We start from the raw sequence: 55,140 nt of genomic DNA, 5'->3' as shown, positions 1-55,140 counted from the left end.
CCCCGCGTCGGTCAGGGCGAAGAACGCGTCGCGCTCGGCGGGGGACACGTGGGTGGACCGGCCGACCACGATGTCGGGATCGCCGTTGTCATGGTCGAACGGGATGATGTTGAAGTCGCCGACGAGGGCGAGCGGGAGGTCGGGGTTCGCCGACAGCTCGGCCGCGGTGGACCGCTTGAGCTGCTCGAGCCAGTGCAGCTTGTAGGCGTAGTGCGGGTCGTCGAGCGAGCGGCCGTTGGGCACGTACAGGCTCCAGACGCGCACGCCGTCGACCATGACGCCCAGGGCGCGCGCCTCCTGCGGGGCGTCGGGGCCCTCGTGGCCCTTCGCGAACCCGGGCATGCCGTCGAACGCGGTGCGCACGTCGGTGACGGGCAGTCGGCTCGCGATCGCGACGCCGTTCCACTGATTCAGGCCGTGCACCTCGACGTGGTAGCCGGCCTCCTCGAACGGTGCATACGGGAACTGCTCCGGCTTGCACTTCACCTCCTGCATCGCGAGCACGTCGATGTCTTCACGGACGGCGAACTCGACGGTGCGGGTGACGCGGGTGCGGATGGAGTTGACGTTCCAGGTGGCCAAGCGCATGCGTCCAGCCTAGGGTGTGCCTCCTACACTGGATGCCGTGACCGCACTCGACGCAGACCGCCGGACCCTCCTCGCCCTCATCACGGACGAGGCGGTGTTCCACGGCGATTTCACCCTCTCCAGCGGCAAGAAGGCGACGTACTACGTCGACATGCGCAAGCTCACCCTCGACCACCGCGCCGCCCCGGCGATCGGCCGCATCATGCTCGACCTGATCGCCGATCTCGACGTCGTCGCCGTCGGCGGTCTGACGCTCGGCGCCGACCCGATCGCGAACGCCGTCCTGCATGCCTCGGTCGGCACAGACCGTCCGCTCGACGCGTTCGTCGTGCGGAAGGAGCCGAAGGACCATGGCCGCGGTCGCCAGATCGAGGGCGCCGACGTGAAGGGCAAGCGCGTGGTCGTGCTGGAGGACACCTCGACCACCGGGCAGTCCGCGCTCAAGGCGGTCGAGGCGCTCCGCAAGGAAGGCGCGGAGGTCGTCGCCGTCGCGGTGATCGTCGACCGCAAGACCGGCGCGCAGGCCGCCATCGAGGCCGAGGGTCTGGAGTGGCGCGCGGCGTTCGACCTCGACGACCTCGGGCTCGACCCGCAGTGACCCGCTACGCGCTGGCCGTCGATGTGGGCGGCACGAAGATGGAGGCCGCCCTCGTCGCCGACGACGGCGCGCTCGTCCCCGGCAGCCGCAGCCGGCAGCCCACCGGCCGTGAGGCGACGTCGGCGTCGTTGACGGCGGCGGTCGACGCGATCGTGCGGCATGCGCTCGCGGCCCTTCCCGCCGACGCGGAGCTCGTCGGCGCCGGGATCGGCAGCGCGGGTCCCGTGGATCGGACCCGCGGTGAGATCCTGCCGGTGAACATGCCCCTCGCGCGGGGTTTCGGCCTCGTCGACGCGGTCGCCCGTGCGGCCTCGACCGCACTCGGCCGGGAGGTCCCGGCGGTCCTGGGCCACGACGGCGGCGCGCTCGCGCTCGCGGAGTCGTGGCTGGGGGCGACGCAGCAGGCGGGAGCCTCGTTGTCGATCGTCGTGTCCACCGGCGTCGGCGGCGGTTTCGTCGTGGGCGGTGCGTATGTGCCCGGGGCGAGCGGCAACGCCGGGCACCTCGGCCAGGTGCGCCGCGAGGGCGGGCTCACTCTCGAGGAGATCGCCTCCGGACCTGCCAGTGCCGCCTGGGCGCGGGAGCAGGGCTGGTCCGGCGCGACCGGGGAGGACCTGGCTCGGGATGCCGCGGCCGGTGTCGCCGTCGCCCGTGCGGCGATCGAGCGCTCGGCCCGCGCCGTCGGGGAGGCGCTGGCCGATGCCGCCACCCTCGTCGACCTCGATGTCGTCGCCATCGGCGGGGGCTTCTCGCAGGTGTCGGCGGACTACATCGATCTCGTCCAGCAGGCTCTCACCGCCAGCGCCGTGCACGAATACTCGCGTCGCACCCGCGTCGTCCGCTCGGGCCTGGGCGACGAGGGGCCGTTGATCGGCGCCGCCGCCCTCGTCCTGCGCTGACGGGAGGCTCAGCTTCCGGACACGAGCAGGCGTCGCGGGGGCCCTTCGAGCCGGGCGACGGCGATCTTCAGGTCCGTGACGTCCGCCGCCACCGCATCGATGCGGGCGCCGAGCTTCTCTTCGACGGTGTCGATGCGGGCGCCGAGCTTCTCTTCGACGGTGTCGATGCGGGCGCCGAGCTTCTCTTCGACGGAGCCGATGCGCGCGGAGAGCCGGTGGTCGACGGTGCCGAGACGCTCGTCGATGCGACGGATCATCCACGCCCCTGCCGCGAACAGGCTCGCGCCGAGGGTGAGCACGATGCCGATCGCGCTGACGATGATCGTGACGGTGTCCGCGGACACGGGGCTCCCTTCCTCGGTGCGGGTGTGGCTTCGACGATACGTGGTCGGCGTGCGGGCGCCGGTCGGAATTCCGGCATCTGTGAAGAGGTCGCGTGCGGACCCGATGGGGGAGGAAGAGTGCGTCACCGCAGCGCCGGGACGGGGCGTCCGGAGCGCGACGTCATGAGCATCAGCACGGGGATGGCCGCGCACACCACGGCGGACACGAGGAAGGTGACGCTCGACGCCGGGTCGCGCCCGATCAGCAGGACGAGCGTGGGCACGAACGTGCCGCCGACCGCGCCGCAGGCCACGAGCGCCCCGGTGACCGCGGCGCTGCGGACCGGATCGAGACGGTCGAGCGCGAGTCCGAGGATGAGTCCGTAGCTCGGGGCCAGCAGGACCACCACGACGGCGAGGATGATCAGCGCTGCGACCGGCTCATCGCCGAGGAGCACGCCGGCGAGCACCAGGAGGACGGCGGCAGCCCCCGTCGCGGTCGCCAGCAGCGCGAGCGGCGGAACCGCCGCGCGCCGGAGCGCGGCGGCGCCGAAGCGGCCGACGGCCATCAGTGCCCAGAAGGCGGAGGTGCCGAGGGCGGCGGCGGCGGGCTCGATAGCGAGCACCCGCTCCGGGATCACGGCCGACCAGCCGGACAGGACGGTCTCCACGCCGACGTAGAGCGGCAGAGCCAGCGCGAAGGGGAGGAGGACGAGCAGGGAGCGGGCGTCCCGTCGCGCCGGGGGCTCGGTCGAACGGGCGAGAGTGGTGGCACCGGCGAGCACCGCCACAGTCGCCAGGGGTACGGTCGCGAGCAGCGCCAGAGCCGGACGGGAACCGGCCCCGAGCGCCACCACGAGCGGTGTGACGGCGGCGCACACGGCGACCGTGCCCATCAGGGCGCTCAGCACCCCGGTCGCGCTTTCGGTGCTGGCGGCCTTGGCGGCCACGGAGCCCGCTGCCTCGACGAGACCGAACCCGAGCCCCGCGAGCGCGGCGGCCGCGATGAAGACGCCCGGATCCGTCGCGAGGGCGACACCGACGATGGCGGCCGCCTGCAGGAGGCTGCCCAGCACGAGCGTCGTCCGGGGTGGGCGGCGCACGAGGAGCGGACCCGACAGCAGTACCCCCACGAGGAGGCCTGCGAAGAGGACGGGCACGGCGGCACTCAGGTCCGCGTCCGTCGTGCGCTCCGCGGAGGGGAGGACGGCAGGGACGAACGCCGCGGTCACGCCGAGGCCGCCGAACGCCGTGAACAGCCCGACGCGGAGTCGGCTCGCGCTCATCTCAGGCACCGCCCGCGCGCACGTGATGCACGGCGGCGAAGGTGTCGCGGAGGGCCTCCATCGAGCGGTCGTAGTTGGACTGCGCGACCCCGATGAAGATGCAGTCGACGACCATGAGCTGGGCGATCCGGCTGCCCAGGGCCCCGGAGCGGAAGCCCGTCTCGCGCGCCGCGGTGGTCAGCACGATGTCGGCCTGACCGGCGAGCGGGGAGCCGGCGTGGTTGGTGATGGCGATGGTCGTCGCGCCCGCCTGCCGGGCGAGCAGGAGGAACTCGATGGTGTCGGTCGTGGCGCCCGTGTGCGAGACGGCGATCGCGACGTTCCCCGGCCCGAGGGTGGCGGCCGAGGTCCACGCGGCGTGCGGGTCGGACCACTCCAACGCCGTCCGCCCGATCCGGGTGAGCTTGCGCTGGAGGTCGAGCCCGACGATGGAGCTCGCGCCCACGCCGAAGATGTCCACCCGGGTCGAGGAGGTGATCGCCTCGACCGTGGCGCGGAGCGCCTCGGTGTCGAGCACCTTGGCGGTGTCGGCGAGGGAGAGCGTCTCGGCGAGCGACACCTTCGCGACGATGTCGGCGAGGGTGTCGTTGCGGTCGATGTCGCCGGACACGGCGGGGAGTGCGGCGGTGTCGAACGTCTCGCGCTCGACCTCCCGCAGCACGTGGTTGCGCAACTCGCGCACATGCTCGTACCCGAGTCGTTTGCAGAACCGCACGACGGACGTGGTCGAGGTGTCGCAGCGGTGCGCGAGCTCCGCGACGGAGAGCCCGGCGGTTCCGGCGGGGTCGGCGAGGAACAGGTCGGCGATGCGCTGTTCGCTCGGACGGAGTTCGGGGCGGAGGGCGCGCATCCGCACGAGCACGAGGTGGGTGCCGGCATCGTCGCGGGCGGCATCGTGGGGCATGGGGTCTCCGATCGGTGTTCATAACACTAGAGGAACTTCTGTTACACGCGTAGGTACTTTCCTGTACTTTTGGTACTTACCCAGACCGACGATGTTCGCGGGGTATCAGGCAGCACCGCCTGATCCGAGCCAGGGCGACGCGGTCCCAGCCAGGAGGAAACAGCATGAGCACAGCACGGTGGGCGTCCCTCGGCGCCCTCACCGCCACGGGCCTCGCCGCGGCGCTCGTCATCACCGGGTGTTCCGCGCCCGCATCCAACCCGTCCGACGGTGGATCGGGCGCCGCCGGCGGCGACCTCGTCATCGGCGTCACGAGCGATCCCGACACGCTCTTCCCATGGAAGGCCACCCAGTTCCAGGCGGTCAACGTCCTGCAGAACCTGTACGGCACGCTGACCGAGTTCGACGAGGAGCTCAACGTCGTCCCCGGTCTCGCCGAGTCGTGGGACGTCTCCGAGGACGGCCTGACGGTCACCCTCCACCTCCGCGAGGGCGTCACGTTCGCGGACGGCAGCGCGTTCGACTCCGCTGACGTGAAGTACTCGCTCGACGCCATCGCCGACGAGGCGACCGCCGCGGTGGCCGCGAGCTCGCTCGCCTCGGTGGCCGCGGTCGAGGCCACCGACGAGAGCACCGTCACCCTCACCCTCAGCGCCCCCGACGCCGCGCTGCCGGCGAACCTCGCCGTGATCAACATGGCGATGCTCTCGTCGGACGACACCGAGGAGGCGCTCAACACCACTCCGAACGGCACCGGCCCGTTCGTGCTGGAGGACAGGAAGGCGAGCCAGTCGCTCACCCTGGCCAAGAACGACGACTACTGGGGCGACACCGCGCTGCTCGACACCGTCGAGTTCCGCGTGATCCCCGACGAGTCGTCCATCGTGTCGGCGATGCAGTCCGGCAACGTGCAGCTGGCCGTGTTCGACGACCCGCTCGTCGCGCAGACGGCCGAGGGTGCGAACGTCGAGGTCGCCACCACCCCGCAGCTCAGCTACCACGCCCTGCAGCTGAACGCACAGCGCGGCGACCTCGCCGACGTGAACGTGCGCCTCGCGATGCAGTGCGCGATCGACCGCCAGGAGGTGCTCGACACCGCCGCGCTCGGGGAGGGCGAGGTCACCGGTCCGATCACCTCTCCCGCCTTCAAGTCCGACCCCGACGCGCGCCCGTGCCCGGAGCGCGACCTCGACAAGGCGGCCGAGTACCTGAAGAAGGCCGGCAAGGAGGACGGCGTCACCGTCAAGACGATCGTGTCGCAGGGCGAGTACGCCACCTCCGTCAACGAGGCGCAGAACCTCAAGGCCCAGCTCGCCGATGCGAACATCACGCTCGACCTGGAGGTGCTGGAGTCCGGCGCGTTCGTGGACCGCTGGATCGCGGCCGACTTCGACGCCGCGGTCGCCCTCAACGGCGGACGCCCGGACCCGGACGGCATGTACGGCCGTTACTTCACCAGCACCGGCAACCTGAACCAGGTCGCAGGGTACTCCTCGCCTGAGCTCGACGCCCTGTTCGCCGAGGGACGCGAGACGGCCGACCCGGAGAAGCGCAAGGACATCTACGCGCAGGTCTCCGAGAACCTCGAGGACAACGCCGCCTGGATCTGGCTGTTCACCAGCTACACCTACACCGCGACGGCCTCGACCGTCGACGGCTTCACCCCGATGGCGAACGGTTCGCTGCAGTACCTGCGGACCACCTCCATCCAGTAGTGGAACGAGGGGGCGCGGACACCCGCGCCCCCTCGCCTCCCCGACGACAGGCACCCCACCCACGCGCATGTTCAGACAGCTCCTCCGCAACAGCGTGCTGCGACGCATCCTCGCAGCCCTCGGCACCCTCTTCGGCGTCGCCGTCTTCGTCTTCCTGATGCTGCGCGCCATCCCCGGCGATCAGATCAGCTCCGGCCTCGGCACCGAGGCGGCGGCCCTCACCCCGGCGCAGCGCGCCGCGCTCGAGGCGTACTACGGGCTCGACCAGCCGCTCATCGTGCAGTTCTTCTCCTGGCTCGGCAACATCTTCACCGGCAACCTCGGCTTCTCCTCCCGGGCCCAGACCAGCGTGCTCGAGCTCACCGCCGCCGCGCTGCCGGTCACCTTCGAGCTCGCGATCTTCTCGATCGTCATCGCGCTCGCCATCGGCATCCCGCTCGGCATGCTGTCCGCCTCGAAGCCCGACTCGCTGCGTGACGGCGTCGGCCAGGTCGTCGGTCTCGCCGGCCTCTCCATCCCCGCGTTCCTGCTCGGCACGGCGCTGCTCGCGATCCTCGCGCAGTCGCTCGGCTTCAACCCGAACGGCCAGGGCTACGCGCGGCTCTTCGACGATCCGGCCCTGAACCTCCAGCAGATGCTCCTGCCGTCGATCGTGCTCGGCTTCGGCATCGCCGCGCCCATCATGCGCACCACCCGCACCGCGGTCCTGGAGATCCGCGCCAACGACTTCATCCGCACCGCCAGGGCGAAGGGCGTGCCCCCGCGTCGGCTGCAGGTGCGTCACGTGCTCGGCAACGCCCTGGTCCCGATCGTCACGATGACCGGTCTGCAGTTCGGCTACCTGCTGGGCGGGGCGGTCGTGGTGGAGCAGATCTTCTCGCTCCCCGGCATCGGGCGCCAGGTGCTGCTCGGCATCCAGCAGAAGGAGTACGCGCTCGTGCAGAGCACCGTCCTGGTGATCGCGCTCGCCTTCGTCATCGTCAACCTGCTCACCGACCTGCTCTACCGGGTCATCGATCCCCGGGTGCGTGCCGCATGACCGACATCTCTCAGACCCCGGCCCTCGCTCCCGGCGGCGGGCGCACGATGGAGCGCGTGCGTCTCCTGCTGCGCAGCCGCAGCGGTCTCGCCGGCCTCATCATCGTCGTGCTGCTCGTGGTGCTGAGCCTCGTCTCGGCGTTCGGCCTGCTGCCGTTCGACCCGCTCGCGCAGGACCCGCCGTCCCGGCTGCAGCCACCGTCCGCGGTGCACTGGTTCGGGACCGACCAGTTCGGCCGCGACGTGTTCTCCCGGGTGGCTGCCGGCGTCGCCAACTCGGCCCTCATCTCCGTGGTCGCCGTGGCGTTCGCGACCGTGGTCGGCACGGTGTGCGGACTCATCGCCGGCTTCTACCGCGGCTTCTCCGACGGGGCGATCACCGCGGTCACCAATGTGCTGTTCGCGTTCCCGCCGCTGCTGCTCGCCCTGTCGCTCGCGTCGGTGTTCGACCGCAACTGGTTCACGATCGCCGTGGCCATCGCCATCGTCTACGTGCCGATCTTCATCCGCGTCACTCGCGGCCCCGTGCTGTCGCTGCGCGAGGTGGAGTACGTCAAGGCGGCCAAGAGCACCGGTCAGGCGCGGATGGCGACCATGTTCCGCCACGTGCTGCCGAACATCACCTCGATCATCATCGTGCAGGTCACGCTGTCGCTCTCGTGGGCGGTGCTGACGGAGGCATCGCTGAGCTTCCTCGGACTCGGCACCCCGCCGCCCGCGCCGTCGCTGGGGTCCATGATCTTCGAGGCGCGCACCCTCGTGACCATCGCCCCGTGGACCATGATCGCCCCCGGCGTGATCGTCGTGCTCCTCGTCGTCGGCCTGAACCTGCTGGGCGACGGGCTGCGCGACAGCCTCGATCCGCGGAACCGGGGCAAGCGATGATCGCGGAAGACCTCGGCGCCCTCGCCACCGAGGCGAGCGACCCCCGGTACGCCCGCCTCGACCAGATGAGCGTGGCCGAGCTCGCGCAGACCATGAACGAGGCCGACGCCACCGTGCCCGCGGCCGTGCAGCGCGCTCTCCCGCAGATCGTCCCGGCGATCGAGCAGACGGCCGCGCGCATGGCGCAGGGCGGGCGACTGGTGTACGTGGGCGCCGGCACCCCCGGGCGCATCGGGGTTCTCGACGCCTCCGAATGCCCGCCCACGTTCAGCACGCCGCCGGAGCTCGTGTTCGCGATCATGGCGGGCGGTCCCGGCGCGATCGTGAACCCCGTCGAGGGCGCGGAGGACGACGCCGACGCCGGCGCCGCCGCGATCGACGAGGCCGGCATCGGCCCGCTCGACACCGTGATCGGCATCGCGTCCAGCGGTCGCACGCCTTATGTCGTCGCGGCCGTCCGGCGGGCGCGTGAGCGCGGGGCGCTCAGCATCGGTCTGTCGTGCAATACCGGCACCGTGCTGAGCGCGACCGCGGAGCACGGCATCGAGGTCGAGGTCGGCCCCGAGGTACTCTCCGGCTCCACGCGACTGAAGTCCGGCACGGCGCAGAAGCTCGTGCTGAACATGTTCTCGACCATCGCGATGGTCCGGAACGGCAAGGCCTACGGCAACCTGATGGTCGACGTGAAGGCCACGAACCACAAGCTCCGCGAGCGGGCGATCCGCATGGTGCGGACGATCGCCGCTGTCGATCGCGACACGGCGGCCGCCGCGCTGGAGAGCTCCGGGTGGGATGTGAAGCTCGCCTCGATCATGATCCGCCGCGGGGAGGACCTCGCCGCGGCCACCGACCGACTCGCGGCAGCAGGCGGCCGTCTGCGCACCGCACTGGAGGAGAACTGATGCGCGTCCTGGGACTGATCTCCGGCACTTCGCACGACGGGATCGATGCCGCCGTCGTCGACTTCGCCACCAACGGGGGCTTCACGGCGCACGGCGTCGACCTCCGGGGCACGGTGCTCGCCTCCACGAGCATCCCCTACGATCCCGAGCTGCGGGCACGCCTCATCGCCGCGCTGCCCCCGGCGCAGACCACCCTGGCCGAGGTGGCCGAACTCGACACCCTCATCGGGCAGGCGTTCGCCGACGTGGCGGCCGAGATCGCGGCGGAGGTCGGCGGCGTTGACGCGGTATGCTCGCACGGCCAGACCGTGTACCACTGGGTCGACGGCGCGCACGCGCTCGGCACCCTGCAGATCGGGCAGCCCGCCTGGATCGCCGAGAAGACCGGTGCGCCCGTCGTCTCCGACATCCGTATCCGCGACATCACCGCGGGCGGCCACGGCGCGCCGCTCGTGTCGTTCCTCGACGAGCTGCTGCTCCGCGGCCGCGCCGGCGTCTCGGCGGCGCTGAACCTCGGTGGCATCTCGAACATGACCGTCGTCCGCCCGGACGGCCTCGTCGCCTACGACATCGGCCCCGCGAACGCGCTGGTCGACGCGGTCATCGTCGCGCACGATCTCAACCCGCTCGGCTATGACGACGATGCGGCGATCGCTCGGACCGGACGGGTCGACGAGGCGCTGCTGGACGCCATGCTCGCGGACCCCTACTACGCCCTCACTCCGCCCAAGAGCACCGGCAAGGAGCACTTCCACCTCGCCTACGTGCACGAGCACCTCGCGGCGCAGGGACGCGAGATCGCGGTCCCCGACGTCGTGCGCACGCTCACCGAGCTCACGGTCCGCACGGTCGCCCGCGACGTCGAGGCCGCTGGGATCGGGTTCCTCGCGGTGTCCGGCGGCGGCTGCCGCAACCCGCTGCTCCTGGAGGGGCTGCGGACCGCGCTGCCGCAGACCGAGGTCGTGCTGGCCGACGAGCTCGGCGCCCCCGCCGACAGCAAGGAGGCCATCCTCCTCGCGCTCATCGGCTGGTCGACCCTGCACGGCGTCCCCGCGATCGTCCCCGGCGGGACGGGGGCGCGCGAGCCGCGCATCCTCGGCGCGATCACGCCCGGCGCCGGTCCGCTGCAGATGCCCGAGCCGGTGGCGGCCATCGACTCCCTCACCCTCACGGAGGCGGCGGGATCGTGACCGTCGTCGAACGGATACGCGTGCTGCGGGTGCCTTCGCCGCTGGCCCGCCCCTTCGTCACGGCCGTCCGTCGCACGGCCCACCTCGACGTCGTGCTCGTGGAGGTGACCGACGCCGACGGCCGCCGCGGATACGGGGAGGCCGCGACGAGCTGGCGCGTCACCGGGGAGAGCCCCGAGAGCGTGGCGGCTGTGGTCGCCGGTCCCCTCGCCGACGCCGTGCTCGGGCGCTCGGTCGACGATCCCGGGCTGCCGGACGCCCTCGCCGCGGCCGCCTGGGGCAACGCCGCCGCACGCAGCGCGGTGGCGTGCGCGCTCGCCGACCTCACCGCGCAGCACCGAGACGAGCCGCTCGCACAGACGCTCGCCCCGGACGGAGACGCGTCCGCGCGCATCCGCACCGACATGACGCTGTCGGTGGCGGAGCCGGCCGCGGTGGCCGCGACCGCCGTCGAACATGCGGCGGCGGGATTCCGCTGCCTCAAGGTCAAGGCGTCCCAGGACCACGACACGGTCTCGGGGCTCCAGGCCGTCCGTGCCGCCGTCGGCGGCGACATCGCCCTGCGCGTGGACGCGAACCAGGCGTGGGACGCCGGGACGGCGATCCGCGTCATCCGGGCGGCGGAGGACGCCGGCGTGGGTCTCGAGCTCGTCGAGCAGCCCGTCGCCGCGCGCGACCTCGACGCGCTGGCGGTGGTGACCGCCGCCGTCGACACCCCGATCATGGCGGACGAGTCCGTCCGCACCGCGCAGGATGTCCGCGACATCGCCGCGCGCGGGGCTGCCGGGCTCGTGAACGTCAAGCTCGCCAAGACCGGCGGGCTCAGCGAGGCGCTCGCCTGCGTGCAGGCCGCCCGTTCCGCCGGCCTCGGCGTCGTCGTGGGCTGCATGATGGAGTCGCACGTGGGTGTGGCCGCCGCGGCGCATCTCGCCGCCGCCGTCGCTCCGGACGTCGTGCACGACCTCGACGCGGCATCGTGGCTGCGCCGCTCCCCGGTGACCGGAGGGCTCACCGCCGACGCGGAGTGGCTCACCCTCGCCCCGGCAGCAGGACTGGGGATCACCGGGATCGCCCCCGATGCCGAGGTGCTGCTCGACCGCTCCCGGACAGGGGTTCTCGTATGAGCGCTGCCGAGGCGATCGCCGCCGTCCTCGCCGGGCCGACCGCGCCGCGGGGAGCCGTCGCCGGTGTCGCCACCCGCACGAGCCGGGACACGGCCACCGGCGGTTTCGCCGACCTCCCGGGGACGCCGGTCACGACGGACACCGCGTTCGACCTCGCCTCGGTCACCAAGGTCGCCGGGACCACCACCGCCATCCTCCGGCTGGCCTCCCGGGGCGACCTCCGACTCGACGATCCGGTCGACCGCTTCATCCCCGGCACCGCCTGCGCACCAGGGACCACCGTGCGCCATCTGCTGCTGCACCGGGCGGGACTGTGGGAATGGCAGCCGCTGTACCTCGACGGCACGCACGCCGACGGCGCGGCCGCCGCAGATGCCCTCCCGCTCCGCTACGGCGTGGGCGACGGACGGCACTACTCCGACCTGGGCTTCCTGATCCTCGGCCGCATCGTCGCCGCCGCGACCGGCCTCTCCCTCGACGCCGCCGTGCGCGAGCTCGTGACCGAGCCCCTCGGCCTCACACGCACGGGCTACGGGCCCGTCTCCGGTCCGGTCGCGTCATCCGCGGGCGACGGGGATGCCGCCGAGCGACGCATGGTCGCCACCGGCACGCCCTACCCGATCCTCACCTCTCGTCGGCACTTCCCCTGGCGTGAGGGGGAGATCACCGGCGTCGTCAACGACGGCAACTGCTTCCACGCCCTGCGCGGCGTCTCCGGGCACGCCGGCCTCTTCGGCACGGTCGACGACCTGCTCACTCTCGGCGTCGCGCTCGCCGATGCCGAGGCGCACCCGGACCTCTGGGACCCGGCACTCGTGGCCGAGCTGTTCCGCGACGGCCCCGACCCCGGTCAGGCGCTCGGCTGGCGCAGTGACACCGTCACCGCGGGCGGACGACCGCTCCGGATGCTCTGGCACCCCGGATACACCGGCTGCGCCCTGGGCGTGGTCCCCGCCACCGGAACCGCCGTCGTCCTGCTTGCGAACCGGCTGTTCGCGAGCGAGGTCGCCCCCACCGAGACCCTCTGGCGCGCAGCGCTGCCCGCACTCCTGGACCCCGAAGGAACGAGTACCCCATGAGCACCACTCCGCCCGTGCTGAGCATCGACGGCCTCGCGGTCGCCTTCCGGACCGGCTCCGAGCTGGTCACCGCCATCAGCGACATCTCGATCGACATCGCCGCCGGGGAGACGGTCGCCGTGGTCGGCGAGTCCGGCTCCGGGAAATCCACCACGGCGGCTGCGGTCAACCGTCTGCTGCCCGAGAACGGCGTCATCACCGCGGGCAGCATCCGGTTCGACGGCCGCGAGCTCACCGACCTCCCCGAGAACGCGATGGTGTCCCTCCGCGGGGCCGGCATCGGCCTCGTGCCGCAGGACCCGATGTCGAACCTCAATCCCCTCATGCGCGTCGGCGAGCAGATCGGGGAGGCGCTCGAAGTCCACGGGCATACCAGCGGCGACGCGACGAAGGCCCGCGTGGTCGAGCTTCTGGAGATGGTCGGGATCCCCGATGCCGCCCGCCGGGCGGCCCAGTATCCCCACGAGTTCTCCGGCGGCATGCGGCAGCGCGTGCTCATCGCGATGGGACTCGCCTGCAAACCGCGGCTGCTCATCGCCGACGAGCCCACCTCGGCGCTCGACGTCACCGTGCAGCGGCGGATCCTCGACCAGCTCGATCAGCTGACCGACGAGCTGGGCACCGCGGTGTTCCTCATCACCCACGACCTCGCTCTCGCCGCCGAGCGCGCCGACCGGATCGTCGTGATGTTCCGCGGCCGTGTCGTCGAGGAGGGGACCTCGGCGCAGGTCCTGGGGAACCCGCAGCACGAGTACACCCGGCAGCTGCTCGCGGCCGCGCCGAGCCTGGCGTCCCGCCGCGACGCCCTGCCCTCACGCGAGATCGCCGCCGACGCCGTGCCCTTCGTCGAGATCCGCGACCTGCACAAGGAGTTCGCGCTCCGGAACGCGAAGGCCGGGGAGCCGCAGACCTTCACGGCGGTCGACGGCGTGAGCTTCTCGATCCGCCGCGGCACGACCGTCTCCATCGTGGGCGAGTCGGGCTCCGGGAAGTCCACCACGGCGAACATGGTGCTGGGGCTGGAGGACGCGACCTCCGGGTCCATCCTCTTCGACGGCACCGACCTGACGACCCTCCGCCGCAAGGCGCTCTTCGCGCTGCGCCGCCGCGTCCAGCCCGTCTTCCAGAACCCCTACGCCTCGCTCGACCCGCGGTACACCGTGGAGCAGTCGATCGCCGAGCCGCTGCGCGTGCACCGGATCGGCACCGCGGCCTCCCGGCACGCCCGCGTCCTGGAGCTCCTGGAGCAGGTCGCCCTGCCCGCGGCCATGGCCGAGCGGCTGCCGCACGAGCTCTCCGGCGGACAGCGGCAGCGGGTCGCGATCGCCCGCGCCCTGGCCCTGGAGCCCGAGCTCGTCGTGCTGGACGAGGCGGTCTCCGCGCTCGACGTGCTGGTGCAGGCGCAGATCCTCGACCTCCTCGCCGACCTGCAGAAGCGCCTCGGGCTCAGCTACCTCTTCATCAGCCACGACCTCGCCGTCGTGCGCATGATCTCCGACGAGGTGCACGTCATGCAGCGCGGCGTCGTGGTCGAGAGCGGCACCCCGGAGAGCATCTTCGACACGCCGCAGCACCCGTACACCCGGGAGCTGCTCGCCGCGATCCCCGGGGCGTCGCTCGCCTCCTGAGACGTCCAGGCGGCCGTCGGCTCAGCGCCGGCGGTCGTCGTCGTCCCAGGGGCCTTCCCACCAGCCGGCGCGGCCGTCATCCTCGCCGCCGCGGCGGCGGGAGCGCACGAACTGCACCACGAACACGACCAGCGACGTGAGCGTGATGAGGATCAGGACGAGGAACAGCAGGTCGCTCTGGTTCATGGGCGCTTCCCCTCCGCGGCATCCGCCACGATCTTCGCGATGCGGGCGGCCTTGGTCTCCGCGCGCTTGGCCATCGCGATGTGCGTGAGGCCGAACTTCTTCACCGACTTCGGGAACGCATCCCAGGTGGCCCTCGCCGCCGGCACCGCGTCGAGGGCGGCGGTGAGCTCCGGGGGCTCGATGCCGGACTCCGGGCCGTCGAGCACGGTCCACGAGCCGTTCGCCTTCGCCGTCTCCAGCGCGCGGATTCCGGCAGGGGCGAGCAGCCCCGCGGCCTCCAGCTCCGCGATGCGCGCCTTGTTCGTCGCCGCCCAGCCGCTCCCCGGCCGTCGAGGGGAGAACCACTGGCCGCCGGTCTCGTCGTCGAACGTGCGCACCGGGCCGTCGATCCACCCGAAGCAGAGGGCCTGCCGGACCGCGTCCTCGTAGCCGACGCCGGTGGCGGATCGCCCGCGGACGCTCAGCAGCCACACCCCGGCCGTGCGTTCGTGGTTCGCCTCGAGCCAGGCGCGCCAGGCCGCGGCGTCCGCCGCCGTGACCCGCTCGCCGTCGTCGAGGGCGCCCACGTCAGTCCTCGTCGAGGGTGGGGATCGAGTCGGTGATGGTCGGCAGCAGGTCGGCGACCGAGTCGACGATCTCATCCGGCCGGAAGGGGTACTGCTCGATGATCCGCTGATCGCTGATGCCCGTGAGCACGAGCACCGTGTGCAGACCCGCCTCGATGCCGGCGACGATGTCCGTGTCCATCCGGTCGCCGATCATGCCGGTCTTCTTCGAGTGCGCGCCGATCTTGTTGAGGGCCGAGCGGAACATCATCGGGTTGGGCTTGCCGACGACGTAGGGCTCCTTGCCGGTGGCCTTGGTGATGAGGGCGGCGATCGCTCCCGTGGCCGGCAGCACCCCGTCGGCGCTGGGGCCGGTGGCGTCCGGGTTGGTCACGATGAAGCGCGAGCCGTTGATGATGTGGCGGATGGCCTTCGTGATGGCCTCGAACGAGTAGTTGCGGGTCTCGCCGACGACGACGAAGTCGGGGTTCGTCTCGGTCATGATGAAGCCGGCCTCGTGCAGCGCGGTGAGGATGCCGGCCTCGCCGATAACGAACGCGGAACCGCCGGGGAGCTGCTGCGCGAGGAAGTCGGCGGTCGCGAGCGCCGAGGTCCAGATGCGCTCCTCCGGCACGATCAGGCCGCTCGCGCGCAGGCGGGCGGAGAGGTCGCGGGCGGTGAAGATCGAGTTGTTCGTGAGCACGAGGTAGGGGATCTCGTTGCGCTCCCATCCGGCGAGGAGTTCGGAGGCCCCGGGGATGGCGTCGTTCTCATGGACGAGCACGCCGTCCATGTCGGTGAGCCAGCATTCGATGTCGTCACGGTGTGCCATGTGCTCAGCCTAGAGGCCCCACCTTTCCTTTCGAATCGCCTGATTGGCCCCATCCCCGGCCGATTTGCCGCAAAGTGCGCGATTCGAAGCGGGGGTCAGGCCGACAACCACACCACGTCGCGGGCGGCGGCGGGCAACGGCGGCTCGGTGCCGTCGAGGGCGATGCCGAACGGGGTCACCGTCACGGTCGTGCCGACGGTGAGGCCCTGGGCCTCCAGGGTCCGCAGGAGCTCCGGGTCGCGGTCGTCGACGCGGAGCACGCGGCCGGTGTGTCCTTCCGGGGCATCGGCGAGCAGGACGAAGGGCACCCGTTCGATGCGGCCCTCCGCGTCCGGGATGGCGTCTCCGTGCGGGTCGAAGCGCGGCCGCCCCAGGCGCTCGTCGATGCCCTCGAGCAGCCGGTCGCTGATGGTGTGCTCCAGCACCTCGGCCTCGTCGTGCACCTCGTCCCACCCGTACCCGAACTCCTGCACGAGCCAGGTCTCGATGAGGCGGTGGCGGCGGACCATCGCGAGGGCGCGGGTGGTCCCGGCCTCCGTCAGCCGGACCGCTCCGTACGGCACGTGCGACACGAGCCCCGCCGCGGCGAGCTTCTTCACCATCTCCGTGACCGACGACGGCGCGATGCCGAGCTTTGCGGCCAGGACCGAGGGGGTGATCGGCGCATCCTGCCACTCCGTGTGTGCGTAGACGGTCTTCAGGTAGTCGTCAGCTGCCGGGGATGCCACCCGTCAACCTTACGCGTTCGGGTCGGGCTGCCTCGCGGCCTGGGTCAGGCGCTCGCGGAGCCGAGCAGGATCACGGCCGCCTGCCCCGCGAAGAACAGGACGAGGAACCCCAGGAGGGCGGCGGCGAGCGACAGGCGCCCGTCGAAGCCCTCCACCTCGGCGATGCCCACCTTGCGGGCACGGAAGGCGAAGACCAGGGTCGCGACCCCGAGTGCGAGCTGGACCCAGGGGCTGGCGGGGCCGATGACCTTCGGGAACGCGATGAGCAGACCGCCGATGACGCCGGTCGCGAAGCCGCTCCAGGTGAGGAGGCGGACGGTGCGACGGGCGGAGGCGGCAGACATGGTGTCGAGCCTATCCGCCGTCATGCCCCCGTCAGCACCAGCCAGAGCAGAGCGCCGTTCAGGGCGATGAGGAGCACCGAGGCCACGACGCCGGCGACCGTCGTCCACACCCGGTTGACCCACGCGCCCAGTGTCCGGCGCTGCGCGGTGAGGGCGACGAGAGGGATGAGCGCGAACGGGATGCCGAACGACAGCACGACCTGGCTGAGGACGAGGGCGAGCGTCGGATCCACCCCGATGCCGAGGATCACCAGCGCGGGGATGAGCGTCACCAGGCGGCGCGCCAGCAGGGGGATGCGCACGTGCAGCAGGCCGTGCATGATCTCGGCGCCCGCGTATGCGCCGACGGAGGTCGAGGCGAGACCCGAGGCGAGCAGCCCCACGGCGAAGAAGGTCGCCACGACCGGGCCGAGGCCTGCGGCGAGGGCGGCGTGCGCACCCTCCAGCGAGTCGGTCCCCGCGACCCCCGCGAGGTTCGCCGCCGCGAGCAGGAGGATGCCGAGGTTCACGGAGCCCGCGATGACCATGGCGATCGTCACATCCCAGCGTGTCGCCGTGAGGAGGCGGCGGATCCGCGAGGTCTCGACCCGGGCGGCCTCCTCGGTCGTCTCGGCGCTCGTCGCACCGAACCGGTCGCGGGCCAGGGAGGAGTGCGCGTAGATCGCGTGCGGCATGATCGTCGCGCCGAGGATCGAGGCGGCGAGGAGCACGGACCCCGTGTCCTCGAAGCGCGGCACGAGGCCGCTCACCACGCCGGCCGGATCCGGCGGCGCGAGGAAGAGACCGGCCATGAAGCCGATCGTGATCACGAACATGAGGCCGATGATCACGAACTCGAAGGGCCGGGCGCCGCGACGGCTCTGCACGGCGAGCAGGACCATCGACACCGCGCCGGTGATGAGGCCGCCCCATAGCAGGGGGACGCCGAACAGCAGGTTCAGGGCGACGGCGCCGCCGATGACCTCGGCGAGGTCCGTCGCCATCGCGACCAGCTCGGCCTGCAGCCAGTAGGCACGGCGGGCCCAGGGGCGGCGCAGCCGCTGGCCCAGCACCTCCGGAAGGCTCTGGCCGGTGACGACGCCGAGCTTCGCGGACAGGTACTGGATCAGCCAGGCCATCACATTGCCGGCGACGACCACCCACACGAGCAGGTAGCCGTACTGCGCCCCCGCGGTCATATTGCTGGCGACGTTGCCGGGGTCGAGGTAGGCGACACCCGCCACGAGCGCCGGTCCCAGCAGCCACAGCAGGCGCGGCGAAGCGGTGCGAGCGGGGGTCAGCGAGGCGTCGGAACTTTTAGGCACACCGAAACCGTAGCGTATTTTTCGGTGTGCCTAAATATCTGCGAGATGATTCTGGCGACCTCTTCGCCGACGGGGAGACGGCCGACACGGCGATAGCCTGGCGGGATGGATGCGCAGCGCCCCGAGAGCTCGGACCCGACCGCCCCCGGTGGGTCTCCGGCGCAGCCCGGATACGGCGTCGGACCCTGGCCGGGAGGACCGTCGGCCTGGCCGCGGGGAGACCAGTACGATCCGGAACTCCTCGCGGAGGGCGACACGCGGAACGTGATCGACCGCTACCGCTACTGGCGCGTGGAGGCGATCGTCGCCGACCTCGACACGCGGCGTCATCCGTTCCACGTCGCGATCGAGAACTGGCAGCACGACATGAACATCGGTTCCATCGTGCGCAGCGCCAACGCGTTCCTCGCCGACACGGTGCACATCATCGGTCGCCGTCGCTGGAACAAGCGGGGCGCCATGGTGACCGACCGCTATCAGCATGTCGTGCACCACGAGGACATCGCCGCGTTCGCCGCCTGGGCCGCGGCGGAAGGGCTGCCCGTCATCGCGATCGACAACGTCGACGGGGCCGTGCCGGTCGATCGTGCCGACCTGCCGCGCTCCTGTGTCCTCCTCTTCGGTCAGGAGGGGCCCGGGCTGTCCCCGGAGGCATTGGCGGCCGCCTCGGGTCACATCGAGATCACGCAGTACGGCTCGACCCGCTCGATCAACGCGAGTGCCGCCGCCGCTGTCATCATGTACGAGTGGTGCCGTCGCCACGCGGCGTGACCAGCGCGGCCGGTCGGCTCCGTCAGGCCGGATCGATACCGAACAGGTGTCGCGAGATCGCGCTGACGTCGCGGTCGAGGCCGTCCATGCGCCGGCTCAGGCCGTGCACCTCCTTCCGGAGATCCCCGATCTCGGCTTTCACGCCGACGATCTCGCCCTTGATCCCGCCGATCTCGCCCTTGATCCCGACGATCTCGCCCTTGATCCCGCCGATCTCGGTGCGAACCGTGCCGATCTCCGTCTTGATGATCCTCACGAACATGGTCGCCATGAGAGTGATCGTGGCGTACATGCCCGTGGCAAGGACTCCGATCGTCGTCCATACCTGTGCGTCGTTCATCCCCAGCATCCCTTCAGTGTCGCTCCATGTTCGTCGGAAGCGCGAGGGGTGCGGGGTGCTGTATTCCGCTCTGCCCGGCGGCGGGGGATAAGTCGTCCTCTCCGTCGGTTGTGGAGGACTTATGCGGACGCGGCGAGCCATCGCCCGGAGCGCACTCGCCACCCCAGCGTCGCCAGCCGTGCGAGCAGGTACACCCCGAAGAACGCGACGGCCAGCCACACGAGGCCGGCGGTGCCGTCGATCCCCGTCGCGGCGATGATGCCCAGGGCGGGCAGGAACGGCACGAGGTTCAGACCGCCCGCGATCGCCAGGTACCGGGCGTCGTCGGCCCCCATGAGCACGCCGTCGAGCACGAACACCACGCCCGCGATCGGCTGCGCCATCGCGAGCACGAGCAGGGCCGGCTGCACCACCTCCGCCACGGCCCGGTCGCCGGTGAAGACGATGCCGAGCACCCCGGAGAGGGCGGCGATGACGGCGCCGACCACGACCCCGAACCAGGCCCCCCATGCGACCGTCCGCGCCAGCACGCGGCGCACCTGCTCCTCGTCCCCGGCGCCCAGCTCCTTGCCGATCAGCGCCTGCGCGGCGATCGCGAGCGCGTCGAGCGCGAACGCCGCCGCCGAGAAGATGGTGAACACGATCTGCCAGCCGGCGAGCTCCTCGGTGCCGATCCCCGTCGCCACGGCCACGGTCGCGAGCAGGGCGACGCGCAGGCTCACGGTGCGGAGGAACAGCCACCCGCCCGACGTCGCGGTGTGGCGCAGACCGTCCCGCTGGGCACGCAACGAGGCGCTGTGCCGGGTCGCGAGACGCCGGACCACGAGCGCGTACGCCGCGACCATGCCCCACTGCGCCGTCACGGTGCCCGCCGCGGAGCCGGCGATGCCCCAGCCGAGTCCGTAGATGAAGAGCCAGTTCAGCAGGGCGTTCGCCGCGAAGCCGAGTCCCGCGATCCACAGCGGCGTCATGGTGTCCTGCATTCCCCGCAGCAGCCCCGTGGCGGCGAACACGATGAGCATCGCGGGGAGACCCCACATCGAGATCACGAGGTACTCGTTCGCCTGGGCCGCGACCTCGGGGCTCGCCCCGAACAGCGAGACGAGCCAGGGGGAGGAGACAGCGCCGACGACGGCGAGCACGGCACCCAGGCCGAGCGCCAGCCACATGCCGTTGATCCCGACCGAGACCGCCTCTCCCGGACGCCCGGCCCCGAACCGACGCGCGACCGCGGGGGTGGTGGAGTACGCGAGGAACACCATGAGGCCGACGATCGTCTGCAGCACGGCTCCGGCGATGCCGAGTCCGGCGAGGGGGACGGTGCCGAGGTGGCCGACGAGGGCGGCGTCGACGATGAGGAAGGCCGGCTCCGCGATGAGGGCGCCGAGCGCGGGGACGGCCAGGCGCAGGATCTCGCGGTTCAGGGAGGTGCGGGCGGCCATCCTCCGAGCCTATGACCTGTCGTCGACCCCCGAGACCTCCGGCCTCGACCGGACGTAGGGTGAAGGAGGAGCTCCGAGCGGACGGAGGCGCATCATGACGGATCCCCGGGAGGCGGCCGCGCGTTATCGGGCCCGACGGCAGCAGGGTGGTGGTGGTGCTGAGGACGACGGCGAGACCGGTGCCCCGTCCGCGGCGGCGGTCGATCGAGCCGCCTTCGTCGAGTCCGCCATCCAGGTCGCCATCCGTCGCGGCGACTTCGACGACCTGCCGGGCGCCGGGAAGCCGCTCGAAGGGCTCGGAGACCACCACGACCCGGACTGGTGGATCCGTCGGAAGATCGAGACGGAGGGGCTGACCGGGCTCGGCCCTCCCGCGATCCTGCTGCGCACCGAGGACCGGGAGCTCGACGGCCAGCTCGACCTCCTCGGCAGGGAATCCGACGTCCGTGAGGTGCTCGAGGACTTCAACCGCCGCGTGCGCGAGGCGCGCAGGCAGCTGCAGGGCGGGCCACCCGTCGTGACACCGCTGCGCGATGTCGACGCCGAGGTCGTCGCATGGGCGGAGCGCCGGGCGACGCGTGCCGCCCCTCCCGAGGCGCCATCCCGGCGCCGACGTTTCGGTCGTCGGCGCCGGGGATGACTCAGCCCTCCGTTCCCTCCACCGTGCGCGCCCGCCGCGCCTGCATCCAGCCGTCCACCCCGAATCGTCCGGCGGTGACGATCAGCAGCACCGTCGCGGACAGCACCAGCATCACCGGGTACTGCGCGATCAACTGATCCGCGCTCCAGTAGAGCGCCAGGGTCCCGGCCGAGATGAAGGCGACCGTTCGGGTGAGCGCACCCGCGACGAGGAGGATGCCGAGGCCCACCTCCAGCGCCGGGATCACCGCCCCGAAGAACGGAGACGCCGAGGCCATCGCCGCGCCGAGCGGATCGAAGAACGCCGGCACCCTCGTGTTCCCCTGCGCGCTCTGCGCCACGAGCTCGATGTCAGCGGCCCCGAAGCCCGCCCGGTACTTGAGGACACCCTCGATGAGCCACAGGACCCCGACCGCGATCCGGGCGGCCGCCCCCAGCAGCGAGCCGATCACGAGGCGAGCGGATCGTGGCGCGGTCATGACAGCTCGGCTGCCCCGAAGACGGCCTTCGCCTTGTCGCAGTAGATGACGACGTGCGAGTACTCCCCGGCCTTCACCCCGTCCAGAGCGAAGGCCTGCGTGGCGGTGTCGTACGAGACCGCGTCGACGAGCATGCCGGCGGCGATCGCGGCTTCATCGGTGCCGTCCGCGAGGTACACGTGCAGATCGGGTCCCTCGTCCGAGGAGAACTCCGTCAGCATCACTTCGCCGTCGGAGACCGAGACGGTGCCGGCCACCTTCTTGCCGTTCAGGCCGGCGAACTCCCCGGTCCTGGCGGCGGTGTCCGTGCTCGCCGAGCTCTTGGTGGTGCTCTGGGAGGAGGAGGACGACGGCGCGGAGGAAGCGCCGGAGTCCTGGGGACTGCAGGCGGCGAGGGCGAGGGCGAGCCCGAGGGCGGCGGTCGTGGCGAGAAGGGTCTTGCGCATGAGGATCTCCTGTCCGGTGCGGGAAGAGTCCGTCCGGCGAGTGCCGGACGGACGTGCTGCACAGCACGCTAGGAAGCACCGGAGCAGGACGGGGAAGACATTTCGGAACTGTAAGGATCCGCCGACCGCCGTGGCTGCGGCGGCTACCCTCGACCGCATGGAAGGCGTCGTCAGAGTCGCGGTCGTGGAGGACGACCCCACGGTGCGCGAGGCCGTGGGGGAGTATCTGCGCACGCACGGCTATGCGGTCTCGAGCTTCGGCGACGGTGTCTCGGCACGAACGGCGCTGCGGGAGACCGTGCCCGATGTCGTGATCGTCGACCGCATGCTGCCGGGCATCAGCGGCGATGAGCTCTGTCGTGAGCTGCGCGCCGCGTCCGATGTCCCGATCATGATGCTCACCGCCCTCGGGGAGGTGGAGGACCGTATCGACGGCTTCGCGTTCGGTGTCGACGACTACCTGGCCAAGCCGTTCTCGATGCGGGAGCTGTCCCTGCGGATCGCGGCCCTCGTCCGCCGCTCGCACGCCGCGCAGGCCGCGTCCGGGGAGCTCAGGGCCGGCGCCTTCGCGATCGATCTGCTCCGGCGGCGCGCGTGGGTGCGCGGAGACGAGGTCGCCCTGACGAGCAGGGAGTACGAACTGCTGGTCTTCCTCGTGCGCAATGACGACCGTGCGCTGGGGCGCGACGAGATCCTCCGCGAGGTCTGGGGATGGACCGTCGGCGATCTGTCGACGGTGACGGTCCACGTCAGGCGCCTGCGGGAGAAGGTCGAGGAGGATCCGCAGGACCCGCGCCATCTGCTCACCGAATGGGGCGTCGGCTACCGTTTCGTGGCGAGAGGGGACGGCTGATGACGATGCCCTCCGGTGCGGTCGTCCTGCAGATCGTCGTCACGAGCCTGCTGGTGGCGATCGTCGTCGCCCTCACCGCCGTACTTCTCCTGCGAGCCCTTCGGCGTCGCGGACTCCGCGCACAGCTGATGGTCGTGGCGAGTGCGGGCACGGTCGCGATGGCGGGGGCCGTGGTGGCGATCGCACTCGAGATGTACCTCTCCGCCCACGACCTGACGATCCTCCTCACCGTGATCGCGGTCTCGCTCGTGCTCGGTCTGGGCATGGCGTGGTGCATGGCGCGGACGGTGCGCGCCTGGGTCGAGGGGTTCTCGGTGTCGCTGGGCAGGATCGGTCGGACGGACGACGCGGTGGTGGACGCGGCGGCCTCTCGGGAGCTCGCCGGCCTCTCGACACAGCTCGCGGTGGTCTCGGCCGAGGTGGATGCGGCGAGGGCCGAGCTGGTGCGGCTGGACTCCGCCCGTCGGCGCTTCTTCGCCTGGATCTCGCACGACCTGCGTACCCCACTCACCGCGGTCCGTGTGCTCGCCGAGGCGGTGGAGGACGGCGTTGCGGTCGCTCCGGAGCGTTTCGCCGGTCAGGTGCGGGGACAGGTGGAGACGATGAGCCGGATGGTCGACGACCTCTTCGAGCTGTCCCGCCTCACGTCCGGCGCGGTGCAACTGCAGACCGAGCAGGTGGTCCTGTGGGATGTCGTCTCCGATGCGGTGGCCGACGTCGCGGCCGCCGCGGCGAAGCGCGACGTCCGCATCGTCGAGCGCGGGATCGCCGGTCCGGTGCTCTGGGCCGATCCGCATCAGCTCGGCAGGATCGTGGTGAACCTGCTCACGAACGCCGTCCGGCACGCCCCTCCGGGCACGGAGATCGTGCTGTCCGCGACGATGGTCGACCGGGACCGACTCGTCCTGGGGGTGCTGGATCAAGGGGCCGGTGTGGCGGTGGAGGACCTGGATCGGATGTTCGACGTCGGCTGGCGCGAGGACACGGCGCGAGCGACGGCCGGCGACGAGGACGGGGTCGCGTCGGGTGCCGGGCTCGGGCTGTCCATCGCCAGAGGCCTCGCGCGTGCGCACGGCGGTGACGTCTTCGCCGAGCGCACCGCCGCCGGGTTCCGCATGAACGTCTCGCTCCCCGTGGGGGCCCCTGGGCATCCGTGACGCCGTCTGGACACCGTGGGGGACCCCGGCCATAGGCTGGAGCGCATGACCGATGTGCTTCCCGCGGGCCTCGCGCTCGACGACCTCAGCCCCGACATCCGCCCGCAGGACGATCTCTATCGTCACGTGAACGGCGCCTGGATCGCTCGCACCGAGATCCCCGGAGACAAGGCGCGCTGGGGCTCCTTCCATCTGCTGGCCGAGCAGGCCGAGAAGGATGTGCGCGCGATCGTCGAGGAGTCGCAGGAGGCGGAGGAGGGGACTCTCGCCCGCAAGATCGGCGACCTCTTCGCGAGCTTCATGGACACCGATCGCATCGCCGCCGCCGGTGTGACCCCGCTGGCCGAGACGTTCGCCGAGATCGACGCGATCGACGGCATCCCGGCCTTCCTGCGCACCGTGGGGACCTACGACCGGGAGGGCCGGGCGGCGGTGATCGGCCTCTACGTCGACGGCGACCCCGGGAACCCGGAGCGCTACCTCCCGGTGCTCGTGCAGGCCGGACTCTCGCTGCCGGACGAGAGCTACTTCCGTCTCGACACCTTCGCAGAGACCCGCGCGGCGTACCGGGAGCACCTCGAGCGCCTGCTCGCTCTCGCCGGTGTCGCCGATGCCGCCGCGCAGGCCGAGCGCTCCATCGCCCTGGAGACCGAGCTCGCCGGGCACCACTGGGACAACGTGCGCAGCCGTGACGCGGTGGCGACCTACAACCTCAAGACGTGGGACGAGCTCCAGGCCCTCGCCGGCGTCGACCTCACCCCGTGGCGCGAGGCCGTGACGCCGACGAACCCGCGGGCGTTCGACGAGGTCGTCGTCGCGCAGCCGAGCTTCTTCGAAGGGCTGGGCGGCCTGCTCACTCCCGAGCGGCTGGACGACTGGAAGGCCTGGCTGCGTGCGAAGGTCGTGCACGCGGCGGCGCCCTACCTCACCGACGAGCTCGTGCAGGAGAACTTCTCGTTCTACGGCACCCAGCTCACCGGCGTCCCCACGATCCGCGAGCGCTGGAAGCGGGGCGTGTCGGTCACCGAGGGGGCGCTCGGCGAGGCGATCGGCAAGGTCTACGTCGAGCGGCACTACCCGCCGACGGCGAAGGCCGCCATGGACGAGCTCGTCGCGAACCTCGTCGAGGCGTACCGACAGAGCATCGAGACGCTGGAGTGGATGACCGCCGAGACCCGGCAGCGTGCGCTCGCGAAGCTGGACGCCTTTACGCCGAAGATCGGGCACCCGGAGGTGTGGCGGGACTACTCGGCCCTCGTGATCGACCCGGCCGACCTCCTCGGCAACGTGCGCCGCGCGGCGATCTTCGAGCACGACCGCAACATCGACAAGGTCGGGAAGCCGATCGACCGCACCGAGTGGCACATGCCGCCGCAGATGGTGAACGCCTCCTACAACCCCTCGATGAACGAGATCGTGTTCCCCGCGGCCATCCTCCAGTACCCCTTCTTCGACGCGGGGCGCGACGCGGCGGCGAACTACGGCGGGATCGGTGCGGTCATCGGGCATGAGATCGGCCATGGCTTCGACGACCAGGGCAGCCGGTACGACGGCGAGGGGCGCCTGCAGGACTGGTGGACCGATGCCGACCGCGCCGCCTTCGAGGAGCGCACGAAAGAGCTCATCGCCCAGTACGACGCCCTCGTGCCGGAGGGGCTGGACGCCGAGCATCACGTGAACGGCGCCCTCACCATCGGCGAGAACATCGGCGATCTGGGCGGGCTCGGCATCGCGCTGAAGGCGTATGAGCTGTCCCTGCGCGCCGATCCCGCGGTCCCTGAGCCCGTCGAAGGCCCGGTCATCGACGGCTACACCGGTGTGCAGCGGCTGCTCCTGTCGTGGGCACAGGTCTGGCAGCAGAAGAGCCGGGACGCCGAGACGCTGCGTCTGCTGACCATCGACCCGCACTCGCCCAACGAGTTCCGGTGCAACCAGATCGTCCGCAACATCGACGCGTTCTACGAGGCCTTCGGGGTCACCGAGAAGGACGCCCTGTGGCTTCCGGAGTCTTCCCGGGTGACCATCTGGTGACGAACCTCCGCACTCTGTGAGACGCGCCCCGGCGGTGGGGTTACGATAGCCCTGCCGCCGGGGCGCCCCTTCCCGGAAGCGCAGTATCCCTCCCCCTCCTGAAGGACCACGCGTGGGTGCGACCGACCCTGGTGACGCGTTCCGGAACGCCTCGGCTCCCGGAGCGTCCGGGAGCGCGCCCGAGTCGGCCAGCGGTCGCCGTTCGCAGCGGCCGGGAGCCCGCCGGCTGCCGCGTCGCGTGGCCGTCGGTCGGCGGTCGTTCACGTCGACGCTGAAGGCTCTCGAAGGCCTGGCGAACGCCGGGGCACAGGTGTCGGTGCACGTGGTCGACCTCGACTCCCATGTGCACGTGCTGGCGGGGGACGACCACGTCACGATGCCCGTCGCGGGGCTCGGTGTGGTCCCCCTGCTCATCGAGGTGGCGGCGGCGTTCGAGTCCGGCGCCCTCGACCCTCTCGAGATCGTCGAGCGCTCGAGCGTCGAAGCCGTGGAGAGCTCCGGCCTGTGGCGGCATCTGCGGGCACCGGCGCTGCCGCTGGAGGATCTCGCCGTGCTGGCCGCCACCGCCGGAGATCCGATCGCCGTGAACATCCTGCTGCAGAAGGTGGGGCATGACCGGGTGCGGGAGCGCATCGAGGAACTGGGTCTGCGGCGCACCGCCTTGCTCGACCGGTTCCGCGACCGCCGCGGTCCGGACGACGCCCCGCAGGTCGCCGTGGGGTCGGCACGCGAGCTCGCGGGTCTGTTCTCCGCGCTCGTCAACTCCCAGGTGGTAGATGCCGCGGTCAGCGCCCAGGTGTCGGAGTGGCTCAGCCTCAACCAGGACCTCAGTCTCGTGGCCGCCTCGACGGGGCTCGACCCCTTCGCACACGAGCACGATGCCCACGGCCTGCTGTTCGTGAACAAGACCGGCCGCGATCGGGGGGTGCGCGCCGAGGCCGGTGTGCTCGCGGGGCCGCGGGCCGGTGTCGCCTACTCGATGATCGTGTGCTTCGACGACCTCTCGATCAGCCACCGCCTCCGTGCGCACGACGCCTTCCGCGTGCTCGGGGTCGAGCTCATGGAGTACACGCACTGACTCCGCACGCCTGTCCCCGCGCGTCAACGCAGGCATCCGCGCGGCATCAGGCTTCTGGAACGGCAATGAGCCTGGTCTCGCGCGAGCGCCTGATCGAGGGCAGGGGCGGCTAGCATCGGGGGATGCCTCACGCCTGGACTCCGCACCGCCGCGACGACGGGGAGCTGCTCGGCTGGATCCATCCGGAGGGCGCGGACTGGGTCGCCGTCGACGTGCTCGGACGCAGGGTCTCCACCCCCGGCGAGTGGCTGGACGCGGAGGCCGCGCTGGAGGAGCACGGCATCGCGTGGGTCGCCGATCCGTGGATGCTCGAGGGCGAGGGGGACCGCCCGCTCCGGGTGCGCATCCTCGAAGTGACACCAAACGAAGAAGGGGTTCCGGGGCGCATCGTCGTGAAGGTCGACGACTTCGGAGACATGACCCGACCCGCGACCGCACGGTTCACCCTGCCGTGGCCGCTGCCCGCCCGCCTCCGGCCACCGCGTGCCGACGACCCGGATCCGCGAACGATCTCCCGCTGAGACCCGGCGCCGCGTCGCAGATCCGCCGCACGTCGCACGTTCTGCGGCAATCCCTGCGACCCCGACGCGAATCTGCGACGGGCCGAGTCAGCCGGGGAGCGAGGGGTGCTGCTCCGTGGCACGGCGCCGCGGAATGAACAGCGAGAGGATCACGGCCACGATGCCGGCGGCGATCGCGAGCCAGAAGCACACCTCGAACGCCGTCCGCGTCGGCACGGCCACGCCTCCGACGTCGACGCTCATCGCCGCGAGCACCCCGCCCATCACGGCCGAGGCCGTCGAGGTGCCCACGGAGCGGAACAGCGCGTTGAGCCCGTTCGACGCCCCGGTCTCGTTCGCGGGCACGGAGCGCATGATGATCATGGGCATCGCGGCGAAGGTGAACCCGATGCCGACGCCGATGAAGATGTTGGCGACGAAGATGTGCCACACCTCGGTCGACCACAGCAGCACGAAGACGTAGGCGAGCACGATCGCGATGGCGCCGACGGTGAAGAGCGGACGCGGCCCCACGGTGCGCTCCAGCCATCCGGACAGCGGCGAGATCACCATCATGACCAGACCCGCCGGCATGATGACGAGCGAGGCGGCCACCATGTCGAGCCCGAACCCGGCGCCGCCCACCGCCGGCATCTCCAGCATCTGCGGGAAGGTGACGTTGGAGGCGAACAGGGCGAAGCCCATGCCGATCGCGGCGATGTTCGTGAAGAGGACGGCGGGCCGAGCGGCGACCCGCAGGTCGAGCAGCGGATCCTTCGCGCGGAGCTGATACCAGCCCCACAGCAGCAGGACCGCGACGCCGCCGATCACGCAGACGAGGGTGAGCGGTGCCGTCCAGCCCCACTCGGCGCCGCGCGACACGAACAGCAGCAGGCCCGTGAGGCCGATCGCGAGTCCGATGGCCCCGAGCACGTCGAGGCGGCCGGGGGAGCGGAGCACGTCCTCCGGCACCACGGCGAGCACGAGGAGCAGCCCGAGGACTCCGAGGGCGGCGGCGAGCCAGAACAGCATGTGCCAGTCGGCGTTCTCGGCGAGCAGTGCGGCGACGGGCATGCCGATCGCCCCGCCGACGCCCATGGTCGCGCTCATCAGGGCCACCGCGGTGCCGAGGCGCTCAGGCGGCAGCACGTCGCGCATGATGGCGATGCCGAGGGGGACGACGCCGGTCACGGCCCCCTGGAGGGCGCGGCCGATGATCACGCCGACGATCGATCCGGAGAGCGCGGCGATGACCGAGCCCACGATGAGGATCGCGAGGAGCACGATGACGACGCGGCGCTTGCCGTACATGTCGCCGAGACGGCCGGAGATGGGGGTCGCGACGGCGGCCACGAGCAGGGTGATCGTGACCACCCAGGTGGTGTCCTCGCGGGAGGAGTTCAGCAGCTGCGGCAGCTCGGCCTGCAGCGGCACGACGAGGGTGAACATGAACGACGAGCACAGGCCCGCGAACGCGAGCACGGCGATGACCGCCCACCGCGGAGGGGTACGGGAGAGGCGTTTCCTGGCTCTGTCGTCGTTCGCACCCACCGGCTCAGGCTATCGGCGTTCCCGGAGGGGAGGGCCGATGTGGTTGCATGGCCGGATGACCGACGACTCCGCGCCCGTGCAGCACCCCGCCGACTCCGCGTACCACCGACGGCTCCCGATCGGGGAGGTGCTCGACGCCTCGGCGCTCGCGGAAGGCCTGCCCTGGGCGTTCGAGAGCATCACGATGCGACCGCTGGAGCCGATGCTCGTGCCGGAGGAACCCCGAGCCGGCGAGCGGGACCCGGCCGAGTGCGGCCACTGCGGTCCGAGCGTGCACACCGTCTGGCACGACGACCTCTGGCAGGTGCGTGCCGGGTGGGACGTCGGCGGCCTGCCGTTCATCGGCGGGGTCGCGCCGCGTGAGCACTGGCTCCTCGAGAACGCCCCGCAGGAGGTGCTCGCCGCTCTCGGACCGCTGATGCAGCGCGTGTCGGAGGCGGTCAAGAGCATCCCCGGCGTCGCCCGCTGTCACTTCGGCCGCTGGAATGACGGCTCCGCGCACATGCACATGTGGGCGCTGGGCCGTCCGGCCGGCATGATGCAGGGACGCGGCGCGGTGCTCGCGTTCTGGGACGGGATCCTGCCGCCGCTGCCGGCGGAGATGGCCGAGGACCACCTCCGCATCGTCGCGGAGGCGCTCGCCGCGGGCGGGGGACAGGCCTTTCCGCACCGGTGACCCGGGGTCGGTTTCCGCGAACGGGCGGAGGAGGGGCAGACTGGGATCGTGCGAACCATCCGCGATCTCGACACCGTTGAACTCATCCTCGACGCCCAGAGCCTGCTCGACTCCATCCGGGGTCCGCAGCGCGTGGTGGACGCCGGGACCCTGCGCGCCCTGCAGCAGTCGGGCAACTACGTCGTCGGCTTCTTCGACGGCGAGGGCGACGAGGAGCGCATGGTCGGCGCCTCGATCGCCTTCTTCGGCGAACCGGCCCGCCGTGCCATGCACTCGCACATCACGGCCCTACTGCCCGAGTACCGAGGGCGCGGATGGGGGCGGGAGCTCAAGGAGCACCAGCGGCAGTGGGCCTTCTCCCGCGAGGTCGGCCGCATCACGTGGACCTTCGACCCGCTGGTCGCCCGCAACGCGCACTTCTTCCTCACCGTCCTCGGCGCCCGCGCCACGGGCTACTCGGTGAACCGCTACGGCATCTTCGGCGGCGGCGATGCGGGCGACGAGAGCGACCGCCTCGACGTCGAGTGGGCCCTCGCGGACATCGCCAAGCCCCCGGCGGACGATGCGGTCGTCGAGACGCTGGAGATCCCGGACGACATCGAGGGCATGCGGGAGTCCGACCCCGCGGCCGCGCACGAGTGGCGGCTGCGCCTGCGCGCGCAGATGGAGGGCCTGCTCGGCAGCGGTCTCACGATCGGCGGCTTCGAGGCCGGTCGAGGCTACCTCTTCACCGCGTGATCGGCGGCGCGGCCGTCACCGCACGCCGCGCATGAGCCGCAGCACCGGCTTCACGCTCAGCAGCAGTCCGATGCCGACGAGGATCGCGATGCCGCCGAGGATCGAGAAGTACGGCACCTCGTTCCCCGGATCGTAGAACTTCACGAGCTCGCCCGAGATGGCGGTGCCGAGGGCGATGGACAGGAAGAACAGCGCGACCATCTGCGTGTGGAAGACGGCCGGGGCGAGCTTCGTCGTCACCGACAGCCCGACCGGCGAGAGCAGCAGCTCGGCGACGGTGAACACGAACAGGATGCCGACGATCGCGAGCAGCGGCGTCGAGTTCGCACCGCCGCCGGAGAACGGCAGGAACAGCAGGAACGCGGAGCCCATGATGATGGCGGCCAGTCCGAACTTGACCGGGGTCGACGGCTGACGCTTCCCCAGCTTCGTCCAGATCGCCGCGAAGACCCCGGACAGGATGATGATGAACACCGGGTTGATGGACTGCACCCACGACACCGGCATCTCCCACCCGAACAGGTCGCGGTCGAGCCGCTTGTCGGAGTAGATCGTCAGCACCGTGAACTGCTGCTGGTACAGCGACCAGAACGCGACGCTCGTGAGGAACAGCGGCAGGAACCCCCAGACCCGCGAGCGCTCGGTGGCGTCGATGCGGCGACTGCCGAGGATCACCGCGAAGTAGGCGACCGCGGCGACCACGGTGACCCCGATCACGATCGTGGCGAGGTTGTCGGCCTGGATGACTCCGGTCAGCACGAGCACCGCGATCACGACGACCGCACCGACCGCGATGCCGGCGACCAGCGGGTAGCGCGTGCGGGGGAGCGGGTTCGGCACCTCGCGCGAGGAGGCGGGCAGGCCGCGGCGGCCGAACGAGTACTGCACGAGACCCAGCGTCATGCCGAGGGCGGCGAGGCCGAACCCCCAGTGGAAGCCGAGGGTCGACTGGAGCAGCCCGGTGAGGATCGGTCCGAGGAAGGCGCCGAGGTTGATGCCGAGGTAGAACAGCGAGAACCCGGCGTCGCGTCGTTCGTCGTCCGGACGGTACAGCGTCCCGACGACCGACGTGGCGTTCGCCTTCAGGCCTCCCGAGCCCAGGGCCACGAGCACGAGTCCGACCCCGACGCCGACGAACCCCGGCAGGAGCGCGAGGGCGAGGTGGCCCGAGACGATGACGATGGCGCTGACGAACAGCACCCGCTCGGAGCCGAACAGCCGATCGGCGAGCCAGGCCCCGAGGATGGTGGACAGGTACACGGAGCCGCCGTACGCGCCGACGATCCCGCCCGCCACCGCCTCCGGAAGCCCGAGGCCGCCGTCGGTCACCGAGAAGTACAGGTAGATGAGCAGGATGCCCTGCATGCCGTAGAAGCTGAACCGCTCCCACATCTCCACGCCGAAGATGTGCACGAGCGACCACGGCTGCCCGAAGAAGCGGGTGTCCTCGTCGCGGGAGGCGGGCGGGTGCGCGGTGGTGCTCGTGCGTGGGACGGTACTCCTCCCGCGGGTCCCGCGGCCAGGGGTTGCGCTCCGGCCCCGGATAGACTGGGGGTGCCCGTGCTCACGGGCATTCTCCGCATCCGACCATTGGAGCCACCGTGGCCGAACAGTCCCGTCTTGACAAGGTCATCGCCCTCGCCCGCCACCGCGGGTTCGTGTTCCAGGCGGGTGAGATCTACGGCGGTTCCCGGTCGGCCTGGGACTACGGCCCCCTCGGCACGGAGCTGAAGGAGAACATCCGGCGGCAGTGGTGGCAGACCTTCGTGCGCGGTCGCGGCGACATGGTCGGCCTCGACTCCAGCATCATCCTGCCGAAGCGCGTGTGGGAGGCCTCCGGCCACGTCGCGACCTTCACCGACCCGCTCGTCGAGTGCCTGCAGTGCCACAAGCGCTTCCGTGCCGACAACCTCATCGAGGACTTCGAGGCGCGCAAGGGGCGGAAGGCCGAGAACGGTCTCGCCGACATCCCCTGCCCGAACTGCGGCACCAAGGGGCAGTACACCGAGCCGAAGGCCTTCTCCGGTCTGGTGAAGACGTACCTCGGTGTGGTCGACGACGAGTCCGGCCTCTACTACCTGCGTCCGGAGACCGCGCAGGGCATCTTCGTGAACTTCGCGAACGTGCTCACCGCGAGCCGCAAGAAGCCGCCGTTCGGCATCGGCCAGGTCGGCAAGGCGTTCCGCAACGAGATCACCCCCGGCAACTTCATCTTCCGCACCCGCGAGTTCGAGCAGATGGAGATCGAGTTCTTCACGCCGCCCGCCGAGGCGCCGCAGTGGTTCGACCACTGGGTCGAGGCGTGCTGGAACTGGTTCATCGACCTCGGCATCGACCCGGAGAACATGCGGCAGTTCGACGTGCCGGAGGAGGACCGCGCGCACTACTCGGCCGGCACCATCGACGTCGAGTACCGCTTCGGCTTCGCCGGCAAGGAGTGGGGCGAGCTCATGGGCGTCGCCAACCGCACCGACTACGACCTCTCCAGCCACAGCGAGGCCTCCGGCCAGAGCCTGACGTACTTCGACCAGGCCACGGGCGAGCGCTACACCCCGTACGTGATCGAGCCCTCCTTCGGACTCACCCGCGCGATGATGGCCTTCCTCGTCGACGCGTACGTCGAGGAGCAGGTGCCCAACGCCAAGGGCGGCACCGACACGCGCACCGTGCTCAAGCTCGACCCGCGCCTGGCTCCGGTCAAGGCCGCCGTGCTCCCGCTGTCGCGCAACGAGAAGCTGTCGCCGCTCGCCCGCGAGGTGGCCGACACGCTGCGCGGCTCGTGGGCCGTGGACTTCGACGACGCCGGTGCGATCGGCCGGCGCTACCGCCGCCAGGACGAGATCGGCACGCCGTTCTGCGTCACGGTCGACTTCGACTCACTCGACGACCGCGCCGTGACGGTGCGCGACCGGGACACGATGGCACAGGAGCGCGTCCCGATCGACGAGCTGCATGCCTACCTGGCGGAGCGCCTCCGCGGCGCCTGACATGACGGCACCGGGGGGAGCCGACGCGCGGGTGGAATCCTCGCCCGTGCGTCCGGTCGCGGCCATCGTGCTCGGCGCGCTCGCCGTGTCGTGGATGATCCTCACGGTGCTCGACCTGCGCGAGAACGACGGCGCAGGCCCGATCATCGCGATGTTCGGCATCCCGGCGCTCGCGGCGGCGGTCATCATCCAGATCGTGATGGCGCGGCTGGGGGAGCGCAAGCGGGTGCCGAAGGCCGTGTTCTGGTGGGTGCTCGCGGTGCTGCCGCTGGGGACCCTTGCGGGCTTCGTCGTCGCGATCCTCCGCGACCCGGACTACTTCATCGCGGACGAAGGCCCCTGGATGCTGATCTGGGTGCCGATCTTCATCGTCGTGGGGCTGCTGCTCGGCGCCCTCGTCTGGTTCTTCTTCGTGTTCCCCCTCGTGTCGCTCGTGACGGTGATCCGCTTGATCGCCCGCGGGGAGGCGAAGCCCGGCGCCCTCATCATGCCGATCGTGCTGCTGAGCCTCGGGGTGCTGAGCATCGTGGGCGGACTCTCGATCGACACGGACAGCAGCGGCCGCGCGTCGTGGGGATCGATCATCGCCGCGTTCCTCGGTCTTCCCGGGAACTACGAGGTGATCTGGGAGCCCGGACTCTGGATCGTCCGCGGCATCGTCCTCGCGATCATCCTCCTCTTCGCCGTCCCCGCCGCCCACGCCCGCCTCTCCTCCCGCCCTTCCTCCCGCCCCCGCCGTTGACGCCGAGACCCCGGATTTCCGTCGAGACCCCGGGGTGCATGCGGGTACACGTCGGGGTCTCGCCGAGAAAGCGGGGTCTGGCGGGCGCGGAGTGACCCTGCTATGGTCGCTCCTCGTGGGTACTCTGATTCGCTAGATCGGGACGCCGCGTCGAGAACTCTTCTCCGCGGTGGGTCCTGAGCGACCCGCACCCGAGCAGGGTGCGGTCGAGGTTCCTGTTCCCCGCGTCATCGACGCAGATCCCGGCGGTGCGCGTGCGTCGCCGGAGAGGACCCCTCATGTTCCCTGTACCCTCGACCCCTTCCGACACTCCGGCCCGCGTTCATCGCGAGTGCGCGCTGCAGGCCGCCTCCGTCCGGTTCGCCGACCGTCTCGTGCTGAACCGCATCGATCTCGCCGTCGGACCCGCCGACCGCCTCGCCGTCATCGGCGACAACGGCGCCGGGAAGTCGACGCTGCTCGATCTGCTCGCCGGTGCTCTCGCGCCGACATCCGGGGAGATGCGGCTCGACCTCCCCGGCGGGATCGCTCATGCCCGGCAGAACCCCGTGTTCGCGGATGGAGCGTCGATGGCCGATGCCATCGACGATCTCCTCGGCGACCTCCGCGTGCTGGAGCGTGACCTCGGCCGCGCGTACGAGCTCCTCGCCGCCGGGGGATCCGCCGAGCGTGCGCGGCAGATGGCCGCTGTGGCCCTGTTGCAGGACCGTTTCGAGTCCCGCGAGGGATACGACGTCGGACGTCGCATCGACACTGCCCTCGAACAGCTCGGGCTGGGCGGAGTGGACCGCGCGCGACCGGTGGCCGCGCTGTCGGGCGGAGAGCGGGCGCGGCTCGCTCTCGCGGTCGCCCTCTCTTCCGGAGCCGAACTGCTCCTCCTCGACGAGCCCACGAACGACCTCGACGACCGGGCGCTGACCTGGCTCGAGGAGCGACTCGCCGCGCACCGCGGAGCGCTGGTGGTCGTGACCCACGACCGCGACTTCGTGGACCGTTTCGCGACGGCTGTCGTGCAGGTGGAGGACGGTCGGATCCGCCGTTACGGCGATGGCTACGCCGGGTTCCTGCGAGCGCGCGAGGCCGAGAGACGTGCGGCGGCCGCGCGCCACGAGGAGTGGAAGGCCGAGGTCGCCCGGGCCGAGTCGCTGCTCGCCGCCAACGCGTTCCGGCTGCAGGCGATCCCGCGGAAGCTCGAGCTCGACGGCTTCGGTCATGGCGCGTTCCGGGCGCGGAGCCGCGACCACGGTGCCGTCGGACGCATCCGCATGGCGAAGGAGAGGCTGGCGCGGCTCCGGGCGGACCCGTGCCCACCTCCACCGGAGCGGCTGCGGTTCGTGGTCGCAGCAGAGGATCGGGCACCGCTCGACGACCCGCTCCTGACCCTCGATGCCGTCTCCCTCCGTGAACCGGGACGACGGCTCGACGTGTCGCAGTGGACGATCGAGGCCGGTTCGCGGTGGCTCGTGACCGGGCCGAACGGCGCCGGGAAGACGACGCTCCTCCGCCTCCTCGTCGGCGAGCTGATCCCCGCGTCCGGGACGATCCGCCACGCGGACGGGCTGCGGATCGCGTTCCTCCGGCAGGACGTCGACACGCGCCTGCGAGGTACCGCCGTCGAGGTCTTCGCGGCGCGGACGGGGACGCCGCCGGCGGATGCGCAGGACGCCCTCCTGGCTCATCGACTCTTCCGCGGGCCGGAGGCGGACCGCGACGTGCGGACACTCTCGGTCGGGCAGCGTCGCCGGCTGGATCTCGCGGTCGCCCTGGCGTCGCGGTTCGACCTGCTGCTGCTCGATGAGCCGACGAACCATCTCGACCCCGAGCTCGTGGAGCAGCTCGAGGACGCCCTCGTCGATCACCCCGCCGCCGTCGTCACAGTGACGCACGACCGCCGGTGGCGGCGTCACGCGGAGCACGCGCGGCGCGTGCAGGTCGAGGAGGGGGTGGCCACCACCTGAGACCCCGCCCTCCCGCCGAGACCCCGGGCCCCACACGTCCCCACGCCGGGGTCTCGGCGGGAACCCGGGGTCTCGGCGACAGGAGGGGGAGCTACGACGTGATCGTCAGGTGCATACGCGCGTCGCCGCCGGACTCGACCCAGGCGCGCGAACGCTCGAGGATCCCGCGCAGCACGTCGAGGTCGACCTGGTCGAGGTCCTTGATGTAAAGGCAGCCCACCCCTGTCGTGTGCGGGCCGAGCGCGCCGAGAGCCTGCGCGTGGGCGTCCACGCCGTCGAGGAGGTAGATCGTGGTCGCGGCCTTCCGGGGGGGCGAAGCTCAGAATGCCGCTGTCGCCCTCCGTCCCGGTGGGGTAGCGATAGTGGCAGGAGCCGAACCCGATGATCGAGCCCCAGGTCTGCGGTTCGCGTCCGGAGATGTCCCGCAGGAGAGCGGTCAGCGTCTCCGCGTCACGGCGACGCACGGCCGGGGAGGAACGGGCGATCAGCCCGGCGACGTCGTCCCCGGTCGGCTGCACTACGTCGCCGCCTTCGCCGCGGCCTTCATCGCCTTCTTGTACTCGCGCACCTTCGTCAGCGATTCGGGCGACACGATGTCGGCGACGCTGCGGTACGAACCGTCCTCGCCGTAGGGAGCGGAGGCCTCCCGCCAGCCCTCGCCGGTGAACCCGTACTGCTTGCCGAGGAGGGCGAGGAAGATCTTCGCCTTCTGCTCACCGAAGCCGGGAAGAGCCTTGAGTCTCTTGAGCACCTCGGCGCCGCTCGGCTGGGTCCCTGAGCCTGTCGACGGGCCTGAGCCTGTCGACGGGCGCGTCCACAGGGCGGCGGCGTCCCCGTCCCACTCGTCGACGAGCGCCTGGCACAGGGTCTGCACCCGCGTCGCCATGGATCCGGGGAACCGGTGCACTGCGGGGGTCTGCCGGAAGGCCTCCAGGAACTCCTCCGGTGCCATGCCCGCGATCGCCGCGGCATCCGCGGCGCCGGTGCGCTGCTCGATCTTGAGCGGACCGGAGAACGCGGTCTCCATGGGGATCTGCTGGTCCAGCAGCATGCCGATCAGCAGAGCCGTCGGGTTCTCGGTCAGCAGGGCGTCGGCGGCGGTGTCTCCGGTGATGTGAAGGGCCATGCCTCCCATCCTCTCTCACTACGGGGCGGCGGATTCGCAGATGCAGAGCTGGGTCGAGGAGCCCGCCCCGAAGAGGCTGCCGTCCCAGCCGCCGAAGCGCTTGACCAGTCGGAGTCCGGCATGCGCAAGGAGCACCGGCAGTTCCTGGGGGAAGATGCTCCGCACCTCGATGGACACCGTCTGGAAGTCGGGCTCGGAGTCCGTCGAGAAGTACCAGGTGCCGCGCGTCACCTGTGCGGCGGCATCATAGGCGTCCGCGACGTCGACGCGGACGTCGCCGCGGTCGGGATCGGCGAATGTCGTGCGCGGGCGCCGGACGCCGTCGGCGTCAGCCAGGAGCCGCACGTCGGGATGGAAGACGTCGAAAGCGAACCGTCCGCCGGGCGCGAGGTGCCGCCGTGCCGCGCGGAAGCACTGCACGATGTCGTCAGCCTCGTGCAGGTGCAGCAGAGCGTTGCCCGCGATGAAGATGAGGTCGAACTCGTCGCCCAGGTCGAAGTCGCGCATGTCGCCGTGCTGCCACTCGACAGACACACCGCGCTCCTCAGCCTTCTGACGTGCCACAGCCAGCATGTCGAGCGACAGGTCGAGGCCGATGCTCGGGTGCCCGTCGGCCGCGATCGGGATCAGCTTCTGACCGGTTCCGCATCCGAGCTCGAGCACGCGACCGCCCACGCTGTCGGCTTCGGCACGGTAGAAGTCCACGGCTGCCTCGCTCGTCGGAAACAGCAGGTCGTACAGCCTCGCGTCCGAGTACAGATCCTGGGTCATTCGCGCCTCCTCGTGCCCCACGCTCTCACAGCGCGGATCCTCGCGCAGCCCATGGCTCCCGCCCTCTGGTCCATCAGCATGTCGACGCGCAGCACGCGGCTCTCGTTCCGCAGCGTCGGCGGCGGTGTCTCCGGTGATGTGGAGGGCCGCGCCTCCCATCTCGCCCTCACGGGATCAGGCTGTGGCGGCGTCTTCGACCGTGTCCGCGGCAGGGGTGATCCCGTACAGCGTCGCGAGCGCGGCGGCGAACTCGTCCGCGCGACCGGCGGCGGCGAGCTCATGAGCCCGCACGGTCGGCGTGTGCAGCAGCACGCCCGAGAGGTGTCGCAGCGCCTGCTCGACCTTGCCGTCCTCGTCGCCACGCGCACGCGCACGATCGATCTCGCGCTCCAGCAGCTCGAAGATGTGCGACCGGAACGCCACCACCGACGGGGTCACGCTCTGGCGGGCACCGACGACGTGGAAGGTCTCCGCGGCCTCGCGGACGACGCTCCGGGCGGCGTCCGTCGCCTGCAGCTCCTCGAGCGGGGCGTGCAGGCGGATGGTCTCCAGGTCCAGCAGCGCGACGCCCTCCAGTGCGGCCACGGCCGGGTCGACGTTGCGCGGCATGCCGAGGTCGACCACCAGCCGGCTCGGGACACCGGTGGTGCCGCTGGTCGCGCTGACGGGGCAGCCCGCGGCGGCGAGGCCGACCGGGAGCTGCAGGTGCTCCGGGCCGAGCACGGGCTCGGTCGCGGTGGTGCAGGTGATCAGCAGCGTGGAGTGCGCCGCCGTGCGTGCGTACTCGTCTGCCGGAACCGGGCGGATGTCGTGCTTGGCCGCGAAGACCTCTGCGCGGCCCGAGGGGGAGTAGACGGAGATGTCGACGGCGCCGCGCTCGCGCAGAGTCGCGAGGGTGACGGCGGCGTAGGCTCCGGTGCCGACCAGCAGCACGCGCTCGGCCGACCAGTCGGCGATGCGGCTGTCGGCGAGCTCCAGTGCGAGACGCACGAGAGATCGACCGGCGCGGCCGAGGGCGGTGACGTTCTTGACCTTGCGCTGCGCCTGGCTCGCGCGCTGGAACAGGCGCTCGAGCTCGGGGGAGGTGGTGCCGTCCTTGCGGGCGGACTTCAGGGCACGCCGCACCTGGCCGGCGATCTCGCCCTCGCCGGAGACGACGGACTCGAGACCGGAGGCCACGGAGAAGAGGTGCTCGGCGACGCGGCGACCGGAATGCACGGCGTAGGCACCGTCGAGGTCGGCGGCGGGAATGCCGGTCGCGGACTCGACGGCCTCGATCACGGCTTCGACGCCGATGGCGCCGGCCGCGGTCACGGGCTCGTCCATTTCCACGTACGCCTCGAAGCGGTTGCACGTCGCCAGGACCACGGCACCCTGCACGCACGGCGCCATGCCCACGATGGTGGGAGCGACGTCGTCGGGGGTGCGGCTCAGGCGTTCGAGCAGTTCGAAGGAGGCGGTCTTGTGACTCGCCGTCACACACAGCAGCACCCTTCGATTGTACCCGAGCGTACGGAGCCGGGACTCGGCGGCTCCCTAGGCGCCGGATGGGAGGATGGGGGCATGGCACTCTCCGACGCCCCGCTGCTGCGCGCCCTCACCGGCGACCGCCCCGCCACCGCTCCGGTCTGGTTCATGCGCCAGGCGGGCCGGTCCCTGCCCGAGTACCGGGAGCTGCGGGTCGGCACGCGCATGCTCGACGCCTGCCTCACCCCCGACCTCGCCGCCGAGATCACCCTCCAGCCGGTGCGGCGGCACGGCGTCGATGCGGCGGTCTTCTTCAGCGACATCGTCATCCCGCTGCGTCTCGCCGGCGTGGAGGTCGAGATCGAGCCGGGCCGCGGTCCCGTCTTCGCGAACCCCGTGCGGACGCTGGCCGACGTCGACCGCATCACGGCGATCGATCCGGACAGCCTCGACGGCAGCGCCATCGCGGAAGCCGTCGGCATCGTCGCCGCCGAGCTCGGCGACACCCCGGTCATCGGCTTCGCGGGAGCCCCCTTCACGCTCGCGGCGTATCTCGTCGAGGGCGGTCCGTCCAAGGAGCACCTGCGTGCGCGCGGCATGATGCACGCGGAGCCCGAGGCCTGGCACCGTCTCGCGGGCTGGCTGGCGCAGATCTCGCGGCGGTTCCTGGAGACGCAGCGCGATGCCGGCGCCGCGGTCGTGCAGCTCTTCGACAGCTGGGCGGGTTCCCTCAGCCCCGCCGACTACCGCACCTTCGTGGCGCCGCACTCACGGACCGCTCTGGACGGCATCGGCGTCCCGACGATCCACTTCGGCGTCGGCACCGGCCCCTTCCTCGGCGACATGCGGCTGGACGGCATCGCCGACGGCGTGGGGGTCGACTGGCGGCTGCCCCTCGACGAGGCCGCCGCGATCCTCGGCCCCGACGTCTCGGTGCAGGGGAACATCGACCCCGCGTTCCTCGGCGCGCCGTGGCCGGTGCTCGAGGCGCATGTCCGCGACGTGCTCGAACGCGGTCGCGCGGCCCGCGGGCACATCCTCAACCTCGGCCATGGTGTGCCCCCGGAGACCGACCCCGACCAGCTCACCCGTATCGTCGAGCTGGTGCACGCCGGCTGACCTCCGTTCGAATCGCCTGCTTTGCGGCATCTGCAGCCCAGATGCAGCCATTCAGGCGATTCGAAGCGCCCGCGCCAGCCGCAGGTCCGAAAGACCGAAGCGGCCGGTGGGCAGCGCCGCGCGGATGCTGTCGTCGTCGAACGGCCGCGACGGGCGGATGCCCTCCGGCGGCTCCGGCGCCCACGGTGCCGGTTCGCTGACGCCCTCCGCGAGCATCCGCGCCTGCGCCTTCGCGACCAGGGGCACGACCATGGTCCACTCGGTGAGCTGCGCGAGCACCCGCACGACCCAGGCCGGAACGGGGAGGAACGCGGGACGACGTCCGGCGACGCGGGCGATCCGGCGGATGGCCTCCCCGAGCGTGACCTCGTCCGCCCCCATCACGGCGACCGTCGGCTCCGGGATGCGGCCCTCGAGCGCGGCCACCAGCACGTCCGCGGCATCCTCGACGGGGACCGGGCGGGCGGTGCGTTCGCGGTAGCCGACCGTCCAGAAGAAGGGGAGGGTGCGGACGGCACGGGTCACATGGTCGACCATGTGATCGCCGGGGCCGTATATCATCCCGGACTTCAGGATCGTGTGCGGGAGCCCGGAGCCGCGAATGATCTCCTCGGCCTCCCACTTCGACTCGTGGTAAGCGGAGCCGCAGTCGGGCCGGGCGCGGAGGAAGCTCACCATGACGAGCCGCCGGACGCCGGCGCGGCGAGCGGCCTCGACGACGGCGGCCGTGCCCTCGACGTGCACGCGGCGGAAGGTCTGGTCGCCGATCTCCCGGTTGATCCCGGCGCAGTGGGCGACGGCGTCGCATCCGGCGAAGGCGGCGGTCAGCGCGTCGACGTCGGTGATGTCCGTGCCGGAGCGTCGGGAGATCGCCACGGGCTCCTCCAGGCGATCGGCGAGGGCGCGGCCGACGAATCCACTGCCTCCGGTGATGGCGACCTTCATGGTGTTCTCCTTCGCTAATTAGCTATCTGGCGAAACTGTATCTAGCGAAGGTGCTATATTGCAAGCATGGCCGACAGCGCATCCGACATCTTCGCGGCGCTCGCCCATCCCACCCGGAGGCAGATCCTGCAGGACCTCAAGGAGGGGGAGCTCGCGGCCGGGGAGATCGCGTCCCGCTTCTCCGCGAGCGGCCCGACCATCTCCCGGCACCTGAGCGTGCTGCGGCAGGCAGGCCTCGTCTCCGAACGTCGCGATGCCAACCGCATCTTCTACTCGCTCGTCGGTGAACGCCTCGCCCTCTCCGTCGGCGACTTCCTCTCCACGGTCTGTCCCGAGCAGATCGTCCTCCGCGAGGTGCGCAAGCGCGGTCGGGCCTGACCTCCGTTCGGATCGCGCACCTGGCGGCATCCGCGGCGATTATCCGGCCAATCGGGCGATTCGAAGCGCAGGGGCGGTGAAAGGATGGAGGCATGAGCCCCGAGCACCCCGCACCCGCTGAACCGGCCGACCTGGCGGCCCGTGCCGCACGGAAGCACGTCGTCGTGGTGGGCGGCGGCGTCGGCGGACTCGTGGCCGCGCGGGAGTGCGCGAAGGTCGGCATGCAGGTCACGCTGCTCGAAGGGTCCGAGTCCCTGGGTGGCGTGATCCGCAGAGTCGCGCTGGACGGTGTCGTCGTCGACGCGGGCGCGGAGAGCTACGCGACGAAGGGCGGGCACGTCCGGGCTCTCGTGAACGATCTCGGTCTCTCCGACCGCGTCGTGACGCCGCAGGCGGGAGGCGCGTGGCTCGCCGGACTCCCCGGCGGCGCGGCTCCGCTTCCGGCCGGCGGCATCCTCGGCATCCCCGGCAACCCCTTCCAGGACGACGTCCGCCGCATCATCGGCTGGTCGGGCGCCTGGCGGGCCTATCTCGACCGGGTGCGCCCGCCGCTCACCATCGGCCACCAGCTGAGCCTCGGCCGCCTCGTCGCCTCGCGCATGGGGGAGAAGGTGCGCGACCGCCTCGTCGCCCCCGTCACCACGGGTGTCTACTCCGCCTCCCCGGACGACGTGGACATCGACGTCGCCGCCCCCGGACTCAACGCCGCCCTGACCCGCGTCGGATCCCTCTCCGGGGCGGTGCTGGCCCTCCGCGGTGAGGCGGCGTCGCGCGGCGCGAAGACTCCCGGTGCCGCCGTCGAGGGGCTCGTCGGCGGGATGAGCGTACTCGTCGACGCCCTCGCGGCCGACCTCGACGAACTCGGTGCGACCGTGCGCACCCGCGTCCGAGCTCGTCGCCTCACCACCGACGGCACCACCTGGCGCGTCGTGGTCGAGGAGCCCGCCGCGGAGGAGCCGATCGAGGGCGAGGAGACGACGCAGGAGGCGGAACTCGCCGCCGACGCCGTGATCGTCGCGACCTCCGAGCACGGGGCGCGGGAGCTGCTCGCGGGCGCCGTGCCCGCCCTCGCGGCCGCCGACGCGGCACCGGCCCCCGAGATCGAGATCATCAGTCTGCTGCTCGACGCGCCCGCGCTGCGCATCCCGCCCCGGGGCACCGGCGTGCTCACGGTGCCGCACAGCCACACGGCGAAGGCGCTCACGCATTCCACGGCGAAGTGGTCCTGGGTGCGGGCGGCCGCCGGCGACCGGGAGGTCGTCCGCGTCTCGTTCGGCGCCCAGGGGGAGCCGGCGGCGACGGCGGCGCTGGACGACGAGGCCGCGGTCGACCTCGCCCGCCGGGAGGCCTCGGCCCTCCTGGGGGTTCCCCTGACGGCCGACCAGGTCGTGGCAGGCCACCGGGGGCGCTTCGTGCAGGCGCAGCCGGCATCGATCATCGGGTCGGGAGAGCGGCGCGCGGCGGCGCGTCAGGCCGTGCAGGCGGTTCCCGGTCTGGCCGCGGTGGGGGCCTGGCTGGCCGGCACCGGGCTCGCGCAGGTCGTGCCGGACGCCGCGGAGGAAGCCGAGCGCCTGCGTCGCGCCCTCCTCTGGGACTGAGTGCGCGCGGGGCGTACGCGAGTGCGCTCCGGGGCTCCGTGTCAACCCTCTCATCGATTGATGCCGAAATCGGCATACGGCGTTACGCTGGGTACCTGATCGCGGCGGAGACGCGGACGATCGGGCGTCCCCCGGGACGGACCACAGCCGGAACAACGTGAGGAGACCCCATGAAGGGGAAGATCGGACTCGTCGTCGGACTCGGCGTCGGCTATGTGCTCGGCACCCGCGCAGGACGCGAGCGTTACGAGCAGATCAAGACGCAGTGGCTGAAGGTCTGGAACACGGACCCGGTGCAGGAGCGCGTCGACAAGGTCAAGGGCTTCGTCGGCGACAAGGCCGCCGCGGTTCCCGGCGCGGTCTGGACCGGCGCCGTCAAGATCGTCAAGTCGGTCAAGGGCGACGGCACGCCCGGCCAGAAGCTCGACGCGGTCATCGCCTCCGGCAAGGACGCCGCGGAAGAGATCTCGGACGCCGCGGAGGACGCGGTCGACGAGGTCAAGGAGCGCGCGGCCGAGGCCCAGAAGCCCGCGGCGTCGAAGCCCGCCGCGAGCAAGCCCACCCCGCGGAAGTCCGACGACTGACATGCCCCGCGGATATCGGGATCGCGCCGACGACAGTCTGCTGACGCTGCTCGGCGACCTGCCGGAGCTCGTCACCACCCTCGTCAAGGCCGAGATCGACGCGGCCAAGGCGTGGGTGTCGCGCACGGCGAAGGATGCGGGCGTCGGCTCCGTCTGGTTCCTCGTCGCGCTGTTCTTCCTGTTCTGGGCCGTGCCCGTGATCCTCGTGTTCGCGATCGCGGGGCTGTCGTCGTGGTGGCCGGTATGGCTGTCCGCGCTGGCGGTGTTCGGCATCCTCATCGTCGCCGTGCTGCTGTTCGCGCTGCTCGGCATCCTGAAGTTCCGCAAGGTGCTCCGTCGCCAGAACCCGGCACAGGCCGTGGCCGAGGACATCCGAATCGTGAAGGAGGCCGGCGATGAGCACCCCTGAGTCGCTGCCGCGCACCGCGGTCCCCGCGGGGATCGTCGATCCCGTCGCCTCGGCGCGGGCGGAGTTGAAGGCGGCCCTGGCCGCCATCGAGGTCAAGGGGAACATCCCCCGGCGCGTGGAGAAGGCATCGGCGCGGGCGGCCGTGAAGGCGCGCGCGTTCGCCGATCGCAACCCCGCCGCAGCGATCGCCGCGACCGTGGGCATCGCCGCCGCCGTCGGCGGGGCGGTGTGGGCCATCGCCCGCGCCATCGCCCGCTGATCGACCCCCGTACCGCCCTCGCCTGGGGGCAGTATTCCCCTGATTAGCGGCTCCTCCGCAAAGGGGGCAGACTGGGATCATGTCCGACCTGCGTGAAGAGAACCCGTCCGGTTACACCCTCTGGGCCGTCTGGCGACGCAACCCCGATGCTCCCGTCACCGAGAACGACGCGACCGAGGTCGAGTCGATCGTCTCGCACATCGAGGACTCGGGCGTCACCGTCCGCGGCTTCTACGACGTCTCCGGACTCAAGGCCGACGCCGACCTCATGGTGTGGCTGCACGGTGCCACGGCCGAGGAGCTGCAGCGGGCGCTCCGTCGCCTGCGCCGCACCGAGATGCTGCGCTCGCTCCTGCCGGTGTGGAACGCCATGGGCGTCCACCGCGACGCCGAGTTCAACCGCGCGCACGTCCCCGGGTTCCTCCGTGGCATCGAGCCCAAGGACTGGCTCGTCCTCTACCCGTTCGTCCGCACCCCGGAGTGGTACCTCGCGCCGGAGGGGGAGCGCCGCACGATGCTCGCCGACCACGGTCGCAAGGGCGCCGCGTTCACCGGTGTCATCGCGAACACCGTCGCAGCCTTCGCGCTGGGCGACTACGAGTGGCTGCTCCCGATGGAGGCGGATGAACTCACGGATCTCGTCGACATGATGCGCGACCTCCGCTACACCGACGCCCGCATGTTCGTGAAGGAGGAGGTGCCCTTCTACACGGGGCGCCGCCTGCGCTTCGACGAGATCGCGGACGTGCTGCAGTAAGCGCCATGAGCACCCCCATCCGTCTCGGCACCCGTCGCAGCGCGCTCGCGCAGGCGCAGTCGGGCCACGTCGCCGCAGCGCTCGAGAAGGTCACCGGCCGGCGCGTCGAGCTCGTCCCGATCACCAGCGAGGGCGACACCAATCGCGCCTCGTTGTCGGAGATCGGCGGCCTCGGCATCTTCGCCACCCGTCTCCGTGAGGCCCTCCTCGCCGGCGAGTGCGACTTCCTCGTGCACTCCCTCAAGGATCTCCCGACCGCGGTGCCGGAGTCGCTCGTCATCGCCGCGACGCCCCGACGGGAGGATGCCCGCGACGTGGTGCTCACCCGACACGGCATCCCGCTGCATGAGCTGCCGGCCGGGAGCGCGGTGGGCACCGGGTCGCCCCGCCGCATCGCGCAGGTCCACCGTCGTGCGTCCCGCGCTCACGTCGTGGACATCCGCGGCAACGTCGACTCCCGGCTCTCCCGCGTCGCGTCCGGCGAGTTGGACGCCGTGATCCTCGCCGCCGCCGGGCTCTCGCGGCTGGGCACCGATTCGCCCCTGCATCGCGAGGAGCTCGGTCTCGCGGAATGGCCGACGGCGCCGGGCCAGGGGTCGCTGGCAGTCGAGACGCGGGCGGATGCCCCGGAGGAGCTGCGCGCGGCGCTGTCGGCGCTGGACCACCGCGAGACGCGGCTCGCGATCACGGTCGAGCGGGCCATCCTGGAGGGCCTGGACGCCGGTTGTCAAGCCCCCATGGCGGCGCACGCCGTCGTCCAGGGGGCCGAGATCCGCGTCAGGACAGTGGTCTACGCCCCGGACGGGGGTCGCCGGATCGGTCTGGACGTCACGGAAGCCCTGAACGGGGAGTATATTCATCGGAACGGCAGTGGCAATGGTGCGGATGCTGCCGATGGTGCAGACCCGATGCACGCAGCGCGTGAGTTCGGGCTCGCTGTTGCCCGTCGGCTGCTCGATCAAGGGGCGGCCGACCTCGTCCCTCAAGAGCAATCCGAATTGTCATGACCACTTCTGAAAGCAAGCAGGACCGACCGCTGGACGGCTGGCGCATCCTCGTGCCCCGTGGCGGACCCTGGGGCGACAGCGTCGCCGCGAGTCTCCGGAACCTCGGGGCCGTTCCCGTCGTCGCCCCGCTCATCAACTTCGCGCCCACGACGGACCAGGCGACACTCGACCGGGCGCTGGAGCAGCTCGCGGCCGGTGAGTTCGATTGGCTGACCGTCACGAGCGCGACCACGGTGGACGTGCTGTTCGCCCACCGCGCCGTCGTGCCGAAGACCACGAAGATCGCGGCCGTCGGCGAGACGACGGCCACGGCGCTGCAGGCCGTGGGTTACGAGGTCGCCCTGGTGCCGGAACAGGACAACTCCGCGCAGGGCATGGCGCAGCAGCTCATCGCCCTGGAGCACGAGCCGCGCCGGATCCTGGCGCTGCGCAGCGAGATCGCCAAGCCCGTCCTCAGCCTCCTCCTTTCCGACGCGGGGCACGACGTGCACGGCGTCGTCGCCTATCGCACGGTCGGCGTCCCGGTGACGGAGCGCATCCGCCGCGATGTCGAGAACGGCCGGATCAACGCGATCCTCATCACCAGCGGTTCGGTGGCCGAGCAGGTGCGGGAACAGTTCCCCGAGATCCCGGACGAGACGCTGCTCGCGGCGATCGGTCCCCGCACGGCCAAGGACGCCGAGCGCGCCGGTCTCCCCGTCTCGGTGGTCGCCGACCGGCAGACCATCGATGCGCTGATCGAAGCCGTCTCGCAGTTCACCCTTCCGCACGCGGCAGACGAGTTCGCGCCGTGAGCTTCCCCGACATCCGCCTGCGCCGACTTCGCCAGTCGCGCGCCGTCCGCGACCTCGTGCGCGAGACCTCTCTCGAGCCCCGGCAGCTCGTGCTCCCGCTCTTCGTCCGCGAGGGCCTGAGCGAACCGGTCGCCATCGGGTCGATGCCCGGTGTCGCCCAGCACTCGATCGACTCGCTGCGCGCTGCGGCCGTGGAGGCCGCGGAGGCCGGGGTCGGCGGCGTCATGCTGTTCGGCGTTCCCGCGGTGCGCGACGCCCGGGGCTCCGGCGCGGACGACCCGCAGGGCATCCTGAACGTCGCCACCGAAGCGCTGGCGGCCGAGGTCGGCGACGCCCTCGTCGTGCAGACCGACCTCTGTCTCGACGAGTTCACCGACCACGGTCACTGCGGCGTCCTCGCCGCCGACGGCTCCGTGGACAACGACGCGACCCTGGAGCGGTACGCCTCGATGGCCCTGGCCCAGGCGCGCGCAGGGTCCCAGCTGCTCGGGCTGTCCGGGATGATGGACGGCCAGGTCGCCGTGATCCGTCAGGCGCTCGACGCCGAGGGGTTCACGGACACGCTGATCCTGGCGTATGCCGCGAAGTACGCGAGCGCGTTCTACGGCCCGTTCCGCGAAGCCGTCGACTCGCAGCTCCAGGGCGACCGCCGTACGTACCAGCTCGACCCCGGCAACCGCCGCGAGGGCGTGCGGGAGGCCCTGGTCGACGAGGACGAGGGCGCGGACATCGTCATGGTGAAGCCGGCGATGGCCTTCCTGGACGTGCTCCGCGAGGTGCGCGACGCCGTGACCGTCCCGGTGTGGGCGTACCAGGTGTCGGGCGAGTACGCGATGATCGAGGCCGCCGCCGCGAACGGCTGGATCGATCGGCGTGCCGCGGTGCTCGAGTCGCTGCTCTCGATCCGTCGCGCGGGCGCCGACGCGGTGCTGACCTACTGGGCCACGGAATCCGCCCGCTGGCTGCGCGGCTGAGCCTCCCTCCTGTCCGCCGACGGCCTTCGAAGGGCAGGCGGCGGGTTAGCCTGGAAGGGATGCCGGGAGAGCTCCGTGCATCACGGAGGAGCCTCGATGACCGACCGCAATGACGACCTTTTCTCTGCCGCCCGTGCGGTGATCCCCGGCGGGGTGAACTCTCCGGTGCGCGCCTACGGGTCGGTCGGCGGGACGCCGCGGTTCCTCGCCTCGGCGCGGGGAGCGACCGTGACCGATGCCGCGGGCAACGAGTACGTCGACCTCGTCGCGTCGTGGGGCCCCGCGCTGCTCGGCCACGCACAGCCCGAGGTCGTCGCCGCGGTGCAGGAAGCCGCCACCCGCGGGCTCTCGTTCGGCGCTCCCACCGAGGGGGAGGTCGAGCTCGCCGCGCTCATCGCAGACCGCGTCCGCTTCGGCGAGATCCGTCCCGTCGAGCGTGTCCGGTTGGTCTCGACCGGCACCGAGGCCACCATGACCGCCATCCGCCTCGCTCGCGGCGCGACCGGCCGCGATCTGCTCGTGAAGTTCGCCGGCCATTATCACGGCCACTCCGACGGCCTGCTCGCCGAGGCCGGCTCCGGGGTCGCCACCCTCGCGCTGCCCGACTCGGCAGGCGTGCCCGCGCCGATCGCTGCGCAGACGCTCGTGATCCGCTACAACGACCCGGAGGCGCTCGCCGCCGTCTTCGCCGAGCACGGCCCGCGGATCGCGGCCGTCATCGTCGAGGCCTCGGCGGCGAACATGGGCGTCGTCCCTCCGCTGCCGGGCTTCAACCGCCTCATCGCGGAGACCGCCCACGCGCACGGCGCCCTCATGATCCTCGACGAGGTTCTCACCGGATTCCGGGTGCACCCGGCGGGCTTCTGGGGACTCCAGGCGGAGGCGGGGGAGGACTACCTGCCCGACATCCTCACCTTCGGGAAGGTCGTCGGCGGCGGTATGCCGCTGGCGGCCCTCGGCGGTCGTGCCGAGGTCATGGACCTTCTGGCGCCGCTCGGCCCGGTCTACCAGGCGGGCACGCTCTCCGGGAACCCGTTGTCGGTGGCCGCGGGCCTGGCCACGCTGCGACTCGCGACGCCCGAGGTCTACGCGGCCGTCGACGCCGCGGCCGCTCGGGTGTCGTCGGCGCTGGACCGCGCGCTCGGCGAGGCCGGCGTCACCCACGCTCTGGCGTCCGCCGGCAACCTCTTCAGCGCGTCTTTCCGGGCCTCCGCTCCGCGCGACTACGCCGAGGCGCAGGCGCAGGAGTCTTTCCGGTACGCCGCGTTCTTCCATGCGATGCGCGAGCACGGGGTCGCGCTGCCGCCGAGCGTCTTCGAGGCCTGGTTCCTCACCGCCGCGCACGGCGAGGACGAGCTCCAGCGCATCGAGGAAGCCCTGCCGCACGCCGCCCGGGCCGCCCTCACCGCGCGTCCCTGACTTCTGCCGCCGCTCCTCTTTCGCGCGAGGACAGGCGCCCGCTCGGGAACAGGCGCCCCTGGACCCTGCTGCCTGATGTCGCGCGGATGCCTGCGCAGGGAGCGGCGGTCGCGAGGTCGGCGAGATCAGGCGCTCGCGCGGAGTCAGGCTTGCGCTCCCGGTAGCGGCCTGTTCCGGCGTGAGCGCCTGTCCTCGCGGGAGGTGGTTGCTGCGGGTGGGCGTGTGGGTGGTTCCGACAAGGGATCGTTGCGTTCCTGTGAGCAACTTCCAGCCAACCGGGAGGGCGGCGCTGGCAGACTGGGGGCATGGTGACGTTGTTGCTGGACCAGACGCAACTCGAGGTCGTGCTCTCGCCCATCGAACGTGCCGCCACCTTCCACCGTGAGAACGTCCGCATCGTGCGCGACACGATCACCAAGGTCCAGCTGACCGATGACGCCTGGACCTGGCTCCGCGGCGTCCCGAACCCGGGCACCCACATCCCGGGCGTGCTGGCGGCGGGGAGCTGGAAGGCCGCGGGCAGCCTCGACTTCGTGCTGATCCGTCGCCGTCGCCCCAGCGTGGTCGTCGATCTCGAGGGCGACCCGCAGTACAACCGGCTGATCCTCACCACCCGGCACGGCCTCGCGCTCACGCAGGCTCTCCGTCTCCCCGTGTCGGAGGAGCCCGCGACGGTCGAGGAGATCGTCGCCACGGCCCCGACTCCCGTCTCGAAGGGCAGTCGCCGGCCCGTCATCCGGCCCCGTCCGGCCTGACCTCAGACGCAGAGCGCCCTCCCGATCGGGAGGGCGTTCGTGTGTGCGGTTCAGCCGTGGTTCTCGTCGGAGCGCGCGCCGTGGTCCTCGTCCGCCTGCGCGTCGGGTGCCTGCTCCTGACCTGGAGCGTGCGCACCGGGCTCCTCCGAGGACTCGTCGTCCGCGGATGGCTGCTCCTCGGACGATGCGGTCTCGGCGGGGGCGTCGCCCTCCGCGGACGCGAGCGGGTAGTCCCGGGGCTCGTCCTCGTAGTAGGCGCGGGCGGCGGCGGCGAGCATGGAGCTCACGGCCGCGGATCGCGGGTCCTCGTCGTCGGTCGCGGGGTCGGATGCCTCTGCCGGCTGCGTCGTGTCGGCGGTCGCGGTCTCGTCGTTCGCGGCGGACGCGGCGTCGAGCTCGGAGAAGAACTCCACGCCGGCGGGCTCCGCTTCGTCGGCCGCGGACTCCGCGTCCTCTGCGTCGGTCGTGTCGTCGGCGGCGTCGATGTCAGACGGAGCCTCGGGGCCCTCGATCTCGGCGCCCGCTGCGGGGACGGACGCGTCGGGTGTCGTCTCGTCCGACTCCCCTGGGGCGGGAGCGTCCTGTCCCGCCGACTGCTCGGGCGATGTGCGCGCCTCCGCCGTGTCTTCGTCCGCCATCTCGGCGGAGGATGCCGCGAACAGGGCGGCGAAAGAGCGTCGCGGGGACTCGGTCGCGGGCACCGGCGCGGGAGCGCCGAAGAGGATGTCGTCGAACGAACGCGAGGAGTCGGCATCCGTCTCCTCCTCGGCATCGCTCAACGTCAGCGCCGCGGTCTCCTCGACCACGGGGATGACCTGGACGGTCTCGTCGCCCGCAGCGGTCTCGACCACGGTCACGAGCTGGGTGGTCTCGTCGTCGACCGGGCCCTCGGCTCCCGCCGTCTCGTCATCGTCGCCGGACCCGGTGGCCGCGGCATCGCCGGGGATCTCCGTGCTGAGGTCATCGGCGAGAGCCGCGGCACCGCCGGCCGCGAGAGCGGAGGCGGCGGCACCGGCGGCCGCATCGCCTGTCGTGGCGGTCTCGGTCCCGGTCGAAGCGTCTTCCGACGGTTCGAGCGCCGGAGCGGTGTCGAACCGGCCGCCGCGCATGAGGTCGATGAAGACGTCCTCCAGCGTCGGGCCGCGCTGCACGAGCGTGCTCAGAGCGATACCGGCGTCCGCAGCCACGGCACCCACTCGGCTCGCGTCGGTGCCGCGCACGGTCAGGCCGGAGCGGAGCACCTCGATGTCGAACCCGGCGGCGACCAGTGCGGTCGTGAGGCCCGGGCGATCGACGGAGTCGACGACCACCGAGCCGCCGGCCGGATCGGCGAGGGTCTCGATGCCGCTCGACAGCACGAGGCGTCCCTTGGAGAGCACGAGGACGTGGTCGGCGACCTGCTCGATCTCGCTGAGCACGTGGGACGAGACCAGCACCGTGCGGCCTTCGTCGGCGAGGCGACGCATCAGCAGACGCATCCAGCGGATGCCCTCGGGGTCGAGACCGTTCGCCGGCTCGTCGAACACGAGCGCTCCGGGGTCGCCGAGCAGCGCGTGGGCGACGCTGAGGCGCTGGCGCATGCCGAGCGAGAACCCGCCGATGCGCGTGTCCGCTTCGCCCTCCAGGCCGACCAGGGAGATCACCTCGTCGACGCGGGCGAGGCGGATGCCGTTGGCCTTCGCGGCGATGGTGAGCTGACGACTCGCGGTGCGGCGCGGCCGGTAGGCCGTCTCCTCCAGGACCGCGCCGATGGTGCGCAGCGGCTGGCGCAGTTCGGCGTATGCGACGCCGCCGATCGTGGCGGTGCCGGACGTGGGGCGCACCTGGCCGAGCAGGATGCGCAGGGTCGTCGTCTTGCCCGCGCCGTTGGGGCCGAGGAAAGCGGTGACCGCGCCGGGCTCGACCCGTGCGGAGAAGTCCGAGACGGCCGTCACCTCGTTGAAGCGCTTCGTCACATTCGTGAACTCGAGCACCTGTCCTTCGGGCATCCGGGACCTCTCGTTGCGATGAACAGTTCCTCCTATCCTGCCGGAAAACCGCCCCGGAACCCGCATTTCGTGCGGAATCCGGCCGCATGCGACGGGGTAGCCTGGCACGCGTGACCGATACCCCCGCCGCGCCCCGTGTCCTCATCCGCACCGAAGGAGCGCTCGGGCGGCTCACGCTCAACCGCCCTGAGGCGATCAATGCGCTCGACGAGGACATGATCGCGGCCATCACGACGGCGCTCGTCGCGTGGCGCGACGATTCCGACGTGCAGATCGTCCTCATCGACGGTGAGGGTGAGCGCGGCATGTGCGCGGGCGGCGACGTGCGCCGCCTGCACAGCCAGATCACGTCGGGTCATCCGGAGCAGTCCGCAGAGTTCTTCCGCCGGGAGTACGCGATGAACGCCATGATCGCGGAGTACCCGAAGCCCGTGGTCGCGCTCGCCGACGGCATCACCATGGGCGGCGGCATCGGTCTCGCGGGGCACGCCGCGATCCGCGTGGTCACCGAGCGCTCGAAGCTCGCCATGCCGGAGACCCGGATCGGCTTCACGCCCGACGTCGGCGGCACGTGGCTGCTGGGGCGGGCGCCGGGACGGCTCGGCGAATACCTCGGTCTCACCGGGGCCACGATGAACGGTGCCGACGCCGTGTACGCGGGCTTCGCCGACCACTTCGTCCCCTCCGACCGCCTCGACGCGCTGCGCGAGGCTCTGGCGTACCGCGCCGATCCGACGAGCCCGAGCGAGATCGTCCTGCTCTTCGACGAGACGCCGGAGCCGTCCGCGCTCCCCGACGCGCGGGAGTGGATCGACGAGGTCTTCGCCGCCTCGACCGTGCCCGAGATCCTGGAGCGGCTGCGTGCGCTCGGCTCCGATGAAGCGGCCGCCGTCGCCGACCTGCTCGACGGACTGGCCCCGACCGGCCTCGTCGTGACCCTCGACGCCGTGCGGGAGGCGCGGGGGATGAGTGGGCTTCGTGCCGCGCTCGAAGGCGAGTACCGCCGGGTGCTGTGGTTCGTGAACGAGCACCCCGACCTGGTGGAGGGCATCCGGGCGCAGGTGGTCGACAAGGACCGCAACCCGAAGTGGCAGCCGGCCTCCCTCGCCGAGCTCGGCCCCGACGCCGGGGCGGCCGCGCGGGACTACGTTCCGCAGCCCGCGCTGTTCTGACGATCACGGCCCCGGTCACGACCGGGAAGTCCTTGATCGCCCGCGTGCAGAAATGGGCGGCGAGACGGGGGAGTGGTTCGCTGTGAGCGAAGGTCCTCCCGGAGGGGGATCCGAATGTCGCCGCTTCGTGGCACCCTGTCCTATGGCCGGTCGTCGGTCGGCATCCGTCTGCCGGGAGACCCGCCGCCTCCTCCTTCCTAGAAAGTCCGCCTGTGCTGGGAAAACTCCTCCTCCGATATCTGTCTCGCTACAAGTGGCTCCTCGTCGCCGTGCTGGTCTTCCAGTTCGCCAGCGCGGCCGCGACCCTCTACCTGCCCCGCCTCAACGCCGACATCATCGACAAGGGCGTCGCCCAGGGCGACACCGCGTACATCTGGCGCACCGGCCTGTTCATGCTGGCCGTGTCGCTCGGCCAGATCGTGGCCTCGGTCATCGCGACCTTCTTCGCCGCCCGCGCCGCGATGGGGGCGGGTCGTGACATCCGTGCCGACGTGTTCGGCAGGGTCAGCGGCTTCTCCGAGCGCGAGGTCTCGCAGTTCGGCGCCGGTTCCCTCATCACCCGCAACACGAACGACGTGCAGCAGGTGCAGATGCTGGCGATGATGGGCGCGACGATGCTCGTCACCGCGCCGCTGCTCGCGATCGGCGGCATCATCTTCGCCGTGCAGACCAACGCCGGGCTGAGCTGGCTGATCGCCGTCTCCGTCCCGGTGCTGCTCCTCCTCGCGGCGCTCGTCATCGGCCGCATGGTCCCGCTGTTCCGCAGCTACCAGGGCAAGCTCGACAACGTGAACCGCATCATGCGCGAGCAGCTCACCGGCGTGCGCGTGGTGCGGGCCTTCGTCCGCGAGCGCATCGAGGAAGAGCGCTTCCGCGGCGCGAACACCGACATCATGGTCGTCGGCCGCAAGGTCGGCTCGCTGTTCGTGCTGCTGTTCCCGCTCTTCATGCTCATCCTCAACGTGACCGTGGTCGCCGTCATCTGGTTCGGCGGCATCGAGGTCAACAACGGCACCGTGCAGGTGGGCACGCTGTTCGCCTTCATGCAGTACATCGGTCAGATCATGGGCGGCGTCATCATGGCGAGCTTCATGGCCATGATGATCCCGCGCGCCGCCGTCTCGGCCGAGCG

58 protein-coding genes (2 of these 58 only partly in view) are annotated in these 55,140 nt (G+C 71.4%); 36 read left to right on the top strand and 22 right to left on the bottom strand.

Annotated features, from left to right (window positions below; genetic code table 11):
- Positions 1 to 588 carry the 5' portion of an exodeoxyribonuclease III gene (locus AB0310_RS08785; protein WP_187662601.1) on the bottom strand. 258 nt of this gene lie to the left of the window's left edge, so the window shows 588 of its 846 coding nt (coding positions 1-588); its start codon is at positions 586 to 588; the stop codon falls past the left edge of the window.
- Positions 589 to 625: 37 nt separating this feature from the next.
- On the opposite strand from AB0310_RS08785, the gene pyrE reads away from it, so the two are divergent.
- The gene (gene pyrE, locus AB0310_RS08780) at positions 626 to 1,186 is read left to right on the top strand and encodes an orotate phosphoribosyltransferase (protein WP_187662600.1); all 561 of its coding nucleotides are present in this window, start codon (positions 626 to 628) and stop codon (positions 1,184 to 1,186) included.
- The gene (locus tag AB0310_RS08775) at positions 1,183 to 2,085 is read left to right on the top strand and encodes an ROK family protein (protein ID WP_363446296.1); all 903 of its coding nucleotides are present in this window, start codon (positions 1,183 to 1,185) and stop codon (positions 2,083 to 2,085) included. Before pyrE ends, AB0310_RS08775 begins: the two co-directional genes overlap by 4 nt.
- Positions 2,086 to 2,093: 8 nt before the next feature.
- Here AB0310_RS08775 and AB0310_RS08770 read toward each other — a convergent pair whose 3' ends face one another.
- From AB0310_RS08770 to AB0310_RS08760, 3 genes are all read right to left on the bottom strand, one after another.
- Positions 2,094 to 2,429 carry a hypothetical protein gene (locus AB0310_RS08770; protein WP_366237043.1) on the bottom strand — a complete coding sequence of 112 codons (336 nt, stop codon included), beginning with the start codon at positions 2,427 to 2,429 and terminating at the stop codon, positions 2,094 to 2,096.
- Between the two features lie 122 nt (positions 2,430 to 2,551).
- Entirely contained in the window at positions 2,552 to 3,694 is a 1,143-nt protein-coding gene (locus AB0310_RS08765; protein ID WP_366237042.1) for an MFS transporter, read from the bottom strand.
- A 1-nt stretch (position 3,695) separates the two neighbouring features.
- Positions 3,696 to 4,598, bottom strand: coding sequence for a MurR/RpiR family transcriptional regulator (locus tag AB0310_RS08760; protein WP_187662596.1), 903 nt, complete (start codon positions 4,596 to 4,598; stop codon positions 3,696 to 3,698).
- Positions 4,599 to 4,762: 164 nt separating this feature from the next.
- Here AB0310_RS08760 and AB0310_RS08755 point away from each other — a divergent pair, with 164 nt between their 5' ends.
- The 8 genes from AB0310_RS08755 to AB0310_RS08720 all read left to right on the top strand — a co-directional run bounded on the left by AB0310_RS08755 (position 4,763) and on the right by AB0310_RS08720 (position 14,159).
- Positions 4,763 to 6,313: an ABC transporter substrate-binding protein gene (locus AB0310_RS08755; protein ID WP_187662595.1), complete on the top strand. Its 1,551-nt coding sequence runs from the start codon at positions 4,763 to 4,765 to the stop codon at positions 6,311 to 6,313.
- Positions 6,314 to 6,380: 67 nt separating this feature from the next.
- The gene (locus AB0310_RS08750) at positions 6,381 to 7,352 is read left to right on the top strand and encodes an ABC transporter permease (RefSeq protein ID WP_187662594.1); all 972 of its coding nucleotides are present in this window, start codon (positions 6,381 to 6,383) and stop codon (positions 7,350 to 7,352) included.
- Complete coding sequence (locus tag AB0310_RS08745; RefSeq protein ID WP_366237041.1) at positions 7,349 to 8,236, top strand: ABC transporter permease; 888 nt, start codon at positions 7,349 to 7,351, stop codon at positions 8,234 to 8,236. Before AB0310_RS08750 ends, AB0310_RS08745 begins: the two co-directional genes overlap by 4 nt.
- The gene (murQ, locus tag AB0310_RS08740) at positions 8,233 to 9,138 is read left to right on the top strand and encodes an N-acetylmuramic acid 6-phosphate etherase (RefSeq protein ID WP_315636488.1); all 906 of its coding nucleotides are present in this window, start codon (positions 8,233 to 8,235) and stop codon (positions 9,136 to 9,138) included. Before AB0310_RS08745 ends, murQ begins: the two co-directional genes overlap by 4 nt.
- A complete protein-coding gene (locus AB0310_RS08735; protein ID WP_366237040.1) occupies positions 9,138 to 10,328 on the top strand; it encodes an anhydro-N-acetylmuramic acid kinase in 1,191 nt (396 codons plus the stop codon). The genes murQ and AB0310_RS08735 overlap by 1 nt, the downstream gene beginning before the upstream one ends.
- A complete protein-coding gene (locus AB0310_RS08730; protein WP_366237039.1) occupies positions 10,325 to 11,452 on the top strand; it encodes an enolase C-terminal domain-like protein in 1,128 nt (375 codons plus the stop codon). The genes AB0310_RS08735 and AB0310_RS08730 overlap by 4 nt, the downstream gene beginning before the upstream one ends.
- Entirely contained in the window at positions 11,449 to 12,531 is a 1,083-nt protein-coding gene (locus AB0310_RS08725) for a serine hydrolase domain-containing protein (RefSeq protein WP_366237038.1), read from the top strand. Before AB0310_RS08730 ends, AB0310_RS08725 begins: the two co-directional genes overlap by 4 nt.
- Positions 12,528 to 14,159 carry an ABC transporter ATP-binding protein gene (locus AB0310_RS08720; protein ID WP_366237037.1) on the top strand — a complete coding sequence of 544 codons (1,632 nt, stop codon included), beginning with the start codon at positions 12,528 to 12,530 and terminating at the stop codon, positions 14,157 to 14,159. Before AB0310_RS08725 ends, AB0310_RS08720 begins: the two co-directional genes overlap by 4 nt.
- A gap of 21 nt (positions 14,160 to 14,180) precedes the next feature.
- Here the strand turns inward: AB0310_RS08720 and AB0310_RS08715 are convergent, their stop codons facing one another.
- From AB0310_RS08715 to AB0310_RS08690, 6 genes are all read right to left on the bottom strand, one after another.
- Positions 14,181 to 14,345, bottom strand: a complete 165-nt coding sequence (locus tag AB0310_RS08715; protein WP_259953864.1) for a hypothetical protein — start codon at positions 14,343 to 14,345, stop codon at positions 14,181 to 14,183.
- On the bottom strand, positions 14,342 to 14,911 hold the full coding sequence (locus AB0310_RS08710; RefSeq protein ID WP_259953866.1) for a YdeI/OmpD-associated family protein: 570 nt from the start codon (positions 14,909 to 14,911) through the stop codon (positions 14,342 to 14,344). The genes AB0310_RS08715 and AB0310_RS08710 overlap by 4 nt, the downstream gene beginning before the upstream one ends.
- A gap of 1 nt (position 14,912) precedes the next feature.
- Positions 14,913 to 15,722 carry an HAD-IIA family hydrolase gene (locus AB0310_RS08705; protein WP_025104898.1) on the bottom strand — a complete coding sequence of 270 codons (810 nt, stop codon included), beginning with the start codon at positions 15,720 to 15,722 and terminating at the stop codon, positions 14,913 to 14,915.
- A 95-nt stretch (positions 15,723 to 15,817) separates the two neighbouring features.
- On the bottom strand, positions 15,818 to 16,450 hold the full coding sequence (locus AB0310_RS08700; protein WP_259953869.1) for a metal-dependent transcriptional regulator: 633 nt from the start codon (positions 16,448 to 16,450) through the stop codon (positions 15,818 to 15,820).
- A gap of 44 nt (positions 16,451 to 16,494) precedes the next feature.
- A complete protein-coding gene (locus AB0310_RS08695) occupies positions 16,495 to 16,794 on the bottom strand; it encodes a hypothetical protein (RefSeq protein ID WP_136052938.1) in 300 nt (99 codons plus the stop codon).
- 20 nt (positions 16,795 to 16,814) lie between these two features.
- Positions 16,815 to 18,098 (bottom strand): Nramp family divalent metal transporter, encoded by a 1,284-nt coding sequence (locus AB0310_RS08690; RefSeq protein WP_366237036.1) that lies wholly within the window; start codon positions 18,096 to 18,098, stop codon positions 16,815 to 16,817.
- 105 nt (positions 18,099 to 18,203) lie between these two features.
- On the opposite strand from AB0310_RS08690, the gene AB0310_RS08685 reads away from it, so the two are divergent.
- The gene (locus tag AB0310_RS08685; protein ID WP_366237035.1) at positions 18,204 to 18,869 is read left to right on the top strand and encodes a TrmH family RNA methyltransferase; all 666 of its coding nucleotides are present in this window, start codon (positions 18,204 to 18,206) and stop codon (positions 18,867 to 18,869) included.
- A gap of 22 nt (positions 18,870 to 18,891) precedes the next feature.
- Here the strand turns inward: AB0310_RS08685 and AB0310_RS08680 are convergent, their stop codons facing one another.
- Both AB0310_RS08680 and AB0310_RS08675 read right to left on the bottom strand, forming a co-directional pair.
- Complete coding sequence (locus tag AB0310_RS08680) at positions 18,892 to 19,209, bottom strand: hypothetical protein (protein ID WP_366237034.1); 318 nt, start codon at positions 19,207 to 19,209, stop codon at positions 18,892 to 18,894.
- Between the two features lie 119 nt (positions 19,210 to 19,328).
- Entirely contained in the window at positions 19,329 to 20,651 is a 1,323-nt protein-coding gene (locus AB0310_RS08675) for an MATE family efflux transporter (RefSeq protein ID WP_366237033.1), read from the bottom strand.
- A gap of 94 nt (positions 20,652 to 20,745) precedes the next feature.
- Here AB0310_RS08675 and AB0310_RS08670 point away from each other — a divergent pair, with 94 nt between their 5' ends.
- On the top strand, positions 20,746 to 21,291 hold the full coding sequence (locus AB0310_RS08670; protein WP_187662582.1) for a DnaJ family domain-containing protein: 546 nt from the start codon (positions 20,746 to 20,748) through the stop codon (positions 21,289 to 21,291).
- Position 21,292: 1 nt separating this feature from the next.
- On the opposite strand, the gene AB0310_RS08665 is transcribed toward AB0310_RS08670, so the two are convergent.
- Together AB0310_RS08665 and AB0310_RS08660 are read right to left on the bottom strand one after the other, a co-directional pair.
- The gene (locus AB0310_RS08665) at positions 21,293 to 21,769 is read right to left on the bottom strand and encodes a DoxX family protein (RefSeq protein WP_366237032.1); all 477 of its coding nucleotides are present in this window, start codon (positions 21,767 to 21,769) and stop codon (positions 21,293 to 21,295) included.
- Positions 21,766 to 22,215: a DM13 domain-containing protein gene (locus tag AB0310_RS08660; protein ID WP_366237031.1), complete on the bottom strand. Its 450-nt coding sequence runs from the start codon at positions 22,213 to 22,215 to the stop codon at positions 21,766 to 21,768. The genes AB0310_RS08665 and AB0310_RS08660 overlap by 4 nt, the downstream gene beginning before the upstream one ends.
- A gap of 157 nt (positions 22,216 to 22,372) precedes the next feature.
- Here AB0310_RS08660 and AB0310_RS08655 point away from each other — a divergent pair, with 157 nt between their 5' ends.
- From AB0310_RS08655 to AB0310_RS08635, 5 genes are all read left to right on the top strand, one after another.
- Positions 22,373 to 23,068, top strand: a complete 696-nt coding sequence (locus tag AB0310_RS08655; RefSeq protein ID WP_366237030.1) for a response regulator transcription factor — start codon at positions 22,373 to 22,375, stop codon at positions 23,066 to 23,068.
- Positions 23,068 to 24,225, top strand: a complete 1,158-nt coding sequence (locus AB0310_RS08650) for a sensor histidine kinase (protein WP_366237029.1) — start codon at positions 23,068 to 23,070, stop codon at positions 24,223 to 24,225. The genes AB0310_RS08655 and AB0310_RS08650 overlap by 1 nt, the downstream gene beginning before the upstream one ends.
- Before the next feature lie 45 nt (positions 24,226 to 24,270).
- Complete coding sequence (locus AB0310_RS08645; protein ID WP_366237028.1) at positions 24,271 to 26,256, top strand: M13 family metallopeptidase; 1,986 nt, start codon at positions 24,271 to 24,273, stop codon at positions 26,254 to 26,256.
- A 112-nt stretch (positions 26,257 to 26,368) separates the two neighbouring features.
- Positions 26,369 to 27,334 carry a serine hydrolase gene (locus AB0310_RS08640; protein WP_187662577.1) on the top strand — a complete coding sequence of 322 codons (966 nt, stop codon included), beginning with the start codon at positions 26,369 to 26,371 and terminating at the stop codon, positions 27,332 to 27,334.
- Between the two features lie 122 nt (positions 27,335 to 27,456).
- Entirely contained in the window at positions 27,457 to 27,855 is a 399-nt protein-coding gene (locus AB0310_RS08635) for a hypothetical protein (protein WP_366237027.1), read from the top strand.
- Between the two features lie 87 nt (positions 27,856 to 27,942).
- On the opposite strand, the gene AB0310_RS08630 is transcribed toward AB0310_RS08635, so the two are convergent.
- Entirely contained in the window at positions 27,943 to 29,385 is a 1,443-nt protein-coding gene (locus tag AB0310_RS08630; protein WP_366237026.1) for an MFS transporter, read from the bottom strand.
- A gap of 55 nt (positions 29,386 to 29,440) precedes the next feature.
- Between AB0310_RS08630 and AB0310_RS08625 the strand changes: the two genes are divergently transcribed.
- Positions 29,441 to 30,061, top strand: coding sequence for a hypothetical protein (locus tag AB0310_RS08625; RefSeq protein WP_366237025.1), 621 nt, complete (start codon positions 29,441 to 29,443; stop codon positions 30,059 to 30,061).
- Between the two features lie 48 nt (positions 30,062 to 30,109).
- The gene (locus AB0310_RS08620) at positions 30,110 to 30,799 is read left to right on the top strand and encodes a GNAT family N-acetyltransferase (protein ID WP_259953894.1); all 690 of its coding nucleotides are present in this window, start codon (positions 30,110 to 30,112) and stop codon (positions 30,797 to 30,799) included.
- 15 nt (positions 30,800 to 30,814) lie between these two features.
- Here AB0310_RS08620 and AB0310_RS08615 read toward each other — a convergent pair whose 3' ends face one another.
- A complete protein-coding gene (locus tag AB0310_RS08615; protein ID WP_522727339.1) occupies positions 30,815 to 32,344 on the bottom strand; it encodes a peptide MFS transporter in 1,530 nt (509 codons plus the stop codon).
- Positions 32,345 to 32,400: 56 nt separating this feature from the next.
- On the opposite strand from AB0310_RS08615, the gene AB0310_RS08610 reads away from it, so the two are divergent.
- The 3 genes from AB0310_RS08610 to AB0310_RS08600 all read left to right on the top strand — a co-directional run bounded on the left by AB0310_RS08610 (position 32,401) and on the right by AB0310_RS08600 (position 36,486).
- Entirely contained in the window at positions 32,401 to 33,786 is a 1,386-nt protein-coding gene (locus AB0310_RS08610) for a glycine--tRNA ligase (protein ID WP_187662571.1), read from the top strand.
- Position 33,787: 1 nt separating this feature from the next.
- Positions 33,788 to 34,528 carry a hypothetical protein gene (locus tag AB0310_RS08605; RefSeq protein WP_366237024.1) on the top strand — a complete coding sequence of 247 codons (741 nt, stop codon included), beginning with the start codon at positions 33,788 to 33,790 and terminating at the stop codon, positions 34,526 to 34,528.
- A gap of 278 nt (positions 34,529 to 34,806) precedes the next feature.
- Positions 34,807 to 36,486 carry an ABC-F family ATP-binding cassette domain-containing protein gene (locus tag AB0310_RS08600; protein ID WP_366237023.1) on the top strand — a complete coding sequence of 560 codons (1,680 nt, stop codon included), beginning with the start codon at positions 34,807 to 34,809 and terminating at the stop codon, positions 36,484 to 36,486.
- Between the two features lie 91 nt (positions 36,487 to 36,577).
- On the opposite strand, the gene AB0310_RS08595 is transcribed toward AB0310_RS08600, so the two are convergent.
- The 4 genes from AB0310_RS08595 to AB0310_RS08580 form a co-directional block, all read right to left on the bottom strand.
- On the bottom strand, positions 36,578 to 36,757 hold the full coding sequence (locus AB0310_RS08595) for a hypothetical protein (RefSeq protein WP_366237022.1): 180 nt from the start codon (positions 36,755 to 36,757) through the stop codon (positions 36,578 to 36,580).
- A gap of 246 nt (positions 36,758 to 37,003) precedes the next feature.
- The gene (locus AB0310_RS08590) at positions 37,004 to 37,612 is read right to left on the bottom strand and encodes an HhH-GPD-type base excision DNA repair protein (protein ID WP_366237021.1); all 609 of its coding nucleotides are present in this window, start codon (positions 37,610 to 37,612) and stop codon (positions 37,004 to 37,006) included.
- 18 nt (positions 37,613 to 37,630) lie between these two features.
- Positions 37,631 to 38,383: a class I SAM-dependent methyltransferase gene (locus tag AB0310_RS08585; RefSeq protein WP_366237020.1), complete on the bottom strand. Its 753-nt coding sequence runs from the start codon at positions 38,381 to 38,383 to the stop codon at positions 37,631 to 37,633.
- Between the two features lie 174 nt (positions 38,384 to 38,557).
- Entirely contained in the window at positions 38,558 to 39,874 is a 1,317-nt protein-coding gene (locus AB0310_RS08580) for a glutamyl-tRNA reductase (RefSeq protein ID WP_366237019.1), read from the bottom strand.
- 72 nt (positions 39,875 to 39,946) lie between these two features.
- Between AB0310_RS08580 and hemE the strand changes: the two genes are divergently transcribed.
- Positions 39,947 to 40,969, top strand: coding sequence for a uroporphyrinogen decarboxylase (gene hemE, locus AB0310_RS08575; protein ID WP_366237018.1), 1,023 nt, complete (start codon positions 39,947 to 39,949; stop codon positions 40,967 to 40,969).
- 51 nt (positions 40,970 to 41,020) lie between these two features.
- Here the strand turns inward: hemE and AB0310_RS08570 are convergent, their stop codons facing one another.
- Entirely contained in the window at positions 41,021 to 41,914 is an 894-nt protein-coding gene (locus tag AB0310_RS08570; protein WP_187662564.1) for an NAD(P)H-binding protein, read from the bottom strand.
- 66 nt (positions 41,915 to 41,980) lie between these two features.
- On the opposite strand from AB0310_RS08570, the gene AB0310_RS08565 reads away from it, so the two are divergent.
- From AB0310_RS08565 to AB0310_RS08515, 11 genes are all read left to right on the top strand, one after another.
- Positions 41,981 to 42,292 carry a metalloregulator ArsR/SmtB family transcription factor gene (locus tag AB0310_RS08565; protein WP_060921528.1) on the top strand — a complete coding sequence of 104 codons (312 nt, stop codon included), beginning with the start codon at positions 41,981 to 41,983 and terminating at the stop codon, positions 42,290 to 42,292.
- A 92-nt stretch (positions 42,293 to 42,384) separates the two neighbouring features.
- Entirely contained in the window at positions 42,385 to 43,890 is a 1,506-nt protein-coding gene (locus AB0310_RS08560; protein ID WP_366237017.1) for a protoporphyrinogen/coproporphyrinogen oxidase, read from the top strand.
- Positions 43,891 to 44,060: 170 nt separating this feature from the next.
- Positions 44,061 to 44,474: a hypothetical protein gene (locus AB0310_RS08555; protein ID WP_259954394.1), complete on the top strand. Its 414-nt coding sequence runs from the start codon at positions 44,061 to 44,063 to the stop codon at positions 44,472 to 44,474.
- A 1-nt stretch (position 44,475) separates the two neighbouring features.
- Positions 44,476 to 44,883 carry a phage holin family protein gene (locus AB0310_RS08550; protein WP_259954392.1) on the top strand — a complete coding sequence of 136 codons (408 nt, stop codon included), beginning with the start codon at positions 44,476 to 44,478 and terminating at the stop codon, positions 44,881 to 44,883.
- Positions 44,870 to 45,142: a hypothetical protein gene (locus AB0310_RS08545; protein ID WP_025104872.1), complete on the top strand. Its 273-nt coding sequence runs from the start codon at positions 44,870 to 44,872 to the stop codon at positions 45,140 to 45,142. Before AB0310_RS08550 ends, AB0310_RS08545 begins: the two co-directional genes overlap by 14 nt.
- 76 nt (positions 45,143 to 45,218) lie before the next feature.
- The gene (hemQ, locus tag AB0310_RS08540) at positions 45,219 to 45,899 is read left to right on the top strand and encodes a hydrogen peroxide-dependent heme synthase (RefSeq protein WP_370429007.1); all 681 of its coding nucleotides are present in this window, start codon (positions 45,219 to 45,221) and stop codon (positions 45,897 to 45,899) included.
- A 5-nt stretch (positions 45,900 to 45,904) separates the two neighbouring features.
- On the top strand, positions 45,905 to 46,906 hold the full coding sequence (hemC, locus tag AB0310_RS08535) for a hydroxymethylbilane synthase (RefSeq protein ID WP_366237016.1): 1,002 nt from the start codon (positions 45,905 to 45,907) through the stop codon (positions 46,904 to 46,906).
- Positions 46,903 to 47,700: a uroporphyrinogen-III synthase gene (locus tag AB0310_RS08530; protein ID WP_187662559.1), complete on the top strand. Its 798-nt coding sequence runs from the start codon at positions 46,903 to 46,905 to the stop codon at positions 47,698 to 47,700. Before hemC ends, AB0310_RS08530 begins: the two co-directional genes overlap by 4 nt.
- Positions 47,697 to 48,674, top strand: coding sequence for a porphobilinogen synthase (gene hemB, locus AB0310_RS08525; RefSeq protein ID WP_366237015.1), 978 nt, complete (start codon positions 47,697 to 47,699; stop codon positions 48,672 to 48,674). The genes AB0310_RS08530 and hemB overlap by 4 nt, the downstream gene beginning before the upstream one ends.
- Before the next feature lie 96 nt (positions 48,675 to 48,770).
- Entirely contained in the window at positions 48,771 to 50,093 is a 1,323-nt protein-coding gene (gene hemL / locus AB0310_RS08520) for a glutamate-1-semialdehyde 2,1-aminomutase (protein WP_366237014.1), read from the top strand.
- A gap of 305 nt (positions 50,094 to 50,398) precedes the next feature.
- Positions 50,399 to 50,848, top strand: a complete 450-nt coding sequence (locus AB0310_RS08515) for a hypothetical protein (RefSeq protein WP_136052962.1) — start codon at positions 50,399 to 50,401, stop codon at positions 50,846 to 50,848.
- A 50-nt stretch (positions 50,849 to 50,898) separates the two neighbouring features.
- Here AB0310_RS08515 and AB0310_RS08510 read toward each other — a convergent pair whose 3' ends face one another.
- On the bottom strand, positions 50,899 to 52,836 hold the full coding sequence (locus tag AB0310_RS08510) for an ATP-binding cassette domain-containing protein (RefSeq protein WP_366237013.1): 1,938 nt from the start codon (positions 52,834 to 52,836) through the stop codon (positions 50,899 to 50,901).
- Positions 52,837 to 52,946: 110 nt separating this feature from the next.
- Between AB0310_RS08510 and AB0310_RS08505 the strand changes: the two genes are divergently transcribed.
- Both AB0310_RS08505 and AB0310_RS08500 read left to right on the top strand, forming a co-directional pair.
- Complete coding sequence (locus AB0310_RS08505) at positions 52,947 to 54,008, top strand: enoyl-CoA hydratase/isomerase family protein (RefSeq protein ID WP_268777014.1); 1,062 nt, start codon at positions 52,947 to 52,949, stop codon at positions 54,006 to 54,008.
- A 212-nt stretch (positions 54,009 to 54,220) separates the two neighbouring features.
- On the top strand, positions 54,221 to 55,140 hold the 5' portion of the coding sequence (locus tag AB0310_RS08500) for an ABC transporter ATP-binding protein (protein WP_366237012.1). 808 nt of this gene lie beyond the right edge of the window; only the first 920 of its 1,728 coding nucleotides appear in the window; its start codon is at positions 54,221 to 54,223; its stop codon lies off the right edge, out of view.

This window comes from Microbacterium meiriae, from assembly GCF_040702565.1.
Lineage (GTDB): Bacteria > Actinomycetota > Actinomycetes > Actinomycetales > Microbacteriaceae > Microbacterium > Microbacterium meiriae.
This window is presented reverse-complemented; position numbering and strand designations above follow the sequence as displayed.

Excerpts from the sequence above, each read along its gene's own strand:
- AB0310_RS08550 (WP_259954392.1), top strand. The coding sequence starts at position 44,476 with ATGCCCCGCGGATATCGGGATCGCGCCGACGACAGTCTGCTGACGCTG.
- AB0310_RS08760 (WP_187662596.1), bottom strand. The coding sequence starts at position 4,598 with ATGCCCCACGATGCCGCCCGCGACGATGCCGGCACCCACCTCGTGCTC.
- AB0310_RS08655 (WP_366237030.1), top strand. The coding sequence starts at position 22,373 with ATGGAAGGCGTCGTCAGAGTCGCGGTCGTGGAGGACGACCCCACGGTG.
- AB0310_RS08600 (WP_366237023.1), top strand. The coding sequence starts at position 34,807 with ATGTTCCCTGTACCCTCGACCCCTTCCGACACTCCGGCCCGCGTTCAT.
- AB0310_RS08670 (WP_187662582.1), top strand. The coding sequence starts at position 20,746 with ATGACGGATCCCCGGGAGGCGGCCGCGCGTTATCGGGCCCGACGGCAG.
- AB0310_RS08720 (WP_366237037.1), top strand. The coding sequence starts at position 12,528 with ATGAGCACCACTCCGCCCGTGCTGAGCATCGACGGCCTCGCGGTCGCC.
- AB0310_RS08750 (WP_187662594.1), top strand. The coding sequence starts at position 6,381 with ATGTTCAGACAGCTCCTCCGCAACAGCGTGCTGCGACGCATCCTCGCA.
- AB0310_RS08585 (WP_366237020.1), bottom strand. The coding sequence starts at position 38,383 with ATGACCCAGGATCTGTACTCGGACGCGAGGCTGTACGACCTGCTGTTT.
- AB0310_RS08515 (WP_136052962.1), top strand. The coding sequence starts at position 50,399 with ATGGTGACGTTGTTGCTGGACCAGACGCAACTCGAGGTCGTGCTCTCG.
- AB0310_RS08680 (WP_366237034.1), bottom strand. The coding sequence starts at position 19,209 with ATGAACGACGCACAGGTATGGACGACGATCGGAGTCCTTGCCACGGGC.
- murQ (WP_315636488.1), top strand. The coding sequence starts at position 8,233 with ATGATCGCGGAAGACCTCGGCGCCCTCGCCACCGAGGCGAGCGACCCC.
- AB0310_RS08685 (WP_366237035.1), top strand. The coding sequence starts at position 18,204 with ATGGATGCGCAGCGCCCCGAGAGCTCGGACCCGACCGCCCCCGGTGGG.
- AB0310_RS08590 (WP_366237021.1), bottom strand. The coding sequence starts at position 37,612 with ATGGCCCTTCACATCACCGGAGACACCGCCGCCGACGCCCTGCTGACC.
- AB0310_RS08745 (WP_366237041.1), top strand. The coding sequence starts at position 7,349 with ATGACCGACATCTCTCAGACCCCGGCCCTCGCTCCCGGCGGCGGGCGC.
- AB0310_RS08560 (WP_366237017.1), top strand. The coding sequence starts at position 42,385 with ATGAGCCCCGAGCACCCCGCACCCGCTGAACCGGCCGACCTGGCGGCC.
- AB0310_RS08735 (WP_366237040.1), top strand. The coding sequence starts at position 9,138 with ATGCGCGTCCTGGGACTGATCTCCGGCACTTCGCACGACGGGATCGAT.
- AB0310_RS08565 (WP_060921528.1), top strand. The coding sequence starts at position 41,981 with ATGGCCGACAGCGCATCCGACATCTTCGCGGCGCTCGCCCATCCCACC.
- AB0310_RS08510 (WP_366237013.1), bottom strand. The coding sequence starts at position 52,836 with ATGCCCGAAGGACAGGTGCTCGAGTTCACGAATGTGACGAAGCGCTTC.
- AB0310_RS08755 (WP_187662595.1), top strand. The coding sequence starts at position 4,763 with ATGAGCACAGCACGGTGGGCGTCCCTCGGCGCCCTCACCGCCACGGGC.
- AB0310_RS08635 (WP_366237027.1), top strand. The coding sequence starts at position 27,457 with ATGCCTCACGCCTGGACTCCGCACCGCCGCGACGACGGGGAGCTGCTC.
- AB0310_RS08695 (WP_136052938.1), bottom strand. The coding sequence starts at position 16,794 with ATGTCTGCCGCCTCCGCCCGTCGCACCGTCCGCCTCCTCACCTGGAGC.
- AB0310_RS08765 (WP_366237042.1), bottom strand. The coding sequence starts at position 3,694 with ATGAGCGCGAGCCGACTCCGCGTCGGGCTGTTCACGGCGTTCGGCGGC.
- AB0310_RS08665 (WP_366237032.1), bottom strand. The coding sequence starts at position 21,769 with ATGACCGCGCCACGATCCGCTCGCCTCGTGATCGGCTCGCTGCTGGGG.
- hemE (WP_366237018.1), top strand. The coding sequence starts at position 39,947 with ATGGCACTCTCCGACGCCCCGCTGCTGCGCGCCCTCACCGGCGACCGC.
- hemL (WP_366237014.1), top strand. The coding sequence starts at position 48,771 with ATGACCGACCGCAATGACGACCTTTTCTCTGCCGCCCGTGCGGTGATC.
- AB0310_RS08715 (WP_259953864.1), bottom strand. The coding sequence starts at position 14,345 with ATGAACCAGAGCGACCTGCTGTTCCTCGTCCTGATCCTCATCACGCTC.
- AB0310_RS08570 (WP_187662564.1), bottom strand. The coding sequence starts at position 41,914 with ATGAAGGTCGCCATCACCGGAGGCAGTGGATTCGTCGGCCGCGCCCTC.
- AB0310_RS08530 (WP_187662559.1), top strand. The coding sequence starts at position 46,903 with ATGACCACTTCTGAAAGCAAGCAGGACCGACCGCTGGACGGCTGGCGC.
- AB0310_RS08725 (WP_366237038.1), top strand. The coding sequence starts at position 11,449 with ATGAGCGCTGCCGAGGCGATCGCCGCCGTCCTCGCCGGGCCGACCGCG.
- AB0310_RS08625 (WP_366237025.1), top strand. The coding sequence starts at position 29,441 with ATGACCGACGACTCCGCGCCCGTGCAGCACCCCGCCGACTCCGCGTAC.
- AB0310_RS08660 (WP_366237031.1), bottom strand. The coding sequence starts at position 22,215 with ATGCGCAAGACCCTTCTCGCCACGACCGCCGCCCTCGGGCTCGCCCTC.
- AB0310_RS08650 (WP_366237029.1), top strand. The coding sequence starts at position 23,068 with ATGACGATGCCCTCCGGTGCGGTCGTCCTGCAGATCGTCGTCACGAGC.
- AB0310_RS08705 (WP_025104898.1), bottom strand. The coding sequence starts at position 15,722 with ATGGCACACCGTGACGACATCGAATGCTGGCTCACCGACATGGACGGC.
- hemC (WP_366237016.1), top strand. The coding sequence starts at position 45,905 with ATGAGCACCCCCATCCGTCTCGGCACCCGTCGCAGCGCGCTCGCGCAG.
- AB0310_RS08645 (WP_366237028.1), top strand. The coding sequence starts at position 24,271 with ATGACCGATGTGCTTCCCGCGGGCCTCGCGCTCGACGACCTCAGCCCC.
- AB0310_RS08555 (WP_259954394.1), top strand. The coding sequence starts at position 44,061 with ATGAAGGGGAAGATCGGACTCGTCGTCGGACTCGGCGTCGGCTATGTG.
- AB0310_RS08675 (WP_366237033.1), bottom strand. The coding sequence starts at position 20,651 with ATGGCCGCCCGCACCTCCCTGAACCGCGAGATCCTGCGCCTGGCCGTC.
- AB0310_RS08605 (WP_366237024.1), top strand. The coding sequence starts at position 33,788 with ATGACGGCACCGGGGGGAGCCGACGCGCGGGTGGAATCCTCGCCCGTG.
- AB0310_RS08545 (WP_025104872.1), top strand. The coding sequence starts at position 44,870 with ATGAGCACCCCTGAGTCGCTGCCGCGCACCGCGGTCCCCGCGGGGATC.